The organism is Bacillus sp. TH30, from assembly GCF_016650875.1.
GTDB classification, from domain to species: domain Bacteria; phylum Bacillota; class Bacilli; order Bacillales; family Bacillaceae_G; genus Bacillus_A; species Bacillus_A mycoides.
The window spans coordinates 2,923,700-2,981,370 of sequence record NZ_JAEKEY010000002.1; the positions used below are offsets into that span (position 1 = coordinate 2,923,700).

Sequence of the window (57,671 nt, forward strand, 5' to 3'; positions counted from 1 at the left end):
GTATTATGAAAAATAAATATTTACTAGCTTCTAGTCCGATATTTTTAGGAGTGTTATGTATAATTATGTTTAATATAATTGGTTCTGAAGTGAAGCCAGATGGAACTTTAGTGGAACCATTTTACTTAATTCCATTAGCGTATTTGTTTGCCTTTAGTGGGATTATTGCGATCTTATTTGTAGCACTTTTCTCGATGTTTCGAAAAAAGCAAGAGCGATAAAACACTTACTATGAAATAGAGACATATGATATGGAAGAAAAATAAAAAGTGAGCTGAATAATGATGAACCATTATTTTTACATTGGAAGACAAGTAGGACCAGCTATTACAGTGGCCGGGGCACAGATGACAATTCAGGCAGTGCATCAGGCCATTCAAATGCAACAACAAGCACAAGTAGCGCAAATGATGCAGAGCCAGTATATGTCGTATCCACAGCTTCCTGTGCAAAGTGTACATTATGATGTGTATCCAGCTGGTTTGTTTTCAATTCCATATGGTGCAACATACTTTTTATGAAAGAAAGCGACCGGTAAAAGAGTCGCTTTTTTTATATTCCACCTAACTTCATCCCAAGGAATGCGAAGATGATACCAATCATATAATTCGCGCTTAAATATAGAAATAGTACGCCAAATTTTTTGCGGCTGAAAAGCTGAACAGATTCTAATTTAAACGTTGAAAATGTAGTGAAGGCGCCCATAAATCCTGTGCCTAATAATAATTGCCAGCTTGTAGTTATCCCTTTGCCAATTATATATCCGAGTAAAAATGCTCCGGTTATATTAACGAGGAATGTAGCAATTGGAAATGAAGTTTTATTTCTTTCTTTAAACCAATTACTAATTGCAAATCGTGTAATGGCACCGAAGAATCCTCCTATTGCTACTAATAAAGCGTTAATCATGATATTCCACCTTCCTCAAGGTGTTTGTTTAGTAAAAAATCTCCAAGTTTATAGCCAAGCCCAGACATAATTAGACCGCCTAGCATACTGCATGATACATATAAAAATGCGATACCAAAATGTGAATGATTGATTAACTGTACAGTTTCTACACTGAATGTTGAAAACGTCGTAAATGAACCGATAAATCCGGTTCCAATCCCTGTAATAACTTCGGAGGATAAGATGTTTAACCGAGCGATATAGGTGGTTAGCAAAGCAAGTAAGAAACAACCAATTAAGTTAATCATTAATGTAGCGAGTGGTAATGAATGATGCCAAAGCGTATCGATAGTAAAACCTAAATAATAACGGGAAAGAGCTCCTAATATACCAGCTATGCCAACAATAATATATTTCAATTTCTTCACCTCTCTAACAGTTTACTCAAAAAAAATAGACTCCTACCAGTAGTCATACTGGTAGGAGTCATTAGCTAAATAGCAGTTATGGCGAACTCCATCGCCTATAAGTTCTATTTATAGTGTACTAAATATTATTTTGGATTGCCAATAAATATGTTAATGAAAAGTGCGGAAAGTAGGATCTGTATATTCTTTGAATTTGCAATTTCTCTGTTGTGGATTTTAATTACTTTACAATCTTGTCTTCTTAAATGTTAAGATTGAATTTCAAGATTATTGCAGTGAGAGATACAACGATTATTTATTATCAAAATATAATGATATAAAGTTTTCTTTATGGTAAAATATTTCTTGTGTCTTTAATCTATCTTAATTTAACTGAAAATACAGAAAATGGTATTTTACAAAAAAGGGGTCATGTGTTTTGAAGAAATTTTTAAAAATAGTATTAATATTTATTTTAATAGTAGCTGGTATTCTAGGTGGCTTTTTAGCTTATATGACACTTACAAAAGAGCAACCAGCGAATGTTTTAGACGTAAAGGTTGAAAATAATAAAGAGCGTGTACTGCAGCCAGGAAATGAATTTAAAGTTACAACATTTAATATTGGATACGCTGGATTAGATAAGGATCAAGACTTCTTTATGGACGGTGGAAAAGGTTCTGGTTCAAGTAGTAAAGAACAGACTGAAGTGAACTTAACAAATATGCTTTCATTTTTACAAAATGAGAATAGTGATTTTACATTATTGCAAGAAGTTGATATAAAATCCCATCGCTCATTTGATGTAAATGAACATGAGTTTTTGAAAAAAGGATTACCTGATTATGCTTCTTCATTTGGAAAGAACTATGATACTAAGTGGGTTCCTGTCCCAGTCACAAAACCAATGGGAAATGCTGAGGGAGGATTAAGTACATTTTCTAAATACACAGTTCAAACAGCAACGCGGTTCCAACTACCAGGAATGGAACCTTGGCCGAAGCGTTTATTCGATTTAGATCGAGCGATTGTTGAACATAAAATCCCTGTTAATAATGGGAAGTATGTTAGGCTCGTAAACGTACATCTATCTGCTTATGATGAGGGCGGAAAAATAAGAAAGCAACAAGCGGAGTATTTAAAAGAATATATGAACGAGTGCTATCAAAACGGTGATTACGTAATATTAGGTGGAGATTGGAACCAGTTACTTTCTAATGTTCAATTAAGTGATCCTAAGTTTGTGAAAGAGCGCCCTGAATGGCTAGTAGAGTTACCAAAGGACTTTGCGGACGGAGGATTTCAATGGGCTGTAGATCCATCTGTGATGACGGTAAGGGATGATGTGAAGAAATATGTGGAAGGTGAAAACTTTGTCACGATTATTGATGGCTTTATCGTTTCACCGAATGTTGAAATTGTAAATGTACAAGGGAAAGATTTGAAGTTTGAAAATAGCGATCATAACCCAGTGAGTGCGGTATTCAAGCTGAAGTAATCGATACGTATGAGTAGAAGGTGGGGCTTCATATATGGAGTGGTTAAAGAGAACTTGTTTTTCTAACCTTGAGAAAGAATCACAGAAAAATCATTTATTGCTATTTATCACGATATTTAGTTTCTTCCTTGGGATAATCGCGATTGGGTATTACGGATATATTTTTACAGAGAGAGCAATAGCATTTTGGATGTGTGGTATTTCTATCGTAGTATTTGGAACGCTGCTTACTTTTATAGAAAGTATGGAAGCAATGTATAAATACATCATGACATGTATGCTACTTATTATGTCTTTCATTATGGTACAAGCATTTAATGAAAGCCCAGCTGTATTTCAAATGGTCTATTTTACATTAGCGGTTTCGCTTATTTATTTGAGTGAACGTCTTATTTTAATTCTTGGCGGGGTAGCAGTTGTTGTTACATTTATACTTTGTAGTTATTGGCCAAATCAATTTTTTGCGTATACAGCGTCATCTGAAGCTGCAAATTTCGCAAGCTTGTTAGCGATTGTAACGATTGCAATGTGGGGTGTAACGAAGATTGGTTCTAATCTGTTGGCTCGTTTAAGTGATGAGAAGCAAGCGGTGATGAAGAAAGCTCAGGAGTTAGAAGAAACGCAAAGGCTTATTGAGAGAACAGTTGTGAAACTAGATAGTAATTTCAATCATTTAAGACAAAATATGAATACATCGATGGAGTCAATGAGTGAAATTAACTTTGCTTTTGAAGAAGTAGCAGTGGGAACCCAATCGCAATCAGAGATGATGTCTCGTTCAGTAGAAGTATTGAATGATATGGAGGGAAATATTGAACAAATCATCTCTCAAGTAAGAAATGCTTCGATTCGTGTTGATGAAAGTTTAGAAATTTCAAAGGGTAGTGTAAGTACTTTAAGAAATTTTGAAGCTAACATGAGAAGTTTAAATGATGTTGTTTCACAATCAGGAACGATATTTAGAGAATTGATGACACAATCGAAACAAATTAATGAAATTGTAGATGTAATCACGAATATTTCAAGTCAGACGAGTTTGTTAGCTTTAAATGCAAATATTGAGGCTGCAAGGGCAGGCGAGCATGGAAAAGGTTTTGCTATTGTAGCGAATGAAGTATTAAAGCTTGCTGAAGAATCGAATCGTTCTGCGGGGAGAATTCAAGGGATTTTGAAGGAGTTTAGTAATCAAGCAAGTAAAGTAGAAGTGCAGGTAAAGAAGTCAGAAAGAGTACAAGAAGAATGTAACGAAATGTTAGCAAGTGTTTTGACGAATGTAACGGATTTAGGGAAGTTTATTGATGCGATTAATGATGTAATGAGGGAGATTGTTGGTCATCAAGAAAGTTTCCAAGTTAAAACGACGAATATCGTAAAGGACGTTACACATGCTTCTAACGTAATTCAACAAACTTCTGCAGCTACGGAAGAAGTGTTAGCGAGTGTTGAAGAAGAAAAGCATCGAAATGATACATCGGTGAAGACGTTACATACTGTTAGCGAGCAAGTGAAGTTGCTAGAAGATATTCTAGAAAAATAATATCGATGAAAAAGAGCACTTGATAGGAATTTAATTGCTTTTCTCCGCATTTTCTGCCAAGCTTAAGGAGAAAAATACTTCGAAGAAAGAAATATATAGGTGACGCATATGATTGAAGTTAAGACTTCTGAACTTAGTGATGGAGAATTTAATAGAGGTGTATTTGCAACTCGTGATATTAAAAAGGGTGAGTTGATACACTCAGCACCAGTTATCTCTTATCCGAATGAACAGCATGAACACATTGAGAAAACGTTACTTGCTGACTACGCATTTGAGTATGGGGTAAATCATACGGCATTCCTTTTAGGATACGGCATGTTATTTAATCATGCATATAATCCGAATGCAACGTATGATATTGTCTTCGAGAATCATACGTTTAACTTCTTTGCTTACAAAGATATAAAAGCGGGAGAAGAGATTCTAATCAATTATAATGGTGAAGTTGATGACGATGAGCTATTATGGTTTGATAAGGAAAAAGAAGAGAACGAAAAATAATTTAATGAGTATAGAAAGGGCACATTCTGTGGGATGTGCTCTTTTTTTATGGCGTGTCCAGCTCATCTGGTCCGCTGCTTGCTGGTGAAAATCCAGTCTCTAAGTAAGAGCCAAGTCGTCTAGTAGCTGACAGGCAGCTGGTGGAGAAATCCTAAGGTTGAGCCCTGTGACAAAGTAATTTCTATTTATAGAAATGCGAGAGCGTATAGGAGTATACAGAGCCAAGAAATACACTATATTTACAACTGAATGATATGGTGAAAGGCTTAAATCGAATCTTATAAGGATTTAAAAATTACTATATCCTATCTCCAATTGGTCAAAGGTGGATCGGTAAAATAGATTGGTATGTCTTAGAATGGCTCAATTCTTTTTTCACTAACATCGCCCCTAAAGATACAGTATTGTACCTTTAGGGAGATGCTTTATTAGCTTTATATTGTAGAGGAAGAGATTTTTAGTTTATTTATTTTTAATCTTATTAAGTTATTATTTTATACAAATTAATAATAACAAATTCATCGCTTTATTTTTAGACTTATTGAAAAATTTTATATTTTGTAATATTTAATAGTGAGAAATAATAGGAAATATAAATTTTAGTTATTTCCCACTATTATAAAATTTGAGAGGGGAATGGTAGATGAGAATTATAGCTGGGATACTTTCTTTCGTGTTAATGTTTAGTTTTGCATTGCCATCATTTGTTGATGCAACTGTTGAATTAAATGATGATACAATTGTCGAAGAATATGTTCCTGAAGAAGATGGTGGTATTGATTTATCTAATGTCGATGTTTCTAACTTCGATTTTGAAAAATTCGAGAACGAATATGATTTTTTAGTAACTGACCCTGTATTTTTACAATTAGAAGGAGAACTAAGTAAACCAAGAGTTGAATATGTTATTGAAAAAAATCCTCTTACAGGTGAATTAATAGTTAAACAAGAAATATTACCAGCTCTTGTTATTGGAGCATTAAGGGTTTTAACTTCAAAAGCGGGAAGAACAGCTGCAGATAAAGGTTGGAAAATAGCGAGACCTTATGTACAAAAAGCATTAGACGCACCAAATAAATATATTCTTGAAGGTCCATATAAAACTAGAATTATTCAAGTCAGATCTAAAGTTACTAAAAAAGTGTTATTTAGGTTAGATTATGGTCCAGTAAAAAATAAAGGACCATATTTACATTATCATGTCCCGCCAAATTTGAATGATCATCATATTATTTGGTAAAGGAGAGATTATTTAATAGTATGTGTAACTATGAAGAACACCAACATATGCATATAGGATATTATGAAGATGGATATGATTTAGAAGTTATTGCATATAAGAAAATAGACAAGCCTATATGGGATGTTTTTATTGAAGAATATGAAGCTGACGCGGATTTTTTGTATGAATATGCTAGTAAACATAATTTAGGTGAAAAATTTGTTGGCTACGGTTTGAAAATATTTTCAATAGGGGATAAAGATGCTACTGAAGAACAATCTAGATTAATTTTTGAAAAGTGGTTAAAAACTAATAGCATTGTTTAAAAATTGGTTTATCTTTATTCCACTAATCGAAAAGGTAGAAAAGTATACTTTTCTACCTTTTTGTAGTTTATATACAAACCTTACCAAAACTTCTACCACGGCTTTTTCTTCTCTTTCGCAACTGCCACTTCATCTTGAAATTCCTTCGTTAAATCCTTTGATTCCTGTATCTCACTTAGTATCTTCATGAGAGTCTTATCTCCCGCTTTCAATCGATTTTCTTATATGTCATAAACAAAGTAAAGATTACAAAAAAATACCACTTTTCTTTCGTATGGTATAGTAAGATATTGAAGGGTATTACTTTGAAAAACCTATATATTTTACAAATTGTTGTCTATATGGTTACATGTCAAGTTTAGTAGCCCATTTGGGTTGCTTTATTATGCGATATATATTTTAATATGAGTGGAACCTCTTATAATTTAAGAGGTTTATAGGTGTGCTTTATGTACACTGTATTCACCACGTTAGCTGTTGTTTTGTAATGCATTTTTATGTGGGGATATTATGGACCCGTATATAGCGGGATAAAAAGATTATAGAAATAGAGGAATCGTAAAATGAATATGCACGAGGTTTATAAATATTTAAGTACAGTATTGCCTGAAGGTCATGTGAAGCAAGATGAAATGTTAAAGAATCATACGCATATTAAAGTGGGCGGGAAAGCGGATGTGTTCGTTTCTCCTACGAATTATGATGAAATTCAAGAAGTTATAAAGTATGCGAATCAATACAATATTCCAGTTACGTTTTTAGGAAACGGCTCTAATGTTATTATTAAAGACGGTGGTCTGCGCGGGATTACAGTAAGTTTAATTCATATTACAAATGTTACTGTAACAGGGACAGCGATTGTTGCGGGGTGTGGTGCAGCAATTATTGATGTGTCACGAATTGCATTAGATCACTGTTTAACAGGACTTGAGTTTGCTTGTGGTATACCAGGTTCAGTTGGCGGAGCGTTATATATGAATGCTGGTGCATATGGCGGTGAAGTTGCATATGTGCTAACAGAAGCTGTCGTAATGACAGGTGATGGAGAGCTACGTACTTTAACGAAAGATGCATTTGAATTTGGATATCGTAAGAGTGTATTTGCGAACAATCATTACATTATTCTTGAAGCGAGGTTTGAACTTGAAGAAGGTGTGCGTGAAGAGATTAAGGAAAAGATGGATGATTTAACGTATAAGCGTGAATCAAAACAACCTTTAGAGTATCCTTCATGTGGCAGTGTATTTAAGCGTCCACCAAATAATTTTGCGGGTAAGCTTATTCAAGAATCAGGACTGCAAGGTAAGCGAATTGGTGGAGTTGAAGTTTCTTTAAAACACGCTGGATTTATGGTGAATGTTGATAACGGAACTGCACAAGATTATATCGATTTAATTCATTTCGTACAAACAACAGTTGAAGAAAAATTCGGTGTGAAATTAGAGAGAGAAGTAAGGATTATTGGAGAAGATCTACAGTAATCTTTGAATAAAAAACGTATAAAAGTATGAATTATTTCGAAATAACATTTGGACATTGTTGACAATTTGATTTTGATTCAATATAATGGCTAATAATTTAACAAATAAAATATACGTTGAAAGAGCCCAGTAGCAGTTTGTCACTGTTATCAAAGAGAGCTAGGGATTGCTGGAACCTAGCACAAACAAACTTGTGAATTACACTCTGGAGTATCTTAGGTAACGCTAAGCGGACTAGCAATCGATATTATTGCTAAGAGTGGTATGAATAGCTATGCTATTTATGCAAACTGGGTGGTAACACGGTGAATAATCGTCCCTATGTCATAGACATAGGGACTTTTTGTTTTTCAAAAAATAAAGGGGATGACAAAAGATGAATATTATTGATGAATTAGAATGGCGCGGTGCTGTGAATCAACAGACAGATGAAGAAGGTTTACGTAAGTTAGTAGAAGAGAAAAAGATTTCACTATACTGCGGAGTGGATCCGACTGGTGATAGTATGCATATCGGACATTTGATTCCATTCATGATGATGAAGAGGTTCCAATTAGCTGGTCATCATCCTGTTATTTTAATTGGGGGAGCAACAGGAACAATTGGTGATCCGAGTGGTCGTCAATCAGAGCGTCAACTGCAAACGTTAGAAGTGGTGCAGCATAATGTAGATGCGTTAACAGCGCAAATGAAAAAGCTATTTGACTTTGGCGGGAATAGCGAAGTGAAGATGGTAAATAACTATGACTGGACACATAAAATAAACATTATCGAGTTTTTACGTGATTACGGAAAAAACTTTAGCATAAATAGCATGTTAGCGAAAGATATTGTCGCAAGTCGTTTAGATACAGGGATTTCTTTCACAGAGTTCACGTACCAAATTTTGCAAGCAATGGACTTCCATCATTTATACACAAAAGAAGATGTTCAATTACAAATCGGTGGTAGTGATCAATGGGGAAATATTACGAGCGGTTTAGATTTAATTCGTAAATTAGAAGGTCATGAGGCGAAAGTATTCGGATTAACGATTCCATTATTATTAAAATCAGATGGTACGAAATTTGGTAAATCAGCAGGTGGTGCTATTTGGCTTGATCCGGAAAAGACAACACCGTTTGAATTTTACCAGTTCTGGGTGAATACAGATGACCGTGATGTAATTAAATACTTGAAATACTTTACGTTCTTAACGAAAGAGCGAATTGATGAATTAGCTGTGAAAGTAGAAACAGAGCCTCATAAACGTGAAGCGCAAAAAGTATTAGCAGAAGAAATGACGAAATTCGTTCATGGAGAAGAAGCATTTTTACAGGCAGTGAAAATTACAGCAGCGTTATTTAGCGGAGATATTAAGTCGTTAACAGCTGATGAAATTGAACAAGGCTTTAAAGAGATGCCGACATTCCAATCTTCAAAAGAGACGAAAAATATCGTAGAGTGGCTAGTTGATTTAGGAATTGAACCTTCTAGACGTCAAGCGCGTGAAGATATTAATAATGGGGCTATATCTATGAATGGTGAAAAAGTAACGGATGTCAGTAGGGATGTTACTGTAGAAAATTCATTTGATGGACGATTCATCATTATTCGTAAAGGGAAGAAGAACTACAGCTTAGTGGAATTAGGAGAATAGTTCTTGTGAAAGAGCGGAAGTAGGGAAGCTATCTACTTCCGCTCTTTTCATATACACAATTTCGACATAAAAAAAGTCAGTATATTTCGATAATTAAAGAGGTTATATTATTCTTTTGCCGAATAAATAAGTTAGAGAAAATTACGGATAAAGTGAAACTTTAATCAGTGGGGGTTTTGTTCATCCCCACTGATTATCAGCCCGCAAATAGCGGGATAAAAATAGCCCGAACCATGCAGGGCATGATTCGGGCTTATATTCAGATTAGTATGCTAAGCTGAATAGACCTTTAATGTGTGATAAGTAACGAACGTTACTTGCTTCTTTCATTAATGATGCTGGTAAACCTTTAAGCGGAGTATTGCTTGCTCCGATTGTAGCAACAGCATCTTTACGTCCTAGACTAGCAAGTGTTCCAGAGTTGATAGGTGCGAACTCTTCGAATGCTTTGCCTTCTAGTGCTGCGTATAAGTTGTATCCAATTAACTCACCCATTTGCCAAGCGATTTGTGCAGTTGGTGGGTATGGACGACCGTCTGGAGAGAAGACAACAGCGCTGTCTCCAGCAACGAATACGTCTTTGTGAGAAGTAGATTGTAGATGTGCATCAACAGTTGCACGACCGCGGTTTACTTCAAGACCTGATTCACCAATTAATGGATTACCTTGTACGCCGCCTGTCCAAACGAATGTGTTAGCAACGATTTTTTGACCGTCTTTTAAGTCGATTTCATTACCAGCAACGTTTGTTACAGGAAGACCTGTTAAGAATGTAACACCGCGTGCTTCTAAGCTAGCAGTTGCACGTTCGATTAAGTGGTCTGGTAATACTGGAAGGATTTTTGGACCTGCTTCAACAAGAAGAAGTTTAACTTCTTTTGGATTTACGCCGTGGCTTTTTGCAAGTTTAGGCATAATGTCAGCAAGCTCACCAACTAGCTCAACGCCAGTTAATCCGCCACCACCGATTACAATTGTAGCATCAGCTTCGTTTTTCGTTTTAGCGTATTCACGAATACGGTCTTCAACGTGTTTGTAGATTTTGTTTGCATCAGCAGCAGATTTTAATACCATGCTGTTTTCTTCTAGTCCTGGAATACCGAAGTAAGCAGTTTTACTTCCTAAAGCAACTACAAGTGCATCGTAAGATAAAGTAGTGCCACCAGCTAGTTTGATTTCTTTGCTATCAACTGAGAATGACTCAACTGTTGCAATTTTAAGATCGATGTCTTTACCTTTGAAAAGCTTTGTAAGTGGCATTGCAATTGCTTGCTCAGCAACGTTACCAGCTGCAAGGCGGTGTAATTCAGTGATGATTTGGTGTGTTGGGTATTGGTTAATCACTGTAACTTGTGCTTCTGATTTGCTGTAATATTTACGTACGTTTAAAGCGGCAAGAAGACCGCCATAACCAGCGCCTAAGATGACAATTTGTTTTGACATAGTATGATATCCCCCGTCTTTACTAATTGTTGTTATAAGTTAAATTATTTATTGTTACGTTCTGCACTAATTTGAAGGTATGCGTTCACAAAGCGGAACATTTTTTGTGCTTGTGGGTCTTTTAGTAATTTTAATAGACCGAACAGGCCGATAACTTCGTTGCTTTCATCAGCACGATCTTTCGCTTCGATAGCAGTTGCAGCCATGCTTTTCACTGTATCTTTTACAGGTTCTACAAGCTCTGTGATTGCACTAACAGTGTCGCTTTTTAATACTTCATCAGTAGCAACAGTTTGAGCGAAGTCATAAGACTTAGTTAAAATGTTAACAAGCTCAGTTAATTTTGGAAGCTGTTCTACTAGTGTTGTTAATGATTCTTGTACCTCAGGTTTTAACAACTGATCAAGTACATCAAGTTGTCCTTGGCTAGCAGAAATTTGTACAGTTTCTTGTTCTGGCTTTGTTTGAGTCATAGTTTCTGGCATCTCCAATTCTCCTTTACGATAGCAATACTCTTATTTTTTATAGGTAAGATAGTAAACGCTTATGAAACTTTATACAAAGTTTCACAAAGCACAATAAAATGCCTTTAAATTTATGATAGCAAGTAAGCTGAAATCATAAATCCAAAACCATAATGTCCTACCTATTATTTATGAACTGTCCGATACATGGCTTGTCCGCATAATGGAAAGTTCCCTTATCGGAAAGTGTATATAATATATATCCTATATTATATACTATATACACGTATGTTAACATAAAAATGATTCCTAATTATTTGATATTGATTCTGTAACCTAGTACTGACAAGGCATGAAAGCGCATAAATTATTTTATCTATCTTAAAAATGTACATATATATAAAGAAAAAAAGGAGGAAATGGACAAATTTCTGTTCATTTCCTCCTTTTTCTTATTGTTCATCCTCTGTAATTAGCATCGATGTGTTACCACTTTTTTCAAGGTGGCATTCGCCCCAAGTACAAAGTGAATCGAGAATTGATTCTAAAGACCATCCGTAGTCAGTAAGGGAATATTCTACTTTTGGTGGTACTTGATTGTATACCTTTCTTTGAATAACCCCGTCTACTTCTAACTCGCGTAATTGCTGCGTTAACATCTTTTGTGTAATACCAGGCATTAAACGTTTTAGTTCACTCGTTCTCTTTGTACCTTTCGTTAAGTGGCAAAGAATAACGACTTTCCATTTGCCACCGATAACCTCTAAAGTCGCCTCGACAGGAATATTATATTTCTTCATATAAAAATCTCCTTTGATGAATGTAAGTTTCAGTTCTTCAACAAAAGAAGCTAAATAAGTTAAATGTTACTTTTTAGTGCCTATAGCACTTTAAAGTACGTACTTTTTATCGTGTTGAATATGTTTCATAATAGCATACGTAAGAGGGAAATGAGTAGTACGGTACTAAAAAGTGCCTATGTTACTTTTAGGTACCTATCGTACTTTAAAGTGCGTTCTTCAAAAAAAGAGTGAAGCCATTCATAATAGCATTTATCAGCAGTAAAGTTATTTTTGTAGAAGATAAAAAGGCCTTTTTATCACACTATTATGATTGGATTTCTCGCATTAAGGAGGAGTTCAATTGAATTCATATGCAGTATCATCTTCGGCTGTTCAGACGAATCGAAGAAGTATGTTTGCTTTATTAGCGCTAGCAATTAGTGCATTTGGAATTGGTACAACCGAGTTTATTAGTGTCGGTTTATTACCATCTATTTCGGAAGATTTACATGTTTCTGTTACAACAGCGGGCTTAACCGTTTCTTTATACGCGTTAGGAGTAGCATTCGGTGCTCCTGTTTTAACTTCGCTAACTGCTAGTATGTCGCGAAAAACATTATTAATGTGGATTATGATTGTCTTTATTATCGGTAATGGAATTGCAGCGGTAGCAACGAGTTTTACTGTGTTACTTATCGCGAGGGTTGTCTCTGCGTTTGCACATGGCGTTTTTATGTCGATCGGATCCACAATTGCGGCTGCACTTGTACCAGAGAATAAACGTGCTAGTGCAATAGCATTTATGTTTACTGGTTTAACCGTTGCGACGATTACAGGTGTACCAATTGGAACGTTTATTGGTCAACAATTTGGCTGGAGAGCATCTTTTATGGTGATTGTGGTCATTGGAATTGTTGCCTTAGTCGCAAACAGCATGTTAATTCCGTCTAACTTAAAAAAGGGTACACGAGTATCATTTCGTGATCAATTCAAACTTATCACGAACGGAAGACTCTTACTTGTTTTCGTCATTACTGCATTAGGATACGGAGGAACATTCGTAACATTTACGTATTTATCTCCGCTATTACAAGAAGTAACCGGATTTAAATCGAGTACCGTTACAATCATTTTATTAGTGTACGGGATTGCAATTGCGATTGGGAATATGATTGGCGGAAAATTATCGAATCATAATCCAATTCGAGCACTATTTTACATGTTCTTTGTTCAAGCCATTGTATTATTCGTACTAACATTTACAGCGCAGTTTCAAGTAGCAGGGCTTATCACAATTATTTTTATGGGGCTATTCGCGTTTATGAATGTTCCAGGACTACAAGTGTATGTCGTTATATTGGCTGAGCGTTTCGTGCCGAGTGCCGTTGATATCGCATCAGCAATGAATATTGCAGCATTTAACGCAGGAATTGCTCTTGGGGCTTATTTGGGCGGTATTGTAACGAACTCGTTAGGATTAATTCATACAGCTTGGGTAGGCGGCATTATGGTAGTAGGCGCTGTTATTTTAACAGCTTGGAGTATGAACTTAGAAAAAAGAGATCAAGCAAAATAAAGGAGAGAAAAATATAATGAAAAATTTACAAAGTAAAACAACATTGCATAACGGTGTGGAAATGCCTTGGTTCGGTTTAGGTGTATTTAAAGTAGAAGATGGACCGGAACTTGTAGAGGCTGTGAAAGTAGCCATTAAAGAAGGATACCGTAGCATTGATACAGCTGCGATTTATGGAAATGAAAAAGCTGTTGGAGAAGGCATTCGCGCTGGTATAAAAGAAGCAGGAATTTCTCGAGAAGATTTATTCATTACTTCAAAAGTGTGGAACGCAGATCAAGGATATGAAACGACACTTACTGCATACGAAGAGAGCTTAAAAAAATTAGAACTAGATTATTTAGATTTATATCTTGTCCATTGGCCTGTTGAAGGGAAATATAAAGATTCGTGGAGAGCGTTAGAAACACTTTATAAAGAAGAACGCGTGCGTGCAATTGGCGTAAGTAATTTTCAAATCCATCACCTACAAAATGTGATGAAAGATGCAGAAATTAAACCGATGATCAACCAAGTAGAATACCACCCTCGTTTAACACAAAAAGAATTACAAGCTTTCTGTAAAGAACAAGGTATTCAAATGGAAGCATGGTCACCACTTATGCAAGGGCAATTATTAGATAACGAAACTTTACAAGAAGTTGCTGATAAGTACGGTAAAACAACAGCGCAAATCATTTTACGTTGGGACCTTCAAAATGAAGTTGTAACAATTCCGAAATCAACGAAAGAACAGCGCATTATTGCGAATGCTAATATATTCGACTTCGAATTAACAAAAGAAGATATGGAAAAGATTGATGCTTTAAATCAGAACCACCGCGTTGGTCCAGATCCTGATAACTTTGATTTCTAAACTTATAGTGGAAGAAAGAGTGCAAATAGTTTGCACTCTTTTTTGTTTTACTTATGCATAAAAAACGTTTCTAACTAAATAATAAACAGTAGTAAATTTGTTATTTTATAAGGGGTTGTAGACATGAATATAAAACGATCGTTCAAGATAATGGCCGCTTTTTTGAGTGTTTTATTTGTATTTGCGAACTTATTATTCCCGCTTCAAAAAGCATTCGCAGAAGTTATGGATCATACGAAGTATGAAATGGATTGGAGTTATAGTAGGTCAAAGAAGAAACCAATTCGAACAGAGCTTATTAAAACGGCAGATGGAAAAATTGCATTTTGCTTAAATGTAGATTTGAAATCTCCGAGCGGTCAAGACTTACCTGAAATGGGTAAAGTAGATATTAACGTATACCGTGTACTATTAAACGGGTATCCGCAGAAGAGTCCACAAGAATTAGGCGTTTCCGATTGGAGAGAGGCACATTACGCAACGCAGCTCGCGGTGTGGAATGCGTTAAAACAAATTGATATTAACGATTTAGATTTCCGTAATAAAAATGTAGAAAAAGTAACGAAAGATATCGTTGCGAAAGCAAACGCTAGTGAAGAACTACAAGAAATTACGATGAGTGTAGTACCATCAGAAGAACAAGAGGCAGTATTAAAAAATGAGTTTTTTGAAACAGGTTTATACACAGTGCAAACAAATGCAAAAAGTGGAACGTATAAAGTGCAAGCAACAGGTGCACCAGAAGGCGCGAAGTTCGTAAATGAAAAAGGCGAGGGAAAAACAGAATTTAATGTAGGAGAAAAGTTCCGCATTTTAATTCCGAAACAAACGCCAGCGGGTGGATTTAGCTTTAAAGTATCAGGTAATTTAACAAAATTACAAGGAATTGCGCATAAAGGTACACCGACTATTCAAAATGCGGTTGTATTATTAGAGCGTAGTGAAGAGAAAACAAGTCCAGAGTTAGCGGTAAGTTGGAAGAAAGCAAATGGTCATGATAATAAACCAAATAAACCCTATACACCAAATGAACCACATAAACCGAATCAAATTAAAAGATAGTGGAAAAAGCATTGGCGTTTGCCAGTGCTTTTTTGCATGCTTTGGATTTCTTATATCGCCAGCATTAATGTTTTGATCAGTACGGTATAATGAAACAAGAAACTAGAGAGAGATGAAAAATGAAACTTCGTATTTGTGAAATAACGACAGAAAATCGGCATGAAATTGCTAACTTAAAAGTAACAGAACAGCAGCATAAATTTATTGAAAGTACAGTTAAAAATTGTTTAGTTGATGCTGAAACAAAATATAAAGAAGATGCGGTTTCAGTAGGTCTGTATGATGGTGATATACCTATTGGATATGCAATGTATGGCTGGTTTGAGGAAGAAGAAAAGGCTGTATATTTAAATCAATTTGTCATCGATAGTGCATGCCAAGGAAAAGGGTATGCAAAACCATTATTGCGTTTGTTAATGGAGCATTTTACAACAGAATATAATTGCAAAGTGATGTATTTAAGCATACATCCAAAAAACAAACTCGCGCAAAAATTATATGAATCAATTGGATTCCATTTAACCGGTGAAATAGAGGATGAGTGGTTACATGGAAAAGGATTTATAATGAAACGAATGCTGGATTAATAAAAACCTGTCCGAAAGAATAGTATCTTTCGGACAGGTTTTCATTTTAAAATAACATTAAAAATTAGAAATCTAAACATTACGATTTTTGGATTAAATTCATAAAATTGTAATATTAATCTAATCGAAAAGGCTATCTAACGAGAAAGAAATCATGTACAATTCATTTTGGAAAAACTGTCCATAGATGGATGCCTATGAATGAATTGTAAAAAAAATATTTTTATACATATTTTTCATGTATAGACAACAATACTTGATAAAACCATCTCTCATCATTATTTTGACATGAAAAAGAGAACTCATCACGAAATATAGAGAAAGGTGAGGAGGAACTTTCGCTTTAAAAAATTTGCCACATAAGAAAGCGGATACATTTAAAGTGAACGATGGTAAGAGCGCAAGGTTGAGTTGTATATATTAAATGATTGTATAAAGATAATTTGATTTTACAGTAAGTAAATATATCTATGATGGTTTGCATGACAAAAAGAATAGGGGACACAGATTATGTCGAAGAAAAAGAAGAGTAGGGTATTAGTAGTTGGTATATGCATATCTACATTATTATCACCAGTAGCTTTCGAAGCGTCAAAAGGATATGCGGCACCTTTGGAAGAAAATAAGGGTGGGAATTTAGAAGAGAATAAATTTGAGCAGAGGACGTTTCAGTTGCCGGGTAAAGGTAGCGTAGATGAAGAAAATAAACGTTTAAGAGTTACTTGGAAACTTTCTGCTAATGAGCCAACTGGAATTTATGCAGCGCCAAATGAAGAGATTACAATTGACATAAAAGGAACGCAGTCTATTCAAGCTTTCATAGGAACGAGATCTTATGATGAAAAGGATCCAGAAGAGTTTGATTTAAAACCAGGGAAAAACGTTATTTCATCTCCAAGAGGCGGTATTTTATACTTTTATAATATGAATAACGAAGGAGAGGTAACAGCTTCAGTTACGAATGGTGGTAGCCATTTCCCTTTGTTTATTTTAGGTAAACATACGAAAAAAGATTGGGATGAAATGTTAAAAAAATATAAGGATCCTTATGCAGTTGAATTAAAAGGTGAGCGAAGCTTAATTACTACTACTTACGATTCTGTGCAGAAATATATGAAGAATACGGATCCAACAGAGCTAATGAAATTACACGATAAGATTATTCGTTTGGAAAACGCAGTGGCAGGATTATCTGAGGACGGTGTTGGGGTTGCAAAATCTCCAACTCATTATGTTCAGTTTGTTGAAAAACGGAAGCCTGCTGAAGGGGATTTTATGTTTGCGACAAATTATCATACAGGATATATCCCGACGGCAATGAATAGAGTATTGGATTTAGAAGTTCTTAAAAAGGACGGCTGGGGACCATGGCATGAAGTTGGACATTTACATCAGCAAGAACCTTGGAAATGGTCTAAAGTAAGGGAAGTATCAGTCAATATTTATTCTTTAGTAGTACAAAAGGCGTTAGGTAATAAATTAGACATGGAGGATCATTATAAAAAATCATTTGAGTATTTAGAAAGACCTATAGAAGAAAGAGTAATTGACAAATTCGATCCTCTTACAATGTTTTGGCAATTAAATATAGTTTATGGGGAATATTTTTATCCTAAATTGCATCAAGCTTATCGTTTGTTGCCTCAGAGTGAAATGCCTAATTCTGATGAAGAGAAAAAGCAACTATTTATTTATATGACATCAAAAGTGGCTGGGCAAAATTTAATTCCTTTCTTTGAGGAATGGGGATTAACGCCAAATGATGATACTAGAGAGAAGATAGAAAAATTAAATTTACCTAAATTAGAAAAAGAAATATGGAAAGCTACTGATAGTAATGATATTCGCGAGAGGCAAGTTGAACCGTATAAGGTTCCGTATGGTGAACCTGCTAATGAGGTACAAAACCTTTTAGTTGGTACGGATTCTGATGAAAACGAGGCGAGTAAACTCGTTCAAAATTTAGGTGAGAATGTAAAAGTAACAGGTAAGATCATATGGCCTAAATTAGAGAATGGAAAACAGGAAGTGTTAGTAGAAATTGAAGATGAGAAAGGAAATAAAAATTCAATTCCTGTCCAAGTTAATGGAGTTTATGGTGACAGTATAATTTTTCAAGGACTTTCAAATGAAGTAATGTCGACAGTGATGCTTCGTCACAATGAAAAAAAATTAAATGTAAACTTTACTAATAATAAAATACATTACCGTTTTGAAAAAGAAGAATATATGGGCTTAACGGTATATGATCGAAATGGGATTGAAAAGAAAAGTGTATCGGCAGAAGGGCAAGAAAATGGAAAACGATTTGCGCTTGAACTAAATGGATTGGATTTTGAATATGGTGATGTAGTAAAAGTATTCCATGCAGAACCAGACCGTTTGAAGTGGTATCAAAATAACGCACTTGTAGATCAAGGAAATGCTAAAAATAAAAAAGAAAAATTATTCCAAATCACTCCGCAAGGGTTCGAATTTAAAGATGGTTTACAAGAAGTAACAGCAGTACCGCAAAAAGTAGTAATCGGAACAGATGCTGAAAAGTTAGAAGCGAAAAACTTCGTACAAGTAAAAGATGGAGAAGTGAGTGGTTTTGCAGAAAAACCAAATACATCAAAAATCGGTGAACAAAAAGTAAAAGTAGAAACGAAAGATCGTTTTGGAAATAAGAAAGTAACGGAAGTGTCGTTAGAAGTAATTTACGGAGATAGCATTATGTTCTTTGGTACAGGTTACGGAGGAACAAATATTAAATCGGTTGTAACTTTGAACCATGAAGAGAAGAAATTGAGTACAACAGATTCAGAAGGTAAAATGCATACTTCATTTGCGGATGAGAAATATATGGGAATGACTGTATATGATAAAGCTGGAAAAGAGAAGAAAGCAGTATCTGTAAAAGCGTCTGAAAATACGAAAGCATTCGCGGAGCAATTCAATGGAATGATTTTTGAATATGGCGATATAGTAAAAGTGTATCAAAAAGAGTTTGATAGATTTAAAGTGTATAAAAAGAATGAATTCGTGGATGCGCAGTATGGTGTTCATGAGGTGTTCTTTAAAGTTACGGAGCAAGGTTTCGAAAGAATGGAAGCTCAGCAAGAAGTAACAGCAGTACCGCAAAAAGTAGTAGTCGGAACAGATATTGAAAAATTAGAAGCGAAAAACTTCGTACAAGTAAAAGACGGAGAAGTAATTGGTTTTGCAGAAAAACCGAATACAACAAAAATCGGTGAACAAAAAGTAAAAGTAGAAACGAAAGATCGTTTTGGAAATAAGAAAGTGACGGAAATTCCTCTAACAGTAACATATGGAGATAGCCTACTTGTATATGGACTAGGGTATAGTGATGGAGACCTGAAGTCAATTGTAACGCTACATCATGATACGAAAAAAATGAGTGCGACAGATACAGATAATTTGATTCATGATTACTTTGGAGATGAGAAGTATTTTGAATTCACCCTGTACAATAAAGAGGGAAGAGTGAAGAATAATATAGCGGTAAAAGGTTTGGAGAATACGAAAGCTTTTGCCAAGGAAGTAAATGGATTAGCATTTGAGTATGGAGATGTGGTGAAAGTATACCATGCAGAATCTTCACGCTTACATTGGTATCAAAAAGATGTATATGCGGGAGAAGGAAAAAATAAAGAGATAAAGGAACTAGTCTTCAAAATTACTGAAAATGGATTTGAAAGGTTGGAAGCTGAGCAAACAGTAACAGTAACTCCACAAAAAGTGACAATCGGAACAGACGCTGAAAAATTAGAAGCGAAAAATTTTGTTCAAGTAAAAGGTGGAGAAGTAATCGGGTTTGTAGAAAAACCGAATACAACAAAAATTGGTGAACAAAAAGTAAAAGTAGAAACGAAAGATCGCTTTGGGCATAAGAAAGTGACAGAAGTACCATTAGAAGTAATTTACGGAGACAGTATTATGTTCTTTGGTACAAATTATGGCGGAAGTAATATAAAGTCAGTTGTAACATTGAATCATGAAGAAAAGAAATTTAGTACAACAGATTCAGAAGGTCCAATGCATACTTCGTTTAAAGATGAGAAGTATATGGGAATGACTGTATATGATAAGGGTGGAAAAGAGAAGAAAGCTTTATCGGTAAAAGCATCTGAAAATACAAAAGGATTCGCAGAACAATTTAATGGAATGAACTTTGAATATGGAGATATGGTAAAAATATACCAAAAAGAATTTGATAGATTTAAAGTTTACAAAAAGAATGAACTAGTAGATACGCAGTATGGTGTTCATGAAGTAATCTTTAAAGTAACAGAGCAAGGTTTCCAGAGAGTGGAGGCTCAGCAAGAAGTAACAGCGGTACCGCAAAAAGTAGTAATCGGAACAGACGCTGAAAAATTAGAAGTGAAAAACTTTGTTCAAGTGAAAGATGGAGAAGTGATTGGTTTTGTAGAGAAACCAAATACAACGAAAATCGGAGAACAAAAAGTAAAGGTAGAAACGAAAGATCGTTTTGGGAATAAGAAAGTAACCGAAGTATCACTAGAAGTAACGTATGGGGATAGCTTGGTATTTAAAGGGCTAAATTATAGTACTGATATTAAATCGATTGTAACATTGCAACATGATCAGAAAAAATTCAGTACGACAGCTGATTCGAATCCGGTGCACCATTATTTTAAAGAAGAAACGTACTTTGAATTTACATTATTAGATCAAAAAGGAATAGAGAAGAAGAAAGCGACTGTAAAAGGTGTTGAAAACACGAAAGAGTTTGCAAAAGCGATTAACGGCTTAGAATTTGAATACGGTGACGTTGTAAAAGTGTATCATGTAGAATCGGATCGATTTAATTGGTATCAAAATAATAACTTTACTGGTCAAGGTAAGGCGAAAGTAGAAAAAGAATTATTCTTTAAAGTAACAGAAAAAGGTTTTGAAAGAATAGAAGCTCTACAAGAAGTAAAGGCAGTACAGCAAAAAGTAGTAATCGGAACAGATGCTGAAAAGTTAGAAGTGAAAAACTTTGTTGAAGTAAAAGACGGAGAAGTAATTGGATTTGTAGAGAAACCAGACACAATGAAACTCGGTGAGCAAAAAGTAAAAGTAGAGACGAAAGATCGTTTTGGGAATAAGACAATAACAGAAGTACCGATTGAAGTGACGTATGGAGATAGCCTGGTGTATCAAGGTGTGTCCAATGTTACACGTTCTATTGTTACGTTAAATCATGACGAAAAGAAATTACATGCAACATTTACGAATGATGTGATTCATTATCGTTTTGTGAACGAACAGTATTTAGGTTTTACGATTTATGATCAAAATGGAAATGAGAAAAAGCATATATCAGCAGACGGTCAAGAAACCTCAAAGAATTTTGCAGAACAAGTAAATGGTACTCCATTTGAGTATGGGGATGTTGTAAAAGTGTATCATGCAGAACCAAGTCGTCTGAAATGGTATAAAAAGAATGAGTTAGCAGAACAAGTAGCTTCAGCAGAAGTTGTATTTAAAATCACTCAAAGTGGATTAGAACTAGTAAAGGGGACATTGTAATAAAAAATGCGCGTAGATATTGGATCTACGCGCATTTTTTTCTATTACTCAGCTTCAGAAACAACTGTGAAGCGTTCGTTTACATGTTTTGGATTTTCGATTTCATCAAGTGCTGCTACCGCAAAGTCTTCGTAACTTACGTAGCTATCACCTTTTGAGTTAACAAGAAGGTTGTCTTTTCCAGCTGTATAAGAGCCTGTGCGTTTTCCTAATGCAAATAGTGCAGAAGGGCTAATGAATGTCCAAGTAATATCATTTGTTTGATTTAGGATTTCTAAGTTTTTACCTTGGTTTTGAGCTGTTGCAAGATATTCATTTGGGAATCCTGGTGTATCAAATACACGTGTTGTTTTCTCTTCGTCTACAAATAAGCTACCAGCGCCGCCAACAACAAGTAATTTTGTATTAGGTGCACCTTTCATAGCTTCGATAAGTACGTTTCCTGCATCTACGTGAAGGTGTTCTTGTCCGGCTGGAGCACCGAATGCATTTACAACTACATCGAATGCTTGTAGGTCGTTAGATGTAAGAGTGAATACATCTTTCTCTAAAATCTTTACATTTTCTTCTGTAATTTTTGCAGCGCTTCTTACGATTGCAGTTACTTCATGTCCGCGATCTAATGCTTCTTTTAAAATACGACTTCCTGCTTTTCCGCTTGCTCCGATAATTCCAATTTTCATAATGATTCCCTCCAAGTTTCTTTATTAAAGTGTATATCTAAAAATAAATAAATTTAGTGTAATTAGGTTTGTTACAACTTGATGTAATCATTATAGTTACAGGTGTGCATTTTTGTCAATGGTGTTGTTTATGAAATTATTTTTTATTTTAGTATGCGCACCTGATGAAAGTAGATTCAGAAAAGAGCATTGTATTTGTAAGGTGAACCCTAATATTTGGAAATTATAAGTTGTCGAAAAATGTTGATTTTTGAATATTTTTTGAATATAATTCGATTTATGGAGAAAAGGAGGGGTTAATTGTATGAATATTTTAGAACAATTCGTTTCATCAACGAATACAATTCTTTGGTCATATATTCTTATTGCAATGTTAATTGGTTTAGGGCTTTATTTTTCTATTAAATTGAAATTCGTACAACTTACTCATTTAGGGGAAATGATTCGATTAATGAGTGATGGCTTAACTGGAAAGACACGTAAAAAGGGAAGTGTATCGTCATTCCAAGCATTTTGTATGAGTTCAGCAGCTCGTATTGGTATCGGGAACTTAGCTGGTGTAGCGCTAGCTATTTCTATGGGAGGACCAGGAGCTGTATTTTGGATGTGGGTTATTGCGATTATTGGGGCGTCTTCAAGTTTCGTAGAAAGTACGCTTGCGCAAATTTATAAAATAAAAGATGGCAGTGGCTTCCGTGGTGGTCCTGCTTATTATATGGAAAAAGGTTTAAATAAACGTTGGATGGGAATTTGGTTCTCTATTCTAATTACAATTACTTACGGATTAATTTTCAACTCCGTACAAGCAAATACAGTTACATTAGCATTTAAAAATGCTTTTGGTATTGAGCGTTACGTTGTTGGGATTGTGTTAGCGGTATTAGTCGCGGTTATTATTTTTGGTGGTGTAAAAAGTATTGCGCGTATGTCAGAAATGATTGTTCCGCCGATGGCAATTATTTATATTGCAGTAGCTGTTTTCGTTGTTATTAAAAACTTCTATTTAATACCGGATGTTTTCACAGAAATCTTTAAAGGTGCATTTGGTTTAGATTCAGCTGTAGGTGGCGGTATTGGTGCTGCAATGAAGTTTGGTATTCAGCGAGGATTATTTGCGAATGAAGCGGGTATGGGGAGTGCGCCAAATGCGGCAGCAACAGCAGATGTAACGCATCCAGCGAAACAAGGTTTTATTCAAACAATCGGTGTTTTAGTAGATACGTTCTTAGTATGTACATCAACAGCGTTTATCGTACTATGTTCTGGTGCATATAAGGCAACAAATTTAGAAGGTATTGAATTAACGCAAAATGCATTAAGTTCACAAATTGGCCCATGGGCAAGTAGCTTCTTAGCGATTATCATTTTCTTATTTGCTTTCAGTTCACTTCTAGGAAACTACTATTATGGTGAAACGAATATTGAGTTTATTAAGCAAAGTAAAACTTGGTTAACGATTTACCGTATTGCGGTAGTGGGAATGGTATTATTCGGTTCTATTGCGACGCTTCAAGTTGTATGGAATATGGCAGACTTATTTATGGGTCTAATGGTAATCACAAACTTAATTGCGATTACACTTCTTGGCCGATTTGCGTATGCTGCGTTGGCGGATTATGTGAAACAAAAGAAACAAGGAAAAGATCCGGTATTCAGTGCAGATTCTATTCCTGGTTTAACGAACACAGAGTGTTGGGATAAGCCGGCGGTAACAGATAAAGAAAAAGCAGTATAATAAAAAAACGAGCATCGAGATGAATTCGATGCTCGTTTTTTTGTTGTAATTAATGATATTAAGGCTAAAAGATGATTAATATCATTTTTATAAAAAATACGGATGTTATAATTGTTAACATTTTCATGTTATAAAACCTTACATTTCTTGTCGAAAATTCTTGATTGTTAAAAGTTTTTAGAATATAATCTTCTTAGTGTTATGAAGAGGGGGAACGCAATGATGGATTTTTTAACTAGTGTTATTGGGGATATAAATAATGTTCTTTGGTCATATATTATTATTGCAATGCTAATTGGACTTGGGCTTTATTTTTCTTTCCGAGTAAAGTTTGTTCAAATACGTTACTTTGGAGAAATGATTCGTTTACTTGGGGATGGAGCGAGTTCAAAAACAAGAAAAGCGCAAAAAGAAAAAAGTGGTGTATCGTCATTCCAAGCATTTTGTATGAGTACAGCTTCTCGTGTAGGTACTGGTAACTTAGCTGGTGTAGCTATCGCAATCTCAGCAGGAGGACCAGGAGCTGTATTTTGGATGTGGTTAATCGCGGTAATTGGAGGAGCTTCTGCATTTGTAGAGAGCACATTAGCGCAAATTTATAAAGTGAAAGATGGGAACGCATTCCGCGGTGGTCCAGCGTATTATATGGAAAAGGGTTTAAAGAAACGCTGGCTAGGAGTTGTCTTCTCTGTTCTAATAACAGTTAGTTTCGGATTAATTTTCAACGCCGTGCAGTCAAACACAGTAGCGGCGGCTTTTGATGGAGCATTTAACACAGATGGTAAGTTTGTAGGTCTGTTTATGGCTGGTTTACTTGCAATCATTATCTTCGGCGGAGTAAAACGTATTGCACGTGCGGTTGAAATGATTGTTCCAGTAATGGCAATTATATATGTAGCAGTGGCATTATTCGTTGTTGTAACAAACATTACGGCAATTCCATATGTATTTAAAGAAATTTTCTTACATGCTTTCGGAATTAAAGAAGTAGTGGGCGGGGGATTAGGAGCTGCGATTTTACTAGGGGTAAAACGTGGATTATTCTCAAATGAAGCAGGTATGGGTAGTGCGCCAAACGCAGCTGCGACTGCAAACGTAACGCACCCAGTTAAACAAGGTTTCATTCAAACTTTAGGGGTATTTACAGATACATTATTAATTTGTAGTTGTACAGCATTTATCATTTTATTATCAGATGTGCCTGGAGCGGCTGATTTAAACGGAATTCAATTAACGCAACAAGCATTAAGTCAACATATCGGACCGTGGGCTTCTATATTTGTAGCAGTTGCAATCTTCTTGTTTGCATTTAGTTCATTAGTAGGTAACTACTACTATGGTGAAACAAATATTGAGTTTTTAAATGGAAGTAAAGTTTTACTAAATGTTTATCGAATCGCGGTACTTGGTATGGTTATGTTAGGTTCTGTAGCAACAATTCAAATTGTTTGGGACTTAGCAGATTTATTCATGGGTATCATGGCTATTATTAACTTAGTGGCGATTGTATTCCTTTCTAAGTATGCTTTCGCGGCATTATCAGATTACGTAAAACAAAAGAAACAAGGAAAAGATCCAGTCTTTTATGCGGAGTCTATTCCTGGTTTAAACAATACAGAGTGCTGGGACAAGCCAGCAGTAGCAGATAAAGAAAAAGCTGTATAATAAAAAGGAACGAGCATCAGAGAAATTTGATGCTCGTTTTTTTGTGTAGTAATAAACTAGGGGAGAGAGGTAAAAGACGAACATTAATGAGAGTTTTATAATAAAATGTATTTTTTTTGAGAAAAATGCAGATGTGAGTTGTAATTTGTGTTAGAATGATTAATGGCTTTGGAATAAGAGATTAGACGGATTTTTATATTCATTTTTATATTTTTAGTGATAAAGGGAAAGTTCGGATTATTTCTCATTTCTAATGGTCAGACGTTCAACATTAAAGAAGAGTTAAATGGAGGATTTTATTAATGAAGTTTGTTATGTTTCTGGTAGGATTACTCGTTGTATTCGTACTCGGTTTTCTTATAAGTGCCGATCGAAAGAAGATTAAGTATAAACCAATTATGGTTATGCTTGTTATTCAGTTGGTATTATCATATTTCTTATTAAATACGCAAGTTGGTTATATTTTAGTAAAAGGAATTTCTGATGGATTTGGAGCGCTTCTTGGATATGCGGAAGCTGGAATCGTTTTCGTATTTGGAGGCCTTGTTAATAAAGGAGAAGTTTCATTCTTCTTAACGGCATTATTGCCAATCGTATTCTTTGCAGTGTTAATCGGAATTCTGCAACACTTTAAAATTTTACCGATATTTATTCGTGCTATTGGTACTATGCTAAGTAAAGTAAATGGTTTAGGAAAATTAGAATCATATAATGCAGTAGCAGCCGCAATTGTTGGGCAGGCAGAAGTATTTATTACAGTAAAAGATCAATTAAGTAAAATCCCAAAACATCGTTTATATACACTATGTGCATCTTCAATGTCGACAGTATCGATGTCAATCGTTGGTTCTTATATGAAAATGATTGAGCCAAAATATGTAGTAACAGCACTTGTATTAAATTTATTTAGTGGTTTCATTATTATTCATCTTATTAACCCGTATGATATTACGGAAGAAGAAGATACATTGCAGTTAGAAAATAAGAAAAAGCAGTCATTCTTTGAAATGTTAAGCGAATATATTATGCTTGGTTTCACGATTGCGATTACAGTAGCAGCGATGTTACTTGGTTTCGTAGCATTAATTACAGCAATCAATAGCTTGTTTGATTCAGTGTTCGGTATTACATTCCAAGCTATTTTAGGATATATCTTCTCACCATTAGCATTCGTAATGGGTATCCCGCAATCAGAGATGGTAACAGCGGGACAAATTATGGCAACGAAATTAGTATCGAACGAATTTGTTGCGATGCTTGATCTTGGGAAAGTAGCTGGTGAGTTATCAGCTCGTACAGTCGGTATTCTTTCTGTATTCCTTGTATCATTTGCGAACTTCTCATCTATCGGAATTATCGCAGGTGCAACGAAAGGAATCGATGAAAACCAATCAAACGTTGTTTCATCATTCGGATTACGACTTGTATACGGTGCGACATTAGTAAGTCTTTTATCGGCGATTATCGTTGGTGTTATGTTATAAAGTGAAACTTTAATCAGTGGGGGCTTTATCCCCCGCTGATTATTAGCCTTCACCAATCGGGCTTTTACGGGCAGTTAATCACCCACCTAACTTCTTTGTTTTCGCTGAATTTTGAGGTGGGGGTCTTACTGCCCGTTAAAGCGGAGTAAAAAAGATGGTCCTAGCTCATACCTAGGGCTATTTTTTTATGGTAAATTTACATGAAAAAACCAATTATTTAGGAATATATTAACATATAAAAATATTTTAAAATTTATATTGCATTTCAATTAGTTAACGCTTACAATTTGATTTGTAGGTGGTATCAATTTCAGACTTTCAAGTATGGTAGGAGAGAAGAGGCTACCTTTTATAAATTGCAATTTATGTAAACGCTTACTGATTTTAGATAACAGTTGAATAATATTTAGGGGTTTTAAATTTTTTTAACATCAATGGTCAGACGTCATTCGTTATACGTTATACGACCAATAACTCGTGAGAGAAGTGGAGGATTCACATATGAAAATAGTAATGTTTCTAGTCGGTTTACTTGTAGTGTTTGTACTAGGTTTCCTTATAAGTTCAGATCGTAAGAAAATTAAATATAAGCCAATTGCACTTATGCTTGTCATTCAATTGGTACTTGCGTATTTCTTACTAAATACAAAGATCGGATTTGTGTTAGTAAAAGGGATTGCAGATGGATTTGGCGCTATTTTAAAATTTGCGGAAGCAGGGGTTAATTTCGTATTTGGTGGTCTAGCAAATGATGGACAAGCACCATTCTTCTTAACAGTATTATTACCAATTATTTTCTTAGCAGTATTAATCGGGATCTTACAACATATTAAAGTTTTACCGATTATCATTCGTGCAGTCGGTTTCGTATTAAGTAAAATTAACGGTTTAGGAAAACTAGAATCATATAATGCGGTAGCAGCTGCAATTGTTGGTCAAGGTGAAGTATTTATTACAGTAAAAGATCAACTAAGCAAATTACCGAAAAATCGTTTATACACACTTTGTGCATCATCAATGTCAACAGTATCAATGTCAATCGTCGGTTCTTATATGAAAATGATTGATCCGAAATATGTAGTAACAGCACTTGTACTAAACTTATTTAGTGGATTCATTATCGTTCATATCATTAATCCATATGACGTAAAAGAAGAAGACGATATTTTAGAATTACAAGAAGATAAGAAACAAACATTCTTTGAAATGTTAGGCGAATATATTATGCTTGGTTTTTCTATCGCTGTAACAGTAGCGGCGATGTTAATCGGTTTCGTAGCATTAATTACAGCAATTAACGGTGTATTCGATTCAATTTTCGGAATCACATTCCAAAGCATTTTAGGATATATCTTCTCACCATTAGCATTTGTAATGGGTATTCCAACATCAGAGATGCTAGCAGCGGGACAAATTATGGCAACGAAATTAGTAACGAACGAATTTGTTGCGATGCTTGATCTAGGGAAAGTAGCTGGTGAGTTATCAGCCCGTACAGTAGGTATTTTATCAATCTTCCTTGTATCATTTGCGAACTTCTCATCTATCGGAATTATCGCAGGTGCAACGAAGAGTATCGATGGCAAACAAGCAAATGTTGTATCATCATTCGGACTAAAACTTGTATATGGTGCAACGTTAGTAAGTATATTATCAGCGATTATCGTTGGGGTTATGCTTTAATAAATTAAGAAAAGCAATGAGCGTAGGCTCATTGCTTTTTTGTTTAACTTGCTTTATCCAAGCCTTTTTTAAATCGTGGTCTCTCTAAATAAGTTCCCAGTCTCCACACATATTCTACAGGCCCCATTCGGTATTTCTGTAGCCAATAGGTACTAACGAATAATTGAATCGTATAAATTCCAATGGTTAAAAGAATACCGAAGAAATAGCCGATTTTACCGTATAAGCCAAACCCATATGAGTAAAAAATGGTTGTTGCAATAATAGATTGTGCTAAGTAATTACTAACTGACATTTTTCCCATGTTCGCCATGTATGTTAGTAAGCGCGATGATTTTTTGTAATGGAACAATAAAATAATTGTGCACCCGTAAAGGAAGGTCATGGTTACGGGTGTAAAGCCATCTTGTAACATAATTAAAATCGGATGCTTTACGAACATGGTTAAAATTTTGATTGTAAAAGAAAAAATACCAGTAATAAGCCAGATTTTTTTGACAGCAGGTATATGTTTATCAATCTCAAATAGCCATCCCTTTTTTCCTACGTACATGCCGAGTAAGAAGAGTGGAGACATAAAAATTAATGCGAAAATTGACAGGATAACTAATCCGAAGATACCGTTAATTCCCATGTAATCAAAAGGATTTTCAGTTAATCTAAAGTTGATATGATCCATATAGCTTCCAGTTTCATGAACTTTATGCTCTTTTTCAATATAAGGTGCGACATCATTGAATGTGTTTGATGTTGGTTCAGATTGATAAGATGCGAACATAATGAGTGCTAATAAAATGGATGCCCAAATGAGTAACGTTTTTGGTTTTCGATTGATGAACATCATTAAGAAAATCCCGACAATCCCGTAGGCAAATAAAATATCTCCCTCCCAAACAAAAGTGCCGTGAATGTAGCCTAGTAGTAAAAGAATGCTAATACGCCTTATATATGTAGGGAAAAACTTTTTTCCTTTTGCGATAATACTTTTTTGTAACAAAATAATGCTAAGCCCAAATAAAAAAGAGAATAGGGAAATAAAATTCTGTGTGCCGAAAAATTGAATAAACCAATTAGCACTTTCATCGAGTTTTCCGAAAATATAAGTGGGTTTTTCATTAGCGAATAACCCGAATTGAATTAATGTTATATTAACAAGTAAAATGCCAAATAAAGCGAAACCACGAATGGCGTCAACAAATTCTACACGTTGGTTCATTTTTTCTCTCCTCGTATATTGTTTTATATTGAAAATAATACCATTTATTTACTGTTGTTATGTCAAATACAAGGAAATTTAAGGTGATTTTAAGCTAGAGAGAAAATAAAAAAATCACCTTAATCCATTCATTAAGGTGATTGAAATATTATTCAGCTGGAGGCGTAAATGTACGTTTTTCTAGTTCAGCATCTAGCATAAATAGTGCGTTTGAATCGCTTGTAATACGTTTTAATTTTTGGATGATGCTATCAAATGAAGCTTCTTCTTCTACTTGCTCGTCAACGAACCATTTTAAGAAGGTAATTGTTGCGTGTTCACGCTCATCCCAAGCGATATCAGATAAGTGATAAATGCGCTTCGTTACTTCACGCTCGTGCTCAAGTGCTACTTCAAAAGCATTCAATACAGACTCATATTCGTTATTAGGATGATCAAATCCAGTAATAATAGCGCGCTCGCCGCGGTCATTAATGTAGTTGTAAAGCTTCATTGCGTGGAAACGCTCTTCTTCAGCTTGTACAAGGAAAAAGTTAGCGAATCCATCATAGCTTTCCGCTGTACAGTAAGCAGCCATTGCCATATAAGCGTGGGCAGAGTAAAATTCAAAATTCATTTGTTCATTTAGTGCGTCGTGCAATTTTTTAGATAACATAAAATCCCCCTTATTATTTTGACAAGAACATTATATCACAATTGATAATCTTCTCATTTAGATGTTTCGAATCTTTTTGAAAGCTTTGTGACGTGTGTTTCCATAATGTCTTGTAAATCCAAATCATATTTTTGTGAAAGAACAATAAGATTAGAAAGTACATCACCAAGTTCTTCTTTTAGTTCTTGTTTTAGCTCTTCTTGTGTTTTTGTTTGTTCATCAGGGCGATCACGACCGATTTCAATTGCGCGAACAACGCGTGAAACTTCTCCAACTTCCTCAGTTAAGAAATTTAAGCGAATAAAGGAGTTGTACTGTGACCAGCTTCGTTTTTCGTAAAATTCCTCCACCCATCTTTGAAACGCGACGATATCCATTTCTTCCTCATCCCTTCAATATGTTGTACAATATTCATTGTATCATAACAATATATAGTTTCGGGGTGTAGGAATGAGAAAGATTTGTGTGTTTGCAGGTTCAAATTTAGGGGGAAGACCAGAATTTAAAGAGCAGGCAATAGAGTTAGGGAAAATGTTTGTTGAGAACGATTATGAGCTTGTATACGGCGGTTCATGCGTTGGATTAATGGGAGAAGTAGCAAACGAAGTTCTTCGTTTAGGTGGACGTGTAACAGGTGTTATGCCGCGTGGTTTATTCCGTGGTGAAATCGTTCATACAGGATTAACAGAATTAATTGAAGTAGAAACGATGCACGAACGTAAAGCAAAAATGGCAGAGCTTGCGGATGCTTTCATTGCATTACCAGGTGGATACGGAACGTTTGAGGAATTATTTGAAGTTGTATGTTGGTCACAAATTGGTATACATGATAAGCCAGTTGGTTTATTAAACATTAAAGACTTTTACGGACCAATTCTGCAAATGGTTGATCGTGCAGCGGAAGAAGGCTTTATGAACCCATCGAATAAAGAGTTAATCGTTTCAGCTGAGACGGCTGCTAAATTAATTCATGAAATACAAAATTATGAGCGTCCTGTTTTGGGGACGAAGTGGAAGCAATTATCATAGTACGTTTTTATAGCGATTTATAGAAACACATGTCTTTTTTATCGTAAAAAGACATGTGTTTTTAATTTAGTTAAATATGTTAATGTTATGATATAACGTTTTTTGGAAAGGAGAAATAGATGGAGGAGTTTGTGTATTTACGTCCTGTTTTTAAAAGTATTTTAGCAGCGTCTATTCTTGTGATGCTAATTGTTTTAAGACAGAAGAAAGAGCTGATTAATGAGTTTTCGCTTTGGTTTATTTCGGTTATATGTATTGGTGTTTCTGCGATAACACTTGTTATGTTAGGATTTATTGCCGATGAATATAGTTTAGGCGGCGATGTGCAGTCTTCTAATATGTTTATTGGGATTGTTTTGATCAGTGGTCTGAATTTCGTTATTTACTATAGACGGAAATAAAAAGGAAGGCATTCCATATTATTTTGGAATGCCTTTATCATTTTGATTACTTTGTTTTTTATATAGATTTTTGGGAACACATGTCAATTTATTTTAAAAAGGCATGTGTTTTTAAATTGGTTAAATATATTGATAGTGAGATGTGAAATCGTTGGAAGAGGGGAAGTAGATGGAGGTATGTTTTGCTGACTTAAAAAAAGAACATCTGAATAAATGGTGAGTAAGGAATTATTGAGTAACATAGAATTGTTCCGTTAAAGGGTCAGATTGTGGAAGATGGCGAATGTTTTTTATGAAGTTAATAGAGGTTTTTCTAATCGGAATCAAAATAAATTTTATAGATGTAATCCTTTGGGAATTTTTAAGCAGCTATGTATCATAATCTAATCAGTAAAATGAAAATTGGAGGAGAAATGAGCATGGGGCGTTCTGTATTAAAAATGTATAACTACCATTTATGGGCAAATGAAGTTATTTTAAATCGCTTAAAAGAACTACCGCAAGACATTTTCCATAAGGAAGTTAAGAGTGGTTTTTCTTCGGTGGCAAAAGTAATGTCTCACATATACCTCACAGATTTAGCCTGGCTCGAGATCATTTCTGGCAAAAGTATGAGTGATGCAATGGTACACACAGACCAATTGAAAGAACAGCTAGAAACAAAAAATATTGAGGAAATGGAAACTAGTTTTTATGAATTATCTAAACGATATAAAGAACTTTTAAGTAGTCAACAAGATTATGAAAAAGTGTTTGAGGTTGATAATCCGTATGCTGGGCTCCTGGATACGACGGTTTCTGAAACAATACTACACGTCGTCACCCACGGAGCATATCACCGTGGGAATATAGCCACAATGTTGCGGCAAATGGGGCATACCTCTGTTATGCAAGATTTTGGACTATTTCTATATTCAAAATGAATTCTTTTTATTTACGATAGAGTATGTGTTGTATGATGTTTTTGGGGACTGCTTTTATTAGTGGTTTAAGTTTAATTATGTATTATAGAAAAAAGGTATTCCATATTATTTCGGAATGCCTTTATTGTTATTGTTACTTTGTTTTTTATACAGGTACCAGCCACCCCAGCCGCCACCAATAGCTACAACAACGAGGAAAGCATAGTCTTTAACCTCGACACGTATGTTGAAAATATTAGCTATGAGTAAGAGAATCCCAACTGTTATTAACGCAAAAAATGCTCTAATTAAGTAGTCTTTCAACTGAACCACTCCCGTCATTTAAGTAGTAAATGATGAACTTGGACAAGCTTTTTGGATCTAATTACTAAAGGGTGTTTCCTATATTTTAACATAAAAGAGATTGTAATATATTGATAAAAGTAGTAGAGGGGAGTGCTATTATTGTCGTGATTTGTCGGTAAGTCGATATATTGGAAAAATCGCTGATAAATTTGACGAAATCGCCGATATAATGCAAAAATCGCTGATAAATTTGATGGAATCGCCGATATAATTAGAAAATCGCTGATATAATTTCTGCGCGATTACCCCATAGAAAAAAGCGACTCTGAACGAGTCGCTTCCGCTTTTAGTTATTATCCAGCTCCAGCGGCTAGAACAGTCGGTCATTTCGCGCCTTCCTGTGAGGCAAAAAGCGCCTCTTCGTCAGGAGCTCCAATGCCCTCCTGTTCTGAACGAGCCGCTTCCGCTTTTAATCTATTATTGATTCAAGAATGCACGTAGCATCCAAGCGTGTTTTTCTAGTTCTGTGTAGATGCCTAGCAATAGGTCAGATGTCATTTCGTCGTCAGATTCTTGAGCGATTACCATGCCTTTTTTTAGTTCGACTAGCATCATTTCGTAGTCTTTCATGATTGCTTCGACCATCCCTTCTGCAGTTTCTCCGTAAGCTGCTTCTTGAATAGAAGATAGTTCTAAGTATTCTTTCATTGTTGCTACTGGTTTGCCGCCAATTGCTAAAATACGTTCTGCGATTTCATCGATGTGAGTAGCTGATTCTGTGTAAAGCTCTTCAAATTTTTCATGTAGTGTGAAGAATTGAGGTCCTTTTACGTACCAATGGAAGTTGTGTAGTTTTGTAAATAAAACGCTCCAGTTTGCTACTTGTTTGTTTAATGCTTCGATTACTTGTGTATTCATTATGATCAATCTCCTCTTGAGTTATTATTTTATATGAATTACTAATTTATAATTATTATAATCTAGTAATTTGTATAAATCAACCCTTTTGCTGGAATTAATTTGAACAAATTATGAACTGTTGTAAATAAAACTCCCTATTACTGTGAAGTAATAGGGAGTTTTATTTGATATATAGCTTCTGCTTTTAATTATTATACTGCTTGCTTATTTTCTTCTACATCCTGTCCATCCCAACACTCTGTATTCTTTAAGCCAGGGATAGAACTTGCAATGAAAACAGGATCTTTTCCTTGTTTCTTTTGCTTTATATAGTCTACTAATGCCGCATAGGCGAACTTGCTAAGGAATGAGATGGCAATTAAGTTTGTGAATACCATTAGTCCCATAAAGAAATCAGCTAAACTCCAAACCGTTTGAAGGGCAGCGATAGATCCGAAGAACACCATTCCGACAACTGCAACACGATAAATCAGTAACCATGTTTTGCTTTCTTTAATGAATGCGATATTTGTTTCACCATAATAGTAGTTTCCTAGTAAAGAACTGAAAGCGAATAGGAAAATAATAATCGCTAAGAAAGTGCTTGCCCACGGTCCAATTTGTGAACTTAATGCTTGTTGTGTTAATTCAATACCTTCTAAATTCGATCCTTTGTAAAGTCCAGAGCATAATACGATAAACGCTGTTGATGTACATACTAAGAATGTATCTACGAAAACACCTAATGCTTGAACAAGTCCTTGTTTTACAGGGTGAGATACATCTGATGTTGCTGCTGCATTAGGAGAGCTACCCATACCTGCTTCTGTCGCGAATAAACCGCGCTGAATTCCGAATTTGATTGCTGCTCCAATACCACCAGCGAGGGCTTGGTCTAAACCGAATGCACTGTTAAATATTTCTGTAAAAATGCTTGGTAACATATTGAAGTTGTTAATAACGACAAAAACAGCTACTCCGATATAAATGATTGCCATTGGAGGAACAATCATTTCTGTAATACGTGAAATGCTTTTAATACCACCAAAAATAATTACCGCAACTAATAAAGCTAAAACAGCTCCTACGATAGTTCGTTCTAGTCCAAAAGCATTTTCAAACGCTATAGTTACTGTATTTGCTTGTACTGAGTTGAAGATTAATCCGTATGCAACTGTAATTAGAAGTGAAAACCAGATACCCATCCAGCGTTTATTTAATCCTTTTTCCATGTAATATGCTGGGCCCCCGCGGAATCTGCTTCCATCTTTTACTTTATAAATTTGTGCAAGCGTACATTCTACAAAACTAGTAGCTGCTCCGAGAATCGCGATAAACCACATCCAAAATACTGCGCCAGGTCCACCCATAGAAATTGCTAATGCTACACCAGCTAAGTTCCCGATACCAATGCGGGCTGCCGCACTTAAGCAAAATGCTTGGAATGGAGAGATGCTATCTTTTTTCTTTTCTTTTCGATTAAATCCTTTACTAATTAAACTGACCATCTCACGGAAATGAGTAATTTGGACAAATTTCATTTTAAAAGAGAAATAAAGACCGAAGCCGATTAACATTGCAATAAGAATATATGACCACAGAATATTATTCGTTACCTCAAGGGATCTGCTAAAGATATCAACCATATAATACACTTCCTTTTTTTCATAATAAGAAAAGTATATGCAAAAAATATATCAGAATCAAATTTTCTAAAAAAACATGTTACTTAATTGTGCTTTATGTTATGATTAAGTTACATCGTAATATTTTTAGAATTATTTACATTTTAAAAAACTAAATTTAAAGCGAGAAAGAGGGGGATAATTTGAAAGAAGAATCTTTATTGAAAGTAAGTCTTAAGAGTTTGAAAATGAGAAGTAATTTCTTTTTTATTACTACATCTTCAAGTATGTTTCTAGTGGCCACTTATTATTACAATAAAAGATTTCCAAATCACAGGTATCCTGAATGGTTAGAATTTTTAAAATTGATTTGATGAATAAAAGACTTGAAAACAGAAAATTCAAATAAAAATCGTTGTGGAGGAGCTAAATATGAATATTAGAGAAAGTGAACTTCCGGGTATTGGTTACAAATTTCAAATCGTTACGAAAGGTAACGAAAAGATGGTGATTGTCATTCATGATGATGGGCGTAGAGAAATGTATCATTTTGATTCAGATCATGAAGAAAGCATCTCAAGTATTTCATTACGTGACTCAGAGGCGAGACAAATTGCAGCAATATTAGGTGGAATGGTATACAAACCTAGAGCATTAGAAAATGTTGAGATGGTCTTTGAAGGTTTAGCAATTGAGTGGTTTAAAGTGGAGAATGCAGCTCCGGCAATCGGAAAAACAATTGGCGACCTTGAAATAAGAAAAACATATAGCGTAACGATAATTGCAGTTATGAAAAAGAATATGAAAAAGCTATTTAATCCAGGTCCAGACACGGTGATTGAAGAAGGAGATATGCTTGTAGTTTCTGGTGAGAGAGAAGAAATTAAAAAGATTATTAATGAATTACTTTCGAATAGGGGGACTGACTAGATGGATACTTTAATTTTTGAAGTTGGTACAGCTTTAGTTTTAGTAGCAATTGCGGCGGTAATCGCTGGAAAGTTTAAATTCTCAGTAATTCCTTTTCTAATTGTTCTTGGCATGTTAGTAGGTCCGCACGCGCCGACAATAGGTGTTATCGATCTCAAATTTATTGAAAGTGCAAGTGTGATATCCTTCCTTGGAAGGATTGGTGTTCTGTTCCTTCTTTTCTATCTGGGATTAGAGTTTTCGATGAAAAAACTAATTAAATCTGGACGTTCTATCGCGATTGGCGGAACAATCTATATTTTGATTAACTTTTCACTAGGATTATTATACGGATTTATAATGGGATTCCCGTTACTCGAAATCTTAATTATTGCGGGTATTATTACGATTTCTTCTAGTGCTATTGTCGCAAAGGTATTAGTTGATTTAAGAAGAACTGGTAATAATGAAACCGAATTAATTTTAGGAATTATTATGTTTGAGGATATATTCCTTGCTGTATATTTATCAGTAGTTTCTGGCTTAGTTCTTGGGGATCACGCTTCCTTCTTAGGTGCCCTTACTTCAATTGGAATTGCTTTAGGATATATGCTTCTATTCTTTATTGTGGCTAGAAAAGCAACGCCGTTATTAAATAGATTGCTCAATATTAGTTCAGATGAAATTTTTATTATTGTAGTATTTGCTTCGTTGTTCTTTATTGCAGGTTTTTCAGAAACAATTCACGTTGCAGAAGCAATCGGGGCACTTCTTTTAGGGTTAGTTTTCTCTGAGACAGAGCATAGTGATCGAATTGAACATCTTGTTGTTCCATTTAGAGACTTCTTCGGAGCTATCTTCTTCTTCAGTTTCGGACTAAGTATCGATCCGTTTTCATTGGGCGGAGCAATATGGTTAACGTTAGGTGCTGTACTTCTGACGATAATCGGAAACTTTGTAGCAGGGATGATTGCAGGGCGACAAGCTGGATTATCTCATAAAGCATCAACAAATATTGGATTAACAATCGTTTCAAGGGGAGAATTCTCAATCATTATGGCTAATATCGGTATCGCGGGTGGGTTAATGTCGGTATTGAAACCATTCTCAGCACTATATGTGCTTATACTATCCATTTTAGGTCCGCTTCTAACGAAAGAGTCAAAGAATGTATATAAATTTTTAAATAAAATCTTTAAGTGGGATACAAAGAATAGTTAAATTTTAAACAATTGACGTGTAAGGTCAGATTTTATATAAGGTATTATCGCGAAGGAATCTATAGTTAAATAGATTCCTTTTTTTATGGGAAATTAATAACTGGTTGTTATTTGTTAGAGAGGGATATGTTTAATATTTTACATATTGTGGCATACATATAGGAAAAGGGAGTTTAGGAAGGGGATTATTGAGAAATGGAACTCCAGTTTCAAAATGTATATCAACAAGTTGAGAATTGGTATGTGTTGGATTCGGAGCTTCCTTGGGATGTCAAAAAGTTAAGAAATGATTTGTTTTCTCTTATTGAAGTAAGTGCAACGCCAGTTATTTTTTGTGATACGTGTGATGCGAATCATGTACTTTTATCATTAGGAGAAGAAGAAGAGGAGTTTTTATTCCCAGTAGGTGGTTTTTATCATAAAGAAAAACAATTAATTTTCGTTTGTATGTGGGAAGAGTATGAGCAAGTGCTCAAAACGCTATTGCATGAATTCAGGCATGCGATGCAGCATAAGGACGATGTACTATATGTTGGAAATGAACTATACGAAGAAAGATGGATTGAGAAAGATGCGAGGCATTTCGCGGTGAGGAAGCTAGATGAATATAAAAATAGAAATTTAATCTGAAGCATAGTGGAGGAAAATCACTGTGCTTTTATTTGTTGCTAATTAAAAATAAGTGGTTGACCTTTAATAAGTTTAGTTCTAAACTAATAGTATCAAATGAGCGAGGTGATGGAATGAAAGCAGAGGAAAGACTTGGATTAATATTATGGTTTCGTTTATCACGCTTTTATAATAGAAGTATTCGTGAGACGAATCAGCATTTGAAAAAGTGGAATGTATCTGCCGCTCAGTTTGATGTATTAGTTCAAATTGGAGGAAACGATCGTTTAACGCAGCAAGAACTTGGAAATAAGTTGTTTGTTACGAAAGGAAATGTTACTCAGCTTTTAAATAAGATGGAGCAACTAGATTGGATTCAGCGTGAACAAGAAGGTACGACGAAATATATTTCATTAACAGAAAAGGGAAAGGTTCTATATGAAGAAATAGTCCCGCCACAAGAAACATTTCAAAAAGAGCAATTTGATAAGTTAAATAGAGAAGAACAAAAACAATTATTAGAATTACTGAAGAAGTTGCAGTAATAAAATTAAAAATAATTATCTCGATTTCGAGATAATATGAGGTGAAGGGTATGTTTAGAAAAGTTGATCATAAAAATATGGGAAGAGCAAATCACGGTTGGTTAAATACACATTTTCATTTTTCTTTTGCAAATTATTATAATCCAAACAACATGAATTTTGGAGCAGTACGTGTTATGAATGATGATTTAATAGCGGCACAAACGGGTTTTGATATGCATCCGCATCGTGATATGGAGATTATCTCTTACGTTATAGATGGTGAATTAACACATGAAGATAGTATGGGGAACCGCGGGACAATTGAGCGTGGGCATGTTCAATATATGAGTGCAGGTACTGGTGTATTTCACAGTGAGCATAACTTAGGAAGTGAAACATTACGTCTATTGCAAATTTGGATTTTACCAGACCGCGACGGTCATAAACCAAACTATGGTGAGTTTAAATTTGATTGGAGAAAACGTGAAAATGAGTGGTTCCATATGATATCTCCTTCTGATGGAGATGCACCAATTCATATTCACCAAGATGCAAATTTATATTCTTTATCATTAGAAGCTGGTAAAGAAATTCATTTTCCTGTTAAAGAAGGACGTCAATTGTACCTTGTACAAATTGAAGGTAGCAGCGTTGTAAACGGTGAAACACTCGTAATGCGTGATGCAGCGGAGGCTGTAGAAGAAGATATTCGCATTCAAGCGAAAGAAAAATCTCACTATTTAGCAATTGAAATGAAAATGCAATAAAGTGAAGCTTTAATCAGTGGTGGCTTTCCAGCATATAAATAGCGGAATGAAAAGTTATAGGAAAGAGGACATTGTTTTTCGATGTCCTCTTTTTGGTGAGTTTAATTATCAGAAAAAACTTTCTCAATTTTTGAGAGCAGGTATTAGAGAGATTATTCAGAATATTTATAAAGGTGTTAAAAACTTTTAGGGAAATGGGGAGTGTTAGATTGAAAAAGCAAGTAATTTCATCAGCATTAGCATTAACTGTTATCGCAAGTGGGTTTGGGGCATTTGGAGCAACTACGACGAAAGCAGAAGAGCAAAAAATCCAGTATCACCAAGAGTTTAAAACACCAGCTTACATAGGTGAAGAATGGAAAGCGCCGGAAGGACTAGATAAAAAAGAGACGGTCTTTCAATATTTAGAGAGTAAAAAAGATATGTTTAAACTAGCAGGAAATATTGACAAACATTTCAATATCGTTGGTGAAGAAAAAGATGCTGAGTCTGGTACAACACATGTGAAGTTAGTTGAGAAGCATAATAACATTCCTGTGTATGGTTCAGATCAAACAGTTACGCTTGATAAAGAGAACAATGTAAAAGCATTTTTCGGACAAGTTATTCCGAGTTTAGATGATAAAAATATTCCTACATCTGCAAGTATTAGTGCGGAACAAGCAGAAACGATTGCAAAAGCTAATATTGAGAAAGAAATTGGTAAAGTAAAGAATTATGATGGCGTGAAAAAAGATTTATATGTGTATGAAAAAGATGGTCAATACTATCTTGCATATCTTGTAAAAGCGTCGGTTTCAAAACCAGCTCCAGGATATTGGCATTACTTTGTTGATGCAACAAATGGAAATGTTATTGAGAAATATAATGCTGTAGATAACATTACTGGATTTGGTTACGGAGTATTAGGTGCTAGACAATCATTTGAAATTGCTCAAGATACGAAAACAGGAGCGTTCAACTTATTTGATGGTACACGAGGACAAGGTGTCCATACATTTGATGCAGAGAATATGAACGAAGACTGGTTTAATTTATTCTCACAAATTCTTGGATATACAGGAGAAGAAATTGGAAGTAAATCTAAGTTCTTCGAAGATAAAGCGGCAGTTGATGCGCATGTGAATGCAGGAAAAGTATATGATTATTATAAAAAGACATTTAACCGTAACTCTTTCGATGATAAAGGTGCAAAACTTATTTCTGCTGTTCACGTAGGTGAATCTTGGAATAACGCAGCGTGGAACGGTGTACAAATGATGTATGGTGATGGAGATGGTAAGACATTTATTCCATTATCAGCTGGCCTAGATGTTATTGGCCACGAATTAACGCATGCTGTAACTGAACATACAGCAAACCTTGTATATAAAAATGAATCAGGAGCGTTAAATGAATCGTTATCTGATATTATGGGCGTCATGGTTGAGAAGAAAAGCTGGGATTTAGGAGCTGATATTTATACACCTGGTAAACCTGGTGATGCACTTCGTTCTCTGAAGGATCCAGCATCTATTCCAAACCCATTAAAACCAGGTGAAGGTTACCCAGATCACTATAATAAACGTTATACTGGAACAGCTGATAATGGCGGCGTTCATATTAACAGTAGTATTAACAATAAGGCGGCGTATTTAGTGTCTGAGGGCGGCACGCATTACAATGTGAAAGTAACTGGAGTGGGCCGTGAAGCAACAGAAAAAATTTACTATCGTGCTCTTACAAAATATTTAACTGCAAACTCTGATTTCAAAATGATGCGCCAAGCTGCACTTCAATCAGCAGAAGATTTATTCGGTAAAAACTCTAAAGAGGTACAAGCTGTAACGAAAGCTTATGACGCTGTAGGAGTAAAATAATAAGAGAAAAAAGACCTGACTGGATTGTCAGGTCTTTTCCTTATTTAATCACGAATACCTAGTGCGATTTTCGCCATACGCGACATACGTTCTTTCGTCCATGGCGGATTCCATACAACGTTTACTTCTATTTCATTTACTTCAGGTACGTTCGTTGATAATACTTTTTTAACGTCTGATACGATTTGGCCAGCCATTGGACAACCGATAGAAGTCATCGTCATTGTAACGACAGCATTATTATTTTCATCTGCTGTAACGTCATAAACTAATCCAAGATTGATAATATCAACACCTAGCTCAGGGTCAATAACAGCTTCTAAGTTGGCATATAACTTTTCTTCAAATGCTTGTTGTGACATGTGTAGCACCCCCTAAATATTAATGATATCGGTTCTCATTATAACGGATATGCGGGATAAGTGCAGGAAATGAGCTCAAAAAAATATTCCTCCCTGAGAGAGGAATATTTTTTTGAAAAGCTATTCAGTTTTAAAATGAGATACAAGCTGATCTAATTCTTCAACTGTTTGTTTCATTTGTTTTGCAGTGAGAGTCATTTCATTCATCACGATGACTTTCTGTTCAGCAGATTGTGCCGTTGCGGCTGTTTCACTAGATACTTCATTTGAAATAGAAGCGATGTTATTAAGTGAAGCGTTCATTTCTTCAGCGCTTGCAGCCATTTCTTCAGCAGTTGCTGATATGTCTTGCATTTGAGTTGATACTTTATTTACTTGTTCAACAATTGTTGTGAAAGAAGTACCAGCCTCACGAACGACAGTAATGCCTTCAAATGCTTCAGAGCGGCCTTGAGACATCATAGAGCTAGCAGTTTCCGTATCATTTTGAATTTGATGAAGCAATTGGTTAATATCTTTTGCCGCTGTTTTTGATTGTTCCGCAAGTTTACGAACTTCATCAGCTACGACAGCAAATCCTTTTCCTTGTTCACCAGCACGAGCCGCTTCAATAGAAGCATTTAAAGCAAGTAGATTCGTTTGCTCAGCGATATTAGAAATAGATTGCACAGCCGTATCAATATATTTCGTATGGGTGATTAGACGTTCGACTACTTCTGATGTAGCATTTACAGCTTCATGTATCGTGGTCATTTGTGAAACAGATTTTTGGATAACAGTACTTCCGTCGTTAGCGTGTTCTGACGTGGCTACAGCTAGTTCGGCTACAGATGAAGCAGATTCAGCGATACGCTGAACACTTATTGCCATATCATCCATCGCAGTCGAGCTTTCTTCCATACTAGAAGTTTGCGATTGAATACTTGAATTTAAGTTGGACATCGAGCTTTGAACTCTTATTGTTGCCTCGCGTGATGTATTAGTCTTTTCTAGCATATTTTCAGAAGCTGTTTGTACTTCTACAGATGTTTTTTGAACACGATTAATGATATGCTGCAAGTTTTCTAACATTTTATTAAATGATGTGGCAATAGCACCGATTTCATCATTGCTATTTACTTGTAGACGGGCTGTTAAGTCGCCTTCTTGAGAGGCTAATTCTTTTAGTTTAGTATCAATTTGTTGAATTGGTTTTACAAGCTTACCAGAGAACCACCATGCAAGAATAATTGCAGTTACAATACAAATAACAAGTGATAAGAAGACAACATATTCAATTCGTAGTGAAGATTGATCGATTTTTTCAATAGATTGTTCACGTAATTTAGCTTGTTCATTAGTGTAATTTGTGAAATCACCGATTACTTTATAAACAGTGCCATTCTCTGTAGAAGCTACTTGTAAAGCTTCTTCCCATTTTTGTTCTTTTGCAAGAGTGAATACTTTCTCTTCAATGAACTTTCTCCAAGTGGATCCTAATTCCATTGTGCTTTTCACGGACTGAGAAGTGTTAGGGTTAGAAAGAAGTTGCCCTTTTGTATCTTCAAGACGTTTACTCATCTCATTAAACTTGTCTAATTCGACTTGATCATGTTGTAGTAAATAACCTCTTAAAGCAGAAAGTTGTACTTGATAAGCGTCTCCGCGCTCTTTCAATTCTGTTGCAAGAGGAGAAATTTCTTTTTGTAATGTTTCAGCTTTATGAGACTGATCCATGGTAAAGAATAAAATAAAAGCTAAGGCGATGCCGAATAAAGCGCAAATCATTCCCATCATGAACATTAGTTTTTTTCGAATGCTAATAAAATTCATATGATAAAAATCCTCCTTGTAAAATCTTAGTATTAGAATTAATTAATTAATGTAAAAAATTGAAAGAAAGCTTTACTCCATCTGGAATAAAGCTTTCTTCTTTCCTTTAGGAATTATAGCAGACAGAATGGGAGATAGAAAGAGATATTTTAGCGTGAAAAAGAGAGACTCTAAATCGCTCTTTCTAACAATTTAGAGTTCGTAGAAGTATAAATGAAATTTTCATTTTAACTATTTGTTTTGAAATGAGAAACGAGCACTTCAAGTTCTTGCACAATTATTTTCATTTCTGATGATTTTTTAGCAACGACACTCATTTTGTTTACTTGGTCACCAGCTGAAGTTGCTGTTTTCGATGTTTCGGCAGCAACTTCATTTGAAATAGAAGCGATATTATTTAAAGCTGCATTCATTTCTTCAGAACTTGCGGCCATTTCTTCAGCAGTTGCAGACATTTCTTGTATTTGTGTAGAGAAATTGTTAATGTGATTAACAATTTCTGAGAATGAAGATCCAGCGGTACGAATGACTGTAATCCCTTCAGAAGCTTCTGACTGACCTTGTGTCATCATGTCATTTGCTATTTTTGTGTCCGCTTGAATTTGATGAAGTAAATGGTTAATGTCATTTGCTGCTAGCTGAGATTGTTCAGCAAGTTTTCGTACTTCATCGGCAACAACAGCGAATCCTTTTCCGTGTTCACCAGCACGGGCCGCTTCAATAGAAGCATTTAAAGCGAGCAAATTCGTCTGCTCGGCAATATTAGAAATAGATTGAAGTGCAGTATCAATATGATTCGTATGTGTAATGAGTCGCTCTACCACTTGTGATGTAGCGTTAACAGCTTCGTTAATTGTATGCATTTGTGTAATAGATTTTTCAATGACTTTATTTCCATCATCTGCTTTTTCAGAAGTTGTAACAGCTAGGCTAGCGGCAGAAGAGGCAGCTTGTGCAATGCGCTGAACACTCGTTGCCATATCATCCATTGCGGTTGAACTTTCTTCAATGCTAGAAACTTGTGAACGAATATTGTGCTCAAGAGCATTCATAGTCTCTTTAGTTTTTGCGGTATTTTCCATAGAAGCAGTTGTTTCGATAAACACATTTTCAGAAGCTTCTTTTACACTTGTTGATGTTTGTTGAACTTGCTTTATTATACGTTGTAAGTTGGTGAGCATTTGATTAAAGGAATGTGCAATATCACCGATTTCATCTTTACTAGTTACGTGCAATCTCGCAGTCAAATCGCCATTTTGAGAAGCTAATTCTTTTAATTTCGCATCAATTTGTCGAATAGGTTTAACGAGTTTACCAGAGAACCACCATGCCAATAGAATAGACGTTAATGTACATGTAATGAGTGAGAAGAAAATAATATATTGAATAAGGGATGAAGAAGACTCTACGTCAGCAATTAATACGTCCCGTTTGTCATTTTCTTCATTTGCATATTTAGTAAAACGACTTAAAAGATCATTTACATAATCTGTTTGAGCAAGAGCAATTTTGGATGCTTCATCCCATTTTCCTTCCCGTGCAAGAGGGAGGACTTCATTATCTACGACGCTGCGCCATTTTGCTCCCATTAAAATGGCCTCTTTCATTCCTTCTGGGAGTTTTTTATCACTTGTTACTTTCTCCCTAGTATCAGCTAGTTTTTTTCCTTCCCGGTTGAATTTATCCAATCCTGTTTGGTCATGTGATAGTAAATATTCTTGTAAACCAGCGACCTGCGCTTGGAACCAATCGCCACGTTCTTTTAAGATCGTTGCTCTTTTCGATACATCATTCTTTAATGTTTCGATTTCACTTGCTTGATTCATAGCGAATGAAAGAATAACAATAAGAGCAATGCTAAATAAGGAAGAAATGCTTAAGAGTGTGAACAGTAGTTTTTTTCGAATGCTAACATATTTCATTGTTACCCCTACCTTTTTTAAAAACTATTTATTGTAATTTATAAATATTAAGAACGAAATTAATAAAAACATGATTAAGAAGTTATTAATCTGTTCAATGAAAATTATAGCAGATAATGGAATATGGCAGATTAATGTGAGTAAATGTTCTTAAAATGTATACATTTGTATATCAAAAAATTCATAAATAAAAATCAGAAATGGTATTGTAATTTGAAATAAAATCCTGTATACTTCTAATTAGTTGATAACGATTATCACTATCAACTAAACATTACTCTTCGTTATGTTGGTCATACCCCTTTTTGACGACGTAAGTCAGAGACGAATGTTGAAATATCTTGTGTCCTATTCTACAGAATTATGGTAATCTCCAACCTCAACTTATATGCGTAAGCATGCAAAAAAGGATCCTATCCGTGAAGGGATCCTTTTTTGCATGTTGTCGCAATTAATGTGTATAGACCTGGTATACGTTCTTCAATTCCTTCGGGTGAAGTAGAAGGGAAAACCCACTTTTGATGAGATCCGTGTTCTTCAATCAATTTTTCAACCTTGAAATTTGTTTCTGCCATTGATGTAATGATTTCTCCTAGTGTCCAGCGCCTAATTTTTGTTTTCGGTAAAGCGTATTTCTGTGATCCCGTAAGGAGAGTACTATAAGCTACGTCATCTTCAATAAGTTCCTCGTCGAAATAATTTCCATTTGCTCGAAATGATGGATGATCTACTCCTAATAATTTTGTATAAACGGGATGATAGTCACGTAGTATAAAGGTCCCATCTTGTTTTAGTAAGTGAGAGATTATATGAAAGAGTGGCTTTAAGTCTAAAAAGTAATGGAGCACGCCAAGTTCCAGTAACACGATATCAAATGATTGAGATAGATTTAAATCTAGTACATCGGAAATGATATATTGAATAGAGACACCAGCAGCTTCGGCTAGTTCGGTTGCATATTTTTCATTACTTGCTGAAATGTCTACAACTGTTACATCGGCTCCTAAAAGAGCAAGAGCAACTGCTTTATTTCCTTTTGATCCGAGTAAATTAATAATACGCTTTCCTTTTGGAGATTGTATGTAAGGTAAATAATGATCTACCTCGCGCACGGGATCTTCCATGAGCTTTTTCGCATAATCCTCTGGCGCCCCGTGACGATTTGTCCAAGCTTCATAAGCAGCTGCGTTCCAGCTTTTTTCATTAATAGTACTTAGTTGTTTTTGATTCAATTTTATCACTCCTTTTGTGAACGTATAGTTATTCGGTGAATGAGTAGGATTTCCTGTTTTTTTGAATAAAAGTTTGATTTTTCTGTTGTTAAGTCGTAAAATACGTTTTATACATAAAAGCGTTGAAAAGGAAAAGTAGAATGGAACCATTCTTTCCAGAGAGCTTCGGTAGCTGAGAAGAAGCAAGAATATTCATTTGAACAATGGCCTTTGAGCTTCGTCCTGAACTTATCAAATGATAATAGTAGGCGGCGACGAGAGTTGGTACTCGTTATCAAAACCACAGTATAAGAGCACATAGCTCCGTACTTGTTAAGGTTAGTTATGCGAATGACTGACGAAATAAGGTGGTACCGCGACTGTTTATACAGCCCCGCCCTTATCTTTTTTAAGATAAGGGCGGGGCTTTTTATATTTTAAAGGAGGAATATAAGATGAGTATTTTTATTGGAGGCGCTTGGCCGTATGCAAATGGTTCGTTACACCTTGGGCACATTGCTAGTTTGTTACCAGGAGATATTTTAGCACGTTATTACAGGGCAAAAGGTGAGCATGTGTTGTATGTTTCAGGAAGTGATTGTAATGGAACACCGATTACAATTAGAGCAAAGCAAGAAGGTGTGACGGTGAAAGAAATTGCTGATAAGTATCACGAAGAGTTTGAGCGATGTTTTCGTAGCCTTGGTTTTACTTATGATTGCTATACACGTACAGATAGTGAGCATCATCATGAAACTGTTCAAAAAGTCTTTTTGCGACTATTAGAAGAAGGTTATATTTATAAAAAAGTAGTTGAGCAAGCTTATTGTGAAACGTGTACGCAATTTTTACCGGATCGATATGTAGAAGGTATTTGTCCGCATTGTCATGAAGCAGCAAGGGGCGATCAATGCGATGCTTGTTCCGCTATTTTAGATCCACTCGATTTGTTAGAAAAGAAATGTAAGTTATGTGGTAGTACGCCATCAGTACAGGAAACAGAGCATTTCTATTTTGCATTGCATAAATTTCAGCAGCAAATTAAAGAGGCCGTAGAAATTGCAAAGCAGAAAGGAACATGGCGCGACAATGCAATTCAATTAACAGAGAGATATTTAAAGGAAGGATTACAAGATAGGGCAGTGTCACGTGATTTACCAATTGGGGTACCAATTCCAGTGGCAGGATATGAAGATAAGAAAATTTACGTATGGATTGAAGCAGTGACAGGATATTATTCGGCGAGTAAAAATTGGGCTGAAGAAACAGGGAAAGATGATCAAGAGTTTTGGGATAAAGAAGCGAAAACATATTATGTACATGGTAAGGATAATATTCCGTTTCATTCAATCATTTGGCCAGCGGTATTACTTGGAATAGGAGAAGAAGCGATCCCGCGTCATATCGTTTCGAATGAGTATTTAACAGTAGAAAAAAGAAAATTATCGACAAGTAAAAACTGGGCAGTATGGGTACCTGATATATTGGAACGCTACAATCCCGATTCTATTCGTTACTTTTTAACAGTTAATGCACCAGAAAATCGTGATACTGATTTTTCATGGCGTGAATTCATTTACAGTCATAATAGTGAATTGTTAGGTGCATACGGGAACTTTGTGAACCGGACATTAAAGTTTATTGAAAAATATTATGGTGGTACTGTACCGAAGGGAAGTATTGATGTAGAGCTGAAAGATAAAGTAGAAGGATTATATAAAAGTGTAGGAGAGGCGATTGAACAAACTAAATTTAAGGTGGCACTAGAAACAATATTTGATGCAGTACGCTTTGCAAATAAATACTTTGATGAAAAGCAGCCTTGGAAACAAAGAGAAGACGACCCAGTTTCATGTGAGGAAACAATTTATAATTGTGTTTACCTAATAGCAAACTTTGCACAACTGCTTGAACCATTTTTACCGTTTTCAAGTGAAAGAGTTAGAAATACATTATCGAGTGTTAAAGTAAATTGGGAACCTCAAAATACGTTGCCAAACCGAATTGATAATGTGCAGCCATTATTTGAGCGAATCGATGTAAAACAAATTGAACATGAGGTAGAGAAGTTATATGGAGCGGTAAAGTGAAATATAAGGAAAAGACCTTTCAAATAAATGAAAGGTCTTTTGTTATGCTGTATAACCCTCTTTCGTATCTTTCAAAAAGAAAAGCACAGCAAGGATTACGAGAATAATAGCCGCAATATCATATGTTATTTTGAAGGTAGTAATAAAGTTTAACATATCGTAACTTTATTCACATTTATATACAAGTTGATGTTGTCATGCACTATGAACACGATTATGTTTTTTTTCTTTCCTAGCAGTAAGTAGTTGTGGTGTGAAAATACCGAGTAATATAAACACAATCCCAATCCACTGCATTGGCGATACAACTTCATGAACAAGTGTAATAGAAGCGATAATTGCTGTTGGTAATTCAGCTGCACCTAATATTGTACCAAGTCCCGTTCCGACTTTTGGTACCCCAATTGAAAAACAAATGACAGGTATAATAACCCCGAACAGTCCAAGGAAGAAAGCATATTTCCATAGGCCTGCTTGTAAAGCACCGTCCGTTAAAAAGGTAGGCGGGAAAAATAAGCATACAATAAGAGTAGCACTCGTTGTCATAAGAAAGCTTTTCGTATAAGGCGGAACATCTGTAGCAACGCGCCCGCTTACAAATACATAGAATGAGAAAGAGACGGCAGCTAATAGTCCGAAAATAATACCTTTCGTAGAAAAGTTTTGTCCAAGACCTTCAAATACTCCACCAGCAAACAATGTACCAGTAAATAAAATAATAATAGATATAACTTTCTCACGGCTTGGGAATGTCCGGTTGGCAATCGCTTCGATGACTACACCAATCCAAGTGAACTGAAAGAGTAAAACGACAGCGATAGAGGCTGGCAGTTCTTCTACGGAAATAGCATAGAAAATACCTGTCATACTCATTGTTGTGCCGACTGTTAGTAACGAAAAGAATTGTCTTTTTGATACTTTATGACGTGAAAAGAACAGAACGAGTAAAAGTAGTCCAATCCATCCGAAGACATATTGCCCTCCTAGTAGTTGGTGTGCGGAAAATCCGTCGATGAATCCGAGTTTAAAAATAGTTGAAAGTACGCCGTAGCTACAAGCGCCGAATAAAACTAGTAATGAATACTTAAACTTCTCCATAAAAATCCTCCTTTTAAATAATAAAAAACGCCCGCTATCCAAATAAGGATAACGGGCGAACGAAACAGAGTAAGATACTCTACAAAATTCCGCCATTCATACGAAGTATGAATTTGGGGTATGAAATTAGAGTAGGTTTTACATTGCTTTTGGGAATACAATGGAGCATTTTACACCTTGAGGTGTGTTTTGTATTCCATAAGGAAACTGATGTTTATCTAATATTTGTTTTACAATATATAACCCAAGACCACTACCTTGTACTAAGCCATGTTTGTCAGGATTTGCGCGATAGAAGGGTTCAAATAAATGGGCAAGTTTATCTTCATCAATTTGAGAACCTGTATTTAATACTTCTAATGCGTAACCGTTTGGCTTTTCATAAAGTTTTATATATACATGCTGATGGTCAATTGTATAATGAATTGCATTTGAAATAATGTTAAAAATAGCAGTTTGCATAAATTTAGGATCAGCTAAAATTTGTGCATCTTGTTTAATGTTAGATTGAACATTTAATTGTTTTACAGATACAAAATAATCTACTTTCTTTATAACGTCCTCAATAATATTAGTTAATGAGATAACTTTTAAATTTGGTTTAAATTGAGGGTTTTGTATTTTGGATAATTCTGACACTTTTTCCGTTAATATGTTAATATCTTGCATCATCTCATATGAACGTTTTAAATATTTATCTCTATCTTTATAAGCGCCAATTCCGTGAATCATGCCATCGAGTTGTCCCATAACGGCTGCGATTGGTGTTTTTAATTCATGGGATATCATAGACATAAATTCTTTACGAGATTGTTCTAACTGTTGTTCTTTCTTGAGCTCAGTTCGTAAATCTTTATTTGTTTCATTTAGATTCTTCACAATGGTTGGGACTTGTGAAGCGGCTACTTGCAAATTAAAATCTGTTTGATCTGTATTTTTGTTAGGTGATTGTTGATCTGAAAAGTCCAGATTTATAATATCTTTTAAAGTATCACTCATATATTGAAAAGGTTTGGCAATTAGTTTGGCATAAAATAAAGAACCGAGCAGAGATAATGCAAGCATTGTTGCACCAATATTTGGAGCTAATTGTTGCAAGGCATCTGCTAAACTAGGATTATCATGTGTTTCGTTTGTTTTCTTTTCTGCATTTTGTGTATGTAAGGAATCCGTGTTAGCGGCTGTTTGTTCTGCTTTAGTATGTGATTCAGTTTTGTTACTTTCCTCCGAAAGATTTGCTACATTTTCTTTTGCTTTTGTAGTTTGGCTAGGTTGCAAAAGGTGATTAACAGCAGTAGAGAGTGTTTTGAAATCTATAATAGATGATTGGAAATTTGAGATACTACTCTCTGAAATAGCTTTATTTTGTTCATTTTTCGTAACTGAATCTGCATGTTCCGCAGTTTGATTTTCAGGTTTTTTCGCATAACGCTCTTTATCATAGTTTAAAGCTAGAAAATAAATGATTTGATAAAGACAAATTGATAAAAGAACACAAAACAATAGGGTTTTGATGAATATATTTTTGGTGATGTTGTCTTTGCTACGATTCGATTTTGTAGCCAATGCCTTTCACCGTTTTAATATAAGGAATTTCTAATTTTTTTCGTAAGTTTTTAATATGTGTATCTATAACCCTCACATCACCATAATGTTCATAGCCCCATACCTTATTCAACAAATCACTTCTTGATAGTACTTTTCCACGATTTTGCAGTAAAGTATATATAATTTCAAATTCTTTTGTAGTCAATTCAATTTGATTACCATGAACATAAGCGGCATATGCTGTAGAATTTAACATCAATTCATGGAATTGTAGTATAGTTGCAGCTTCTGCTTCCTTTGTTGCTGCCCTTCTTAATACAGCTTCTACACGTTTTATAAATACGGTGTAATGGAACGGTTTTGTAATATAGTCATCAATACCTAACTCAAATCCTTTAATTTCACTTTCTTCATTATGTAAGCCTGTTAACATAATGATTGGTACATCAGATTGTCCTCGCATAATTTTACAAATACTATAGCCATCTATATCTGGTAACATTACATCGAGGAGGACAAGATCGTATGAATTTTTTTGGAAAAGAAGAATGCCTTCTGTTCCAGCACCAACTACATCAACAGTAAAGTTTTGTGCCATTAGAAATTCACGAATAAGTTCTTGTATATCTGGGTTGTCTTCAATCACCAGTATATGCGTCATAGTAACACCTCCTAAATAACGCTTTTTACTGCAATATTCGAATTCATCATTTTTTGGATGACTCAGATTGTTTATACATATAATAAGCCCCCGCTATAAAATAGTAATGAAAGTAGCAAGGGGGATTGTTTAGTGTCACTGAATAGTTCAGAATTACAGTAGTTCTATTATAGTATGTATTGTAAAATTTATAAAATATTATAACTGTATAATTTTAATATCCATGTTTATCAATGTTAAGATGATGTTGAATGCAATCTATTTTTATTATATATGTAAATACAGTTGTTTTGCTACTGTAAATGAATAAATAAAATAAGCCAAGACATAAAATTCTTGGCTACACATAAATCTTGTTCTTAGGCTAATTTACAGTGACAGTAGCTTGCTGCTGAACGCGCTCAAATAACCAGTGAATATCATTGTTAAACATACGAATACAACCAAGTGTTGTTGCTTTCCCGATTGCTTGATTATTGTTAGTTCCATGAATCGCATACGTTGTTCCGTAAGTTCCTGCCATATTTAATCCGAGCCAGCGGTCCCCAAGTGGATTACGTGGATCGCCGCCTTTAATTTTTCCTGTATAGTAAGGACGGTTTTTAATTTTATTTACGATTTGAAAAGTACCCTTAGGTGTTGGTGTTGCTGCTTTTCCAGTAGCGACAGTGAAACTTTTTATGAATTTTCCATCTTGATAATAATCCATTTTATTTATTTTTGTGTTTACGATAAGCTGATCTTTCGTCGTAGCTGCTTCTGCAGTAGTGAATGGAAGAGTTAAAAATCCTAATGATAATAGCGCACTTAATAATAGTTTTTTCATTATATTCTCCTTTTACTTATTGTAGTAGTCTTACATACAATGAATTTGTAATCCTCGTAATGCTTGATTGACATTTTCATCTAATGTTTCAAAGAAGGTAGTAATCTTTGTATTACATTTGTTGTTTTTATCAATAAGTAATCTTTCATTTAATAAAAGCTCACCATGTAGTCCAAAACTTTGAACTCGAATATTTAGTTCATCTTCAGTTTCAGAAATAATCGGTAAGAAATAGTGAAAAGCTTTCGTTGGAATGATGTAGCTTTTGCCAATCATGCTTTCTTGATTTGAATTAACCCATTTTCTCGTGACGATCTTAATGTTCTTTTTTGAAACGATAAAAGACAGCGTTGTAGATTTTGTTAAACTTACGTCAAATTCATTTGTTTCACATATTTGTAAATTAAAAACGGTTTCATTTTGATGAGATTCAACATTCGTATTAATAAAATCGTGCATTTTATAAGCTTCCATTTCTTATTCACCCTTTTTTCAATTTCGAAAAGCGACTTATATTTATTCAGTTTAATGTTTAGTCATATATTAGCTAAATTTTTCAACAAATTCCGATATAATCTTACAATACGTATATGAAGCTAATATGAAGTTCATATGAGTTTGTGGTGGTTTTTTATAGAGAACAAAATAAGGTGGTTTTCGAGTGTTAAAAACTGGATGAAAAATGTATATTAATGGATTTCCTTCGCGTGATATATAGTTGTTAGCTTGTTTTTAAATGCTAATAGATATAAGTAAATAGAGAACAAAAAACTTTAGAATGAGCCTTACAAAAATGTAATAAAAATGTAAGCTATTGTGATAGTTATTTCGACAATTTTTTTATACAATAATAGTAACAAGTTGTACGTGAATGAAAGGGGAGATGACATGGAATGGGTTCATGAATTATTTCAGCAATATGGGTATTATGTAGTACTTGTAGGCCTGCTGTTAGAATATATTGCACTTCCGTTTCCGGGAGAGCCAACATTAGCATATGCGGGGTTTTTAGCACAGAAGGGTGATCTAAGTTTACCTATTTTAATTATCCTATCCTTTATTGGGACAAGTGTAGGAATGACGATTCAATACTTTTTAGGTAATAAGCTTGGTATGCCTTTTGTTCAAAAATACGGGAAGTACGTATTTTTAACACAAAGAAAAATTGATTTAACGAGAATGTGGTTCGATAAATATGGATATTTCCTTATCTTTATTGGCTTCTTCATTCCTGGTGTACGTCATTTTACAGGATACTTTGCAGGTATCATTAACTTACCGTTTCGCCGCTTTGCAATTACAATTTATTCAGGTGCTTTATTCTGGGTATCGTTCTTCTTAATTGGCGGCTACTGGTTAGGTGGTAACTTACATGATATTTTCGGATTACTGGGAGATCATATCGGCAAAATCATTTTCGGAGCGATTGTCATTGTAGCAATTACGTTAAGCATTCGTTTCCGCAAACAACTAAAACGAGTATTTTTACAAAACGCAAGTTAATATGGAATCCATTCTATGTCAGATTTTAGGAAGGCAGTGCAAAAGCACTGCCTTTTTTATTTTATGTTCCAATCTATGTTAATAAGCTATTGTCTTCTCATATGCTTAATATTCCATATTTATTATATAGATTACCTGACAATTATTAACGTCAAAATGCCAATTATAATTGACAAAGATAAGGATATTATTTACAATTTTAATTAAATAAATGAAAAAGAGGGAAGATATGAAGCTTCAAAATCGAGTGAGGGAATTGCGAGCAAAGCATCGTTTATCACAAGGGGATTTAGGGAAAGCGATTGGCTCATCACGGCAAACCATTAGTTTAATTGAACGCGGGGATTATGCACCATCTATTGTATTGTCGTTAAAAATCGCACACATTTTCAATGTACCGGTGGAGGAAATATTTACGTTAGTGGAGGGGGAAGAGGACGATGAAGAGTAAAATAAAAAAACAATTTGATTTTGTGGGGAAAATAGCATTAAGTATGATGGGTGGCTTTTTAACATCTTATATAGCTTTAGATTTACTCTCGGATGAACCGAGAAAATTATCACCCAATATATTAATAGGTGTATGTACTATTTTTGGAATCGTAATGATGTATTACACTTGGAAGAATACACGTATGTTAGCGGAAGCGCGTGATGAAGAAGAGAGCGTACAAGGCAGAAAATTAGGCATTATAAGTATATATTTACGTGTAGGTGATATAGTTACGCAGGCATGGTTTGTATATGCAGTTATTACATGTAGACGTGCACTGTTGCAGGATATAAATGTTTCATTTGCAGTGTGGAATTTAGTAGCTTCTATTGCCTGTTTAACTATTGTAGTAATTATCGGGATCATAACAAAAAATCGTTATAATAAGCTATATCCTGAACAAGGTGTAACATATATGGAATCAATGAAAATGTGGACGAAAAACGTAGATGAAGGGTTAAAGCACATTGTGCATGAGGCTGGATATAAAGCGTATGAGTTTACGAATACAGTACTGGCATATGTATGGTGGGGTGCTGTTATATATACAGCGGCTAGTGATATCGATTTTGTATTAATTGGTTTAATCTCATTTATTTGGATATTGCATCTCGGAAAATTCATGTACGAAATGCAGAGAAAAATGATTTATTAAGGGGAGAAAAAGGTGGATATTTTAAGAAGGCCAGCTGGTTCCATGACGGCGGCGTTAGTTTTGTCCATTTTATACGGAGTAATCCAAACTGGTAAATTAGAAACAATGTTGGATATATGGGCATTATTTGGAGTTTTTTTATTAGTGCTATCCATTCATGAGTTAGGGCATGTAGTATTTGGTTTAATAGGTGGTTTGAATTTTAAATTTATGACAGTAGGACCTATTACTGTGCAAAATGAGAAAGGAAAAATACGAATTCGAGAAAATAAATTATGGGAGTACTTTGGAGGCGTGGCGATGCTAGTACCGCCTTCTATAGAGACACCGAACCTTTCAAAAAAATGGGCGTGGATGACTTTAGGTGGACCGATTACAAGTTTACTATTTGGTATTACTTTTGGTTACATATATATGGTGAGTTATTATCAATATCTTTTATATTTTTCCGTTTTCCATTTTGTGATTTTTGCAGCTACAATCGTGCCGATAAAAGGAACGTTTCTGAGTGATGGCATGCAATTTCTCATTTTAATTAAAGATGATGAAAAAGCTAAGCAGCATTTATACACGATTCAAGTATCAAGTGAGTTATTTAGTTATAAAAGACCGAAAGATTGGGATGAGAGGTTAATAGAACTTAGTGAGGAAAAATTAAAAGAGGATAAAAGTATAAGTGAGATAATGAGTGGACTTATGCTCGTCTTTTATGCCCGAGCTGATGAAGAGGGAATGGAAAGGGCGATACCGTATGTAGAACAAATTGTTCAACTACCTGTAACAAAAGAAAATAAGTTTTTCGTTAGTAGCTTTCATAGTTGGTATCTTTTATATAAAGTACTGTATCAGGAGGAAAGTCTTTCCCTGCAAGAAGCGAAGGAATATGCAAAGGCAATTACAAGGCTGGACTTACATGGGTATTACCGCGCACAAGGAATTATCAAATATTTAGAGCAAGACATGGAAGCATTCCATATTTATATGAAGAAAGCTGATAAAGAATTGGAGAGTGCTGAGAAGAGTGGAATGGGATATTTACAAGTAGAGAGAGAATGGTTTGAGCAGCTACAGGCGAGGGTATCTTACGATGGGTGAGGTATCCTCTTTTTTATATGTCATCTTATTCGATTTCATAAAAAACGAAGTACAGGTAGAATAAAAGAGATAGGAGGAGATACATATGGAAATTTTATCGATTATTTTGATAGTCTTGCTCATTTATGCTGTTTTTAAAGTGGCGTATGTAGCATTAAAGATACTCGCGATCCTATTAATTATCTTTTTAATCGTTGAGTTCGGCAGTAAGTTACTTGGGGGATAGGCATGTTGTGCGTTTTGAGTGTCGAACCGTCGATATAATGAAAAAATCGCTGATATAAGTGGAGAAACGATCGATATATTTTAAAAATCGTTGATATATTTAATTGAATACTAAGTGGGGTATATGGGAAAGAAGTTGCCGTGGAGGTGACTTCTTTTTATTTTGGTGATGGGGTATGAAC

55 protein-coding genes, 1 riboswitch and 2 other annotated features are annotated in these 57,671 nt (G+C 35.0%); of the genes, 33 read left to right on the plus strand and 22 right to left on the minus strand.

The window, feature by feature from the left end:
• Window positions 1-5: 5 nt before the first annotated feature.
• Window positions 6-221, plus strand: coding sequence for a DUF3955 domain-containing protein (locus JFU20_RS17040; protein WP_002166489.1), 216 nt, complete (start codon window positions 6-8; stop codon window positions 219-221).
• Between the two features lie 60 nt (window positions 222-281).
• Window positions 282-521: a DUF3947 family protein gene (locus JFU20_RS17045; RefSeq protein WP_002016028.1), complete on the plus strand. Its 240-nt coding sequence runs from the start codon at window positions 282-284 to the stop codon at window positions 519-521.
• A 31-nt stretch (window positions 522-552) separates the two neighbouring features.
• Here JFU20_RS17045 and crcB (JFU20_RS17050) read toward each other — a convergent pair whose 3' ends face one another.
• Window positions 553-909: a fluoride efflux transporter CrcB gene (crcB, locus tag JFU20_RS17050; RefSeq protein WP_002166490.1), complete on the minus strand. Its 357-nt coding sequence runs from the start codon at window positions 907-909 to the stop codon at window positions 553-555.
• Window positions 906-1,310: a fluoride efflux transporter CrcB gene (gene crcB, locus JFU20_RS17055; RefSeq protein ID WP_002166491.1), complete on the minus strand. Its 405-nt coding sequence runs from the start codon at window positions 1,308-1,310 to the stop codon at window positions 906-908. The genes crcB (JFU20_RS17050) and crcB (JFU20_RS17055) overlap by 4 nt, the downstream gene beginning before the upstream one ends.
• 54 nt (window positions 1,311-1,364) lie before the next feature.
• Window positions 1,365-1,424: riboswitch (Fluoride riboswitch) on the minus strand.
• 313 nt (window positions 1,425-1,737) lie between these two features.
• Here crcB (JFU20_RS17055) and JFU20_RS17060 point away from each other — a divergent pair.
• The 5 genes from JFU20_RS17060 (at window position 1,738) to JFU20_RS17080 (ending at window position 6,385) form a co-directional block, all read left to right on the plus strand.
• Window positions 1,738-2,796: an endonuclease/exonuclease/phosphatase family protein gene (locus JFU20_RS17060; protein WP_002016024.1), complete on the plus strand. Its 1,059-nt coding sequence runs from the start codon at window positions 1,738-1,740 to the stop codon at window positions 2,794-2,796.
• Between the two features lie 34 nt (window positions 2,797-2,830).
• A complete protein-coding gene (locus tag JFU20_RS17065) occupies window positions 2,831-4,333 on the plus strand; it encodes a DUF4077 domain-containing protein (RefSeq protein ID WP_002016023.1) in 1,503 nt (500 codons plus the stop codon).
• 108 nt (window positions 4,334-4,441) lie between these two features.
• Window positions 4,442-4,837, plus strand: coding sequence for an SET domain-containing protein (locus JFU20_RS17070; protein WP_000573650.1), 396 nt, complete (start codon window positions 4,442-4,444; stop codon window positions 4,835-4,837).
• Between the two features lie 643 nt (window positions 4,838-5,480).
• Complete coding sequence (locus JFU20_RS17075; RefSeq protein WP_002016022.1) at window positions 5,481-6,077, plus strand: hypothetical protein; 597 nt, start codon at window positions 5,481-5,483, stop codon at window positions 6,075-6,077.
• Window positions 6,078-6,097: 20 nt separating this feature from the next.
• Window positions 6,098-6,385: a DUF3986 family protein gene (locus JFU20_RS17080; RefSeq protein WP_002089498.1), complete on the plus strand. Its 288-nt coding sequence runs from the start codon at window positions 6,098-6,100 to the stop codon at window positions 6,383-6,385.
• A 92-nt stretch (window positions 6,386-6,477) separates the two neighbouring features.
• Here the strand turns inward: JFU20_RS17080 and JFU20_RS17085 are convergent, their stop codons facing one another.
• Window positions 6,478-6,597, minus strand: coding sequence for a DUF3967 domain-containing protein (locus JFU20_RS17085; RefSeq protein WP_002016020.1), 120 nt, complete (start codon window positions 6,595-6,597; stop codon window positions 6,478-6,480).
• Between the two features lie 351 nt (window positions 6,598-6,948).
• On the opposite strand from JFU20_RS17085, the gene murB reads away from it, so the two are divergent.
• Both murB and tyrS read left to right on the plus strand, forming a co-directional pair.
• Window positions 6,949-7,866, plus strand: coding sequence for a UDP-N-acetylmuramate dehydrogenase (gene murB, locus JFU20_RS17090; protein WP_002016019.1), 918 nt, complete (start codon window positions 6,949-6,951; stop codon window positions 7,864-7,866).
• Between the two features lie 107 nt (window positions 7,867-7,973).
• Window positions 7,974-8,190: a binding site (T-box leader), on the plus strand.
• Window positions 8,191-8,242: 52 nt separating this feature from the next.
• On the plus strand, window positions 8,243-9,505 hold the full coding sequence (gene tyrS, locus JFU20_RS17095) for a tyrosine--tRNA ligase (RefSeq protein WP_002016017.1): 1,263 nt from the start codon (window positions 8,243-8,245) through the stop codon (window positions 9,503-9,505).
• A 264-nt stretch (window positions 9,506-9,769) separates the two neighbouring features.
• Here tyrS and JFU20_RS17100 read toward each other — a convergent pair whose 3' ends face one another.
• The 3 genes from JFU20_RS17100 to JFU20_RS17110 form a co-directional block, all read right to left on the minus strand.
• Entirely contained in the window at window positions 9,770-10,948 is a 1,179-nt protein-coding gene (locus JFU20_RS17100) for an NAD(P)/FAD-dependent oxidoreductase (protein ID WP_002016002.1), read from the minus strand.
• A 44-nt stretch (window positions 10,949-10,992) separates the two neighbouring features.
• A complete protein-coding gene (locus tag JFU20_RS17105; RefSeq protein ID WP_002016003.1) occupies window positions 10,993-11,433 on the minus strand; it encodes a DUF1641 domain-containing protein in 441 nt (146 codons plus the stop codon).
• A gap of 431 nt (window positions 11,434-11,864) precedes the next feature.
• On the minus strand, window positions 11,865-12,212 hold the full coding sequence (locus JFU20_RS17110; RefSeq protein ID WP_002016005.1) for a winged helix-turn-helix transcriptional regulator: 348 nt from the start codon (window positions 12,210-12,212) through the stop codon (window positions 11,865-11,867).
• Between the two features lie 394 nt (window positions 12,213-12,606).
• On the opposite strand from JFU20_RS17110, the gene JFU20_RS17115 reads away from it, so the two are divergent.
• The 5 genes from JFU20_RS17115 (at window position 12,607) to JFU20_RS17135 (ending at window position 21,813) form a co-directional block, all read left to right on the plus strand.
• Window positions 12,607-13,770, plus strand: coding sequence for an MFS transporter (locus JFU20_RS17115; protein WP_201039234.1), 1,164 nt, complete (start codon window positions 12,607-12,609; stop codon window positions 13,768-13,770).
• 16 nt (window positions 13,771-13,786) lie between these two features.
• Entirely contained in the window at window positions 13,787-14,626 is an 840-nt protein-coding gene (locus JFU20_RS17120; protein WP_002166494.1) for an aldo/keto reductase, read from the plus strand.
• Window positions 14,627-14,749: 123 nt separating this feature from the next.
• The gene (locus JFU20_RS17125) at window positions 14,750-15,688 is read left to right on the plus strand and encodes a thioester domain-containing protein (RefSeq protein WP_201038779.1); all 939 of its coding nucleotides are present in this window, start codon (window positions 14,750-14,752) and stop codon (window positions 15,686-15,688) included.
• 119 nt (window positions 15,689-15,807) lie between these two features.
• Window positions 15,808-16,275: a GNAT family N-acetyltransferase gene (locus JFU20_RS17130; RefSeq protein WP_002016011.1), complete on the plus strand. Its 468-nt coding sequence runs from the start codon at window positions 15,808-15,810 to the stop codon at window positions 16,273-16,275.
• A gap of 510 nt (window positions 16,276-16,785) precedes the next feature.
• Entirely contained in the window at window positions 16,786-21,813 is a 5,028-nt protein-coding gene (locus tag JFU20_RS17135) for a putative mucin/carbohydrate-binding domain-containing protein (protein WP_201038780.1), read from the plus strand.
• Between the two features lie 44 nt (window positions 21,814-21,857).
• Here JFU20_RS17135 and JFU20_RS17140 read toward each other — a convergent pair whose 3' ends face one another.
• Complete coding sequence (locus JFU20_RS17140; protein ID WP_016093529.1) at window positions 21,858-22,496, minus strand: NAD(P)-dependent oxidoreductase; 639 nt, start codon at window positions 22,494-22,496, stop codon at window positions 21,858-21,860.
• A gap of 304 nt (window positions 22,497-22,800) precedes the next feature.
• Here JFU20_RS17140 and JFU20_RS17145 point away from each other — a divergent pair, with 304 nt between their 5' ends.
• From JFU20_RS17145 to JFU20_RS17160, 4 genes are all read left to right on the plus strand, one after another.
• Window positions 22,801-24,231, plus strand: coding sequence for an alanine/glycine:cation symporter family protein (locus tag JFU20_RS17145; protein WP_002016014.1), 1,431 nt, complete (start codon window positions 22,801-22,803; stop codon window positions 24,229-24,231).
• Between the two features lie 222 nt (window positions 24,232-24,453).
• A complete protein-coding gene (locus tag JFU20_RS17150) occupies window positions 24,454-25,896 on the plus strand; it encodes an alanine/glycine:cation symporter family protein (protein WP_033708503.1) in 1,443 nt (480 codons plus the stop codon).
• A gap of 302 nt (window positions 25,897-26,198) precedes the next feature.
• Window positions 26,199-27,380: a NupC/NupG family nucleoside CNT transporter gene (locus JFU20_RS17155; RefSeq protein WP_002016016.1), complete on the plus strand. Its 1,182-nt coding sequence runs from the start codon at window positions 26,199-26,201 to the stop codon at window positions 27,378-27,380.
• 501 nt (window positions 27,381-27,881) lie between these two features.
• Window positions 27,882-29,063, plus strand: coding sequence for a NupC/NupG family nucleoside CNT transporter (locus JFU20_RS17160; RefSeq protein WP_002191127.1), 1,182 nt, complete (start codon window positions 27,882-27,884; stop codon window positions 29,061-29,063).
• A 43-nt stretch (window positions 29,064-29,106) separates the two neighbouring features.
• Here the strand turns inward: JFU20_RS17160 and JFU20_RS17165 are convergent, their stop codons facing one another.
• From JFU20_RS17165 to JFU20_RS17175, 3 genes are all read right to left on the minus strand, one after another.
• On the minus strand, window positions 29,107-30,279 hold the full coding sequence (locus JFU20_RS17165) for a DUF418 domain-containing protein (RefSeq protein ID WP_201038781.1): 1,173 nt from the start codon (window positions 30,277-30,279) through the stop codon (window positions 29,107-29,109).
• Between the two features lie 148 nt (window positions 30,280-30,427).
• Window positions 30,428-30,934 (minus strand): ferritin, encoded by a 507-nt coding sequence (locus tag JFU20_RS17170; protein WP_002015996.1) that lies wholly within the window; start codon window positions 30,932-30,934, stop codon window positions 30,428-30,430.
• A gap of 53 nt (window positions 30,935-30,987) precedes the next feature.
• Window positions 30,988-31,311: a MazG nucleotide pyrophosphohydrolase domain-containing protein gene (locus JFU20_RS17175; protein ID WP_002089472.1), complete on the minus strand. Its 324-nt coding sequence runs from the start codon at window positions 31,309-31,311 to the stop codon at window positions 30,988-30,990.
• Window positions 31,312-31,384: 73 nt separating this feature from the next.
• On the opposite strand from JFU20_RS17175, the gene JFU20_RS17180 reads away from it, so the two are divergent.
• From JFU20_RS17180 to JFU20_RS17190, 3 genes are all read left to right on the plus strand, one after another.
• The gene (locus tag JFU20_RS17180; protein ID WP_033707925.1) at window positions 31,385-31,963 is read left to right on the plus strand and encodes an LOG family protein; all 579 of its coding nucleotides are present in this window, start codon (window positions 31,385-31,387) and stop codon (window positions 31,961-31,963) included.
• A 119-nt stretch (window positions 31,964-32,082) separates the two neighbouring features.
• A complete protein-coding gene (locus tag JFU20_RS17185; protein WP_002015993.1) occupies window positions 32,083-32,364 on the plus strand; it encodes a hypothetical protein in 282 nt (93 codons plus the stop codon).
• 419 nt (window positions 32,365-32,783) lie between these two features.
• Window positions 32,784-33,287, plus strand: a complete 504-nt coding sequence (locus JFU20_RS17190) for a DinB family protein (protein WP_000533787.1) — start codon at window positions 32,784-32,786, stop codon at window positions 33,285-33,287.
• A 105-nt stretch (window positions 33,288-33,392) separates the two neighbouring features.
• On the opposite strand, the gene JFU20_RS17195 is transcribed toward JFU20_RS17190, so the two are convergent.
• The 3 genes from JFU20_RS17195 to JFU20_RS17205 all read right to left on the minus strand — a co-directional run bounded on the left by JFU20_RS17195 (window position 33,393) and on the right by JFU20_RS17205 (window position 36,118).
• Window positions 33,393-33,590, minus strand: coding sequence for a hypothetical protein (locus tag JFU20_RS17195; RefSeq protein WP_002166501.1), 198 nt, complete (start codon window positions 33,588-33,590; stop codon window positions 33,393-33,395).
• A 459-nt stretch (window positions 33,591-34,049) separates the two neighbouring features.
• A complete protein-coding gene (locus JFU20_RS17200; protein WP_002015990.1) occupies window positions 34,050-34,490 on the minus strand; it encodes a Dps family protein in 441 nt (146 codons plus the stop codon).
• A gap of 194 nt (window positions 34,491-34,684) precedes the next feature.
• Complete coding sequence (locus tag JFU20_RS17205; protein WP_201038782.1) at window positions 34,685-36,118, minus strand: alanine/glycine:cation symporter family protein; 1,434 nt, start codon at window positions 36,116-36,118, stop codon at window positions 34,685-34,687.
• Window positions 36,119-36,529: 411 nt separating this feature from the next.
• Here JFU20_RS17205 and JFU20_RS17210 point away from each other — a divergent pair, with 411 nt between their 5' ends.
• The 6 genes from JFU20_RS17210 to JFU20_RS17235 all read left to right on the plus strand — a co-directional run bounded on the left by JFU20_RS17210 (window position 36,530) and on the right by JFU20_RS17235 (window position 41,988).
• Complete coding sequence (locus JFU20_RS17210; RefSeq protein ID WP_001026068.1) at window positions 36,530-37,027, plus strand: cation:proton antiporter regulatory subunit; 498 nt, start codon at window positions 36,530-36,532, stop codon at window positions 37,025-37,027.
• On the plus strand, window positions 37,028-38,227 hold the full coding sequence (locus JFU20_RS17215) for a cation:proton antiporter (protein WP_002034652.1): 1,200 nt from the start codon (window positions 37,028-37,030) through the stop codon (window positions 38,225-38,227).
• A gap of 194 nt (window positions 38,228-38,421) precedes the next feature.
• A complete protein-coding gene (locus tag JFU20_RS17220; RefSeq protein ID WP_201038783.1) occupies window positions 38,422-38,856 on the plus strand; it encodes a DUF3920 family protein in 435 nt (144 codons plus the stop codon).
• 113 nt (window positions 38,857-38,969) lie between these two features.
• Window positions 38,970-39,380, plus strand: a complete 411-nt coding sequence (locus JFU20_RS17225; protein ID WP_002015985.1) for a MarR family winged helix-turn-helix transcriptional regulator — start codon at window positions 38,970-38,972, stop codon at window positions 39,378-39,380.
• Window positions 39,381-39,430: 50 nt separating this feature from the next.
• Window positions 39,431-40,129, plus strand: a complete 699-nt coding sequence (locus JFU20_RS17230; RefSeq protein WP_201038784.1) for a pirin family protein — start codon at window positions 39,431-39,433, stop codon at window positions 40,127-40,129.
• Between the two features lie 209 nt (window positions 40,130-40,338).
• The gene (locus JFU20_RS17235) at window positions 40,339-41,988 is read left to right on the plus strand and encodes a M4 family metallopeptidase (RefSeq protein ID WP_002129824.1); all 1,650 of its coding nucleotides are present in this window, start codon (window positions 40,339-40,341) and stop codon (window positions 41,986-41,988) included.
• A gap of 44 nt (window positions 41,989-42,032) precedes the next feature.
• Here JFU20_RS17235 and JFU20_RS17240 read toward each other — a convergent pair whose 3' ends face one another.
• The 4 genes from JFU20_RS17240 to JFU20_RS17255 form a co-directional block, all read right to left on the minus strand.
• Window positions 42,033-42,350, minus strand: coding sequence for a metal-sulfur cluster assembly factor (locus JFU20_RS17240; protein WP_002015982.1), 318 nt, complete (start codon window positions 42,348-42,350; stop codon window positions 42,033-42,035).
• Between the two features lie 120 nt (window positions 42,351-42,470).
• Window positions 42,471-44,162, minus strand: a complete 1,692-nt coding sequence (locus JFU20_RS17245; protein ID WP_002166504.1) for a methyl-accepting chemotaxis protein — start codon at window positions 44,160-44,162, stop codon at window positions 42,471-42,473.
• Between the two features lie 227 nt (window positions 44,163-44,389).
• Entirely contained in the window at window positions 44,390-46,084 is a 1,695-nt protein-coding gene (locus JFU20_RS17250) for a methyl-accepting chemotaxis protein (RefSeq protein ID WP_201038785.1), read from the minus strand.
• Window positions 46,085-46,497: 413 nt separating this feature from the next.
• Window positions 46,498-47,316: a class I SAM-dependent methyltransferase gene (locus JFU20_RS17255; RefSeq protein WP_201038786.1), complete on the minus strand. Its 819-nt coding sequence runs from the start codon at window positions 47,314-47,316 to the stop codon at window positions 46,498-46,500.
• A 113-nt stretch (window positions 47,317-47,429) separates the two neighbouring features.
• Window positions 47,430-47,700, plus strand: a binding site (T-box leader).
• Window positions 47,701-47,750: 50 nt separating this feature from the next.
• Here JFU20_RS17255 and metG point away from each other — a divergent pair.
• Complete coding sequence (metG, locus tag JFU20_RS17260; protein WP_002139243.1) at window positions 47,751-49,385, plus strand: methionine--tRNA ligase; 1,635 nt, start codon at window positions 47,751-47,753, stop codon at window positions 49,383-49,385.
• A gap of 195 nt (window positions 49,386-49,580) precedes the next feature.
• On the opposite strand, the gene JFU20_RS17265 is transcribed toward metG, so the two are convergent.
• The 5 genes from JFU20_RS17265 to JFU20_RS17285 form a co-directional block, all read right to left on the minus strand.
• Window positions 49,581-50,483, minus strand: coding sequence for an EamA family transporter (locus JFU20_RS17265; RefSeq protein WP_201038787.1), 903 nt, complete (start codon window positions 50,481-50,483; stop codon window positions 49,581-49,583).
• A 138-nt stretch (window positions 50,484-50,621) separates the two neighbouring features.
• Window positions 50,622-52,049, minus strand: coding sequence for a sensor histidine kinase (locus JFU20_RS17270; RefSeq protein ID WP_061690062.1), 1,428 nt, complete (start codon window positions 52,047-52,049; stop codon window positions 50,622-50,624).
• Window positions 52,027-52,692 carry a response regulator transcription factor gene (locus JFU20_RS17275; protein WP_000148832.1) on the minus strand — a complete coding sequence of 222 codons (666 nt, stop codon included), beginning with the start codon at window positions 52,690-52,692 and terminating at the stop codon, window positions 52,027-52,029. The genes JFU20_RS17270 and JFU20_RS17275 overlap by 23 nt, the downstream gene beginning before the upstream one ends.
• Before the next feature lie 364 nt (window positions 52,693-53,056).
• Window positions 53,057-53,518, minus strand: a complete 462-nt coding sequence (locus JFU20_RS17280) for a L,D-transpeptidase (RefSeq protein ID WP_002015973.1) — start codon at window positions 53,516-53,518, stop codon at window positions 53,057-53,059.
• Between the two features lie 30 nt (window positions 53,519-53,548).
• Window positions 53,549-53,992 carry a DUF3978 family protein gene (locus tag JFU20_RS17285; protein WP_002034632.1) on the minus strand — a complete coding sequence of 148 codons (444 nt, stop codon included), beginning with the start codon at window positions 53,990-53,992 and terminating at the stop codon, window positions 53,549-53,551.
• Window positions 53,993-54,406: 414 nt separating this feature from the next.
• Here JFU20_RS17285 and JFU20_RS17290 point away from each other — a divergent pair, with 414 nt between their 5' ends.
• From JFU20_RS17290 to JFU20_RS17310, 5 genes are all read left to right on the plus strand, one after another.
• Window positions 54,407-55,021 carry a DedA family protein gene (locus JFU20_RS17290; protein ID WP_002143668.1) on the plus strand — a complete coding sequence of 205 codons (615 nt, stop codon included), beginning with the start codon at window positions 54,407-54,409 and terminating at the stop codon, window positions 55,019-55,021.
• Between the two features lie 229 nt (window positions 55,022-55,250).
• A complete protein-coding gene (locus tag JFU20_RS17295; RefSeq protein ID WP_000776157.1) occupies window positions 55,251-55,472 on the plus strand; it encodes a helix-turn-helix transcriptional regulator in 222 nt (73 codons plus the stop codon).
• Window positions 55,462-56,169: a DUF3169 family protein gene (locus JFU20_RS17300; RefSeq protein ID WP_033715981.1), complete on the plus strand. Its 708-nt coding sequence runs from the start codon at window positions 55,462-55,464 to the stop codon at window positions 56,167-56,169. The genes JFU20_RS17295 and JFU20_RS17300 overlap by 11 nt, the downstream gene beginning before the upstream one ends.
• A gap of 42 nt (window positions 56,170-56,211) precedes the next feature.
• Window positions 56,212-57,264, plus strand: a complete 1,053-nt coding sequence (locus tag JFU20_RS17305) for a zinc metalloprotease (RefSeq protein WP_002166509.1) — start codon at window positions 56,212-56,214, stop codon at window positions 57,262-57,264.
• Window positions 57,265-57,349: 85 nt separating this feature from the next.
• Window positions 57,350-57,490, plus strand: a complete 141-nt coding sequence (locus tag JFU20_RS17310) for a DUF3985 family protein (RefSeq protein WP_000404757.1) — start codon at window positions 57,350-57,352, stop codon at window positions 57,488-57,490.
• Window positions 57,491-57,671 lie beyond the last annotated feature (181 nt).

Coding starts and splice junctions, on each gene's coding strand:
- JFU20_RS17140 (WP_016093529.1), bottom strand. CDS start 22,496: ATGAAAATTGGAATTATCGGAGCAAGCGGAAAAGCAGGAAGTCGTATT.
- JFU20_RS17110 (WP_002016005.1), bottom strand. CDS start 12,212: ATGAAGAAATATAATATTCCTGTCGAGGCGACTTTAGAGGTTATCGGT.
- JFU20_RS17075 (WP_002016022.1), top strand. CDS start 5,481: ATGAGAATTATAGCTGGGATACTTTCTTTCGTGTTAATGTTTAGTTTT.
- JFU20_RS17250 (WP_201038785.1), bottom strand. CDS start 46,084: ATGAAATATGTTAGCATTCGAAAAAAACTACTGTTCACACTCTTAAGC.
- JFU20_RS17065 (WP_002016023.1), top strand. CDS start 2,831: ATGGAGTGGTTAAAGAGAACTTGTTTTTCTAACCTTGAGAAAGAATCA.
- JFU20_RS17070 (WP_000573650.1), top strand. CDS start 4,442: ATGATTGAAGTTAAGACTTCTGAACTTAGTGATGGAGAATTTAATAGA.
- JFU20_RS17120 (WP_002166494.1), top strand. CDS start 13,787: ATGAAAAATTTACAAAGTAAAACAACATTGCATAACGGTGTGGAAATG.
- JFU20_RS17115 (WP_201039234.1), top strand. CDS start 12,607: ATGTTTGCTTTATTAGCGCTAGCAATTAGTGCATTTGGAATTGGTACA.
- metG (WP_002139243.1), top strand. CDS start 47,751: ATGAGTATTTTTATTGGAGGCGCTTGGCCGTATGCAAATGGTTCGTTA.
- murB (WP_002016019.1), top strand. CDS start 6,949: ATGAATATGCACGAGGTTTATAAATATTTAAGTACAGTATTGCCTGAA.
- JFU20_RS17280 (WP_002015973.1), bottom strand. CDS start 53,518: ATGAAAAAACTATTATTAAGTGCGCTATTATCATTAGGATTTTTAACT.
- JFU20_RS17190 (WP_000533787.1), top strand. CDS start 32,784: ATGGGGCGTTCTGTATTAAAAATGTATAACTACCATTTATGGGCAAAT.
- JFU20_RS17310 (WP_000404757.1), top strand. CDS start 57,350: ATGGAAATTTTATCGATTATTTTGATAGTCTTGCTCATTTATGCTGTT.
- JFU20_RS17225 (WP_002015985.1), top strand. CDS start 38,970: ATGAAAGCAGAGGAAAGACTTGGATTAATATTATGGTTTCGTTTATCA.
- JFU20_RS17300 (WP_033715981.1), top strand. CDS start 55,462: ATGAAGAGTAAAATAAAAAAACAATTTGATTTTGTGGGGAAAATAGCA.
- JFU20_RS17220 (WP_201038783.1), top strand. CDS start 38,422: ATGGAACTCCAGTTTCAAAATGTATATCAACAAGTTGAGAATTGGTAT.
- JFU20_RS17170 (WP_002015996.1), bottom strand. CDS start 30,934: ATGTTATCTAAAAAATTGCACGACGCACTAAATGAACAAATGAATTTT.
- JFU20_RS17240 (WP_002015982.1), bottom strand. CDS start 42,350: ATGTCACAACAAGCATTTGAAGAAAAGTTATATGCCAACTTAGAAGCT.
- JFU20_RS17230 (WP_201038784.1), top strand. CDS start 39,431: ATGTTTAGAAAAGTTGATCATAAAAATATGGGAAGAGCAAATCACGGT.
- JFU20_RS17155 (WP_002016016.1), top strand. CDS start 26,199: ATGAAGTTTGTTATGTTTCTGGTAGGATTACTCGTTGTATTCGTACTC.
- JFU20_RS17180 (WP_033707925.1), top strand. CDS start 31,385: ATGAGAAAGATTTGTGTGTTTGCAGGTTCAAATTTAGGGGGAAGACCA.
- JFU20_RS17045 (WP_002016028.1), top strand. CDS start 282: ATGATGAACCATTATTTTTACATTGGAAGACAAGTAGGACCAGCTATT.
- tyrS (WP_002016017.1), top strand. CDS start 8,243: ATGAATATTATTGATGAATTAGAATGGCGCGGTGCTGTGAATCAACAG.
- JFU20_RS17275 (WP_000148832.1), bottom strand. CDS start 52,692: ATGACGCATATACTGGTGATTGAAGACAACCCAGATATACAAGAACTT.
- JFU20_RS17215 (WP_002034652.1), top strand. CDS start 37,028: ATGGATACTTTAATTTTTGAAGTTGGTACAGCTTTAGTTTTAGTAGCA.
- JFU20_RS17105 (WP_002016003.1), bottom strand. CDS start 11,433: ATGCCAGAAACTATGACTCAAACAAAGCCAGAACAAGAAACTGTACAA.
- JFU20_RS17290 (WP_002143668.1), top strand. CDS start 54,407: ATGGAATGGGTTCATGAATTATTTCAGCAATATGGGTATTATGTAGTA.
- JFU20_RS17100 (WP_002016002.1), bottom strand. CDS start 10,948: ATGTCAAAACAAATTGTCATCTTAGGCGCTGGTTATGGCGGTCTTCTT.
- JFU20_RS17205 (WP_201038782.1), bottom strand. CDS start 36,118: ATGGTTGATATCTTTAGCAGATCCCTTGAGGTAACGAATAATATTCTG.
- JFU20_RS17285 (WP_002034632.1), bottom strand. CDS start 53,992: ATGGAAGCTTATAAAATGCACGATTTTATTAATACGAATGTTGAATCT.
- JFU20_RS17200 (WP_002015990.1), bottom strand. CDS start 34,490: ATGAATACACAAGTAATCGAAGCATTAAACAAACAAGTAGCAAACTGG.
- JFU20_RS17210 (WP_001026068.1), top strand. CDS start 36,530: ATGAATATTAGAGAAAGTGAACTTCCGGGTATTGGTTACAAATTTCAA.
- JFU20_RS17080 (WP_002089498.1), top strand. CDS start 6,098: ATGTGTAACTATGAAGAACACCAACATATGCATATAGGATATTATGAA.
- JFU20_RS17175 (WP_002089472.1), bottom strand. CDS start 31,311: ATGGATATCGTCGCGTTTCAAAGATGGGTGGAGGAATTTTACGAAAAA.
- JFU20_RS17145 (WP_002016014.1), top strand. CDS start 22,801: ATGAATATTTTAGAACAATTCGTTTCATCAACGAATACAATTCTTTGG.
- JFU20_RS17160 (WP_002191127.1), top strand. CDS start 27,882: ATGAAAATAGTAATGTTTCTAGTCGGTTTACTTGTAGTGTTTGTACTA.
- JFU20_RS17185 (WP_002015993.1), top strand. CDS start 32,083: ATGGAGGAGTTTGTGTATTTACGTCCTGTTTTTAAAAGTATTTTAGCA.
- JFU20_RS17165 (WP_201038781.1), bottom strand. CDS start 30,279: ATGAACCAACGTGTAGAATTTGTTGACGCCATTCGTGGTTTCGCTTTA.
- crcB (WP_002166490.1), bottom strand. CDS start 909: ATGATTAACGCTTTATTAGTAGCAATAGGAGGATTCTTCGGTGCCATT.
- JFU20_RS17305 (WP_002166509.1), top strand. CDS start 56,212: ATGACGGCGGCGTTAGTTTTGTCCATTTTATACGGAGTAATCCAAACT.
- JFU20_RS17130 (WP_002016011.1), top strand. CDS start 15,808: ATGAAACTTCGTATTTGTGAAATAACGACAGAAAATCGGCATGAAATT.
- JFU20_RS17125 (WP_201038779.1), top strand. CDS start 14,750: ATGAATATAAAACGATCGTTCAAGATAATGGCCGCTTTTTTGAGTGTT.
- JFU20_RS17265 (WP_201038787.1), bottom strand. CDS start 50,483: ATGGAGAAGTTTAAGTATTCATTACTAGTTTTATTCGGCGCTTGTAGC.
- JFU20_RS17295 (WP_000776157.1), top strand. CDS start 55,251: ATGAAGCTTCAAAATCGAGTGAGGGAATTGCGAGCAAAGCATCGTTTA.
- JFU20_RS17245 (WP_002166504.1), bottom strand. CDS start 44,162: ATGAATTTTATTAGCATTCGAAAAAAACTAATGTTCATGATGGGAATG.
- JFU20_RS17150 (WP_033708503.1), top strand. CDS start 24,454: ATGGATTTTTTAACTAGTGTTATTGGGGATATAAATAATGTTCTTTGG.
- JFU20_RS17135 (WP_201038780.1), top strand. CDS start 16,786: ATGTCGAAGAAAAAGAAGAGTAGGGTATTAGTAGTTGGTATATGCATA.
- JFU20_RS17040 (WP_002166489.1), top strand. CDS start 6: ATGAAAAATAAATATTTACTAGCTTCTAGTCCGATATTTTTAGGAGTG.